The organism is Streptomyces sp. NPDC017448 (genome assembly GCF_044330565.1).
GTDB lineage: Bacteria > Actinomycetota > Actinomycetes > Streptomycetales > Streptomycetaceae > Streptomyces.
Genome location: NZ_JBIRLM010000004.1, coordinates 112,050 through 168,310, shown reverse-complemented (window position 1 = coordinate 168,310; position 56,261 = coordinate 112,050). Strand labels below are relative to the sequence as shown.

The window sequence follows — 56,261 nt, the reverse complement described above, 5'->3', positions numbered from 1 at the left end:
GTTCCTGGCGCTGGTCGACGGCGAGCTGCCCCAGGTGACCCAGCCGCTGGTCCTGCTGCACAGTCCGCAGGACCATGTCGTGCCGCCCGCCGACAGCGCGCGCATCCTGAGCCGGATCTCGTCCACGGACGTCGAGGAGATCCTGCTGGAACAGAGCTACCACGTGGCGACGTTGGACCATGATGCGGAGCGGATCTTCGATGAGAGTTTCCGGTTCATCGGCCGTCTCGCACCGAACGTCGGGATGAAGGGGAGCACGTCCGGTGGCTGAGCACGACGCGGAGCGCACGAGCGGCGACGAGGAGCGCGAACCGCGCCCCACGGAGCCGGCGGCCGTCCCGGAGGGGACGGCGAAGCCGGCCGGGGCCGAGGGAGCGGAGCAGGAGCGGGCGATCGACGAGGACGCGGCGTGGGCCGCGATCGTCGCGGGGTACGGGGAGGAGCCGCCGGACCCGCCGGGCGCCAAGCCGTTCAAGGCGGTCGAGGACCTGGCCCTGCCGGAGGACGGCCGGCGCAACACGGTGGGGCCGGACGGCTCCGCCGGGAGCCCGGCGGACAAGGGGTCCGGGAAGACGCCGCCGAAGCCGCCGGAGAAGAAGCCGCTGGGCAGTTCGGTGGTCTTCGCGCCCGGTGTCGCCGGTCCGCGCGACTACGAGCTGCCCGAGTCGAAGGACGACGGCGTCGACGACCCGGACGACGGGGACGAGGGCCACTTCGTGCCCCCGGAGCCGCCGCCGCTGCCGGAGGCCGACGTCACGGCGAAGTTCGCCTGGCTGGCGGTGATCGGCGGGCCGGTGCTGATGCTGGTGGCGGTGCTGTTCCGGTGGGAGATGACGTGGTGGCTCACCACGCTGTGCATCGGCGGCTTCCTCGGCGGTTTCGCCACCCTGGTGGCCCGGATGCCGCACGACGACGATGACGACACCTACGGCGACCCGGGGCGCGGCGCGGTCGTGTAGTCACCGGGCGGCGGGGACGTGGAGGGCGGCCAGGACCGGCAGGTGGTCCGTGGCCGCCCTCAGGTCGTCCTCGCTCACGCCGGGCAGCCCGGTCGGCGCCCCGCAGCCGAGCACCTCGATGCCCGGGGTCGCGAAGATCGCGTCGATGCGCTTGCGGGGCTCCTCGGACGGGAACGTCGGCTCCCCGCCCCACGGCGCGGCGGCCCGGCAGTCCTGGAGGGGCCCGGCCAGCTGCCGGAACGCCTTCCCGTCCGGGCCGTCGTTGAGGTCGCCGCCCGCCACGGCGTGCTCCACGCCCATCGCGGCCAACCGCTCCAGCAGCAGCTCCGCCTGGGCGAGGCGTTCGTCGCGCTGGAGGCTCAGATGGCAGCTCAGCACCCCCAGCCGGGCCCCGGCGATCCGCACCACGGCGGTGGCGAAGCCCCGGCGGTGCAGGCCGGGGGTGAGCGGCAGCAGGACGTCCTCGGTGCGCTCGACGGCGACCCGCAGCGAGCACAGCAGCAGGGGCCCGGCCGCGGTGGCCCCGCCGCTGAGCACCACCAGGCCGCTGCTCTTCGCGAGCCGGGCGGCGGCCTTGCGCCAGCGGAAGAAGCGCGGGGCCTCCTGGACGAGGACCAGGTCGGGGGCGCAGGCGCGGACGACCCGGGCCAGGGCCTCGGTGTCGTCGTGCATCGAGCGGACGTTGTAGCTCAGCACGCGGATGACGGCTGAACCGTCCGCCTCGGTACGGGGGTCGGGCAGGGGCGTCAGGACCATGCGGGCCACGATACGGCGGACGCCCGCCGCGGCCCCGGAGGGCGGCGGCGGGCGTCGGTGCGTCGTGCGGGAGGTGCGCTCAGCCCTGGCGGGCGAGGTCGGCCGCGCCCACGAGCCCTGCCTTGCCGCCGAGTTGCGCGGCGAGCACCTGGGCGTGCGGACGCCATTCGCCGCCGATCAGCCAGCGTCGGAACGACTTGCGGATCGGGTCGAGGACCAGTTCGCCCTCGTCCGAGACGCCGCCGCCGACGATGAACGCGGACGGGTCGAACAGCGAGGCGAGGTCGGCCAGTCCGGCGCCGGCCCAGCGGGCCAGTTCGCGGAAGGAGTCGATGGCCACCGGGTCGCCCTGGCGGGCGGCCTCGCTGATGTGCTTGCCCTCGATGCCGTCCACCGAGCCGTCGCCGAGGCCGAGCAGCACGGTGGCGTTCTCGGGGGTGGCGTTGGCGCGCTGCTTCGCGTACCGGACCAGGGCGCGGCCGGAGGCGTACTGCTCCCAGCAGCCCTGGCTGCCGCAGCCGCAGAGCAGGCCGTCCGGGACGACCCGGATGTGGCCGAACTCGGCGGCCACGCCGAAGCGTCCGCGGCGCAGCTTGTTGCCGATGATGATGCCGCCGCCGAGGCCGGTGCCGAGCGTGATGCAGATGACGTCCTCGTGGCCCTGGCCGGCCCCGAAGCGGTATTCGCCCCAGGCCGCGGCGTTGGCGTCGTTCTCCACGACGACGGGCAGGCCGACGCGCTGTTCGACCTTGTCCTTGAGCGGCTCGTGGCGCCAGTCGATGTTGGGTGCGAACAGGACGGTGGCGCGCTTGTCGTCGACGTAGCCGGCGGCGCCGATGCCGACGGCCTCCACCTCGTGGCCCTCGCTCGCTCCGGCGACCGCCGCGCAGATCGCGTCGACGATGCCTTCGGCCGTCGGCGGGGTCGCCACCTTGAACGTCGAGAGGATCCGGCCCTCTTCGTCGACCACTCCAGCCGCGATCTTCGTGCCGCCGATATCGACGCCGATGGTGAGTCCCATGAATCCCTCAGTTCCGGTCGAGCCCCGCTAGGGCCAACCGTACCCGAGGCCGGGCCCCGGACCGGCCGGAGCCGGTCAGTCCAGGTCGATGCGTTCGGGGCCGGAGGGGCCTTCCTCGCGGGGGCCGGCGGGCTCCTCCGCGGGCTTCTTCGCCGGGCCGCCGCCCGAGGCGCCCTCGGTGGTGCGGGTCCAGCGGCTCTCCTGGCCCTCGACCGCGGAGCGGTAGGCGGCGAGCAGTTCGCCGCCGGCGGCGGCGAGGTGGTCGAAGACCTGCGGGTTGCGCTCGATGACCGGTTCGACGGCGGACCTGGCCTGCCGGACGGCCTGCTGGAGGGCGCCCTGGGCGGCGATGCCCAGCAGCGGGGTCTGGAGCGAGGAGACCTTGTCGGCGACGGCGTCCACCAGCTTGCGCAGCTCCTCGGCGGCCGATCCGGGCGGGGGGCCGTACCGGGCGCGGCGGCGGGCCTGCTCGGCGGCGAGGTCCTCGGCGCAGGCGTCGGCCCACGCGTCGCCGTCGACGGGACGATCGGTGGCTTCACTCATGGCGGGCTCCTGCGGCGCGGGCGGCCGACGGTCGGCCTGCCGTTCACGTACCACCGACGTTACCCGAACGGCCCCACGCGGTTCAGGTGGTGCGCGGCCACAGCGCCGGATCGGGGGTGAACCGCACCCGCAGCACCCCGTCGGTCAGGGCCGCGCCGGAGACGGCGCACCGGCGCAGCGCGGAGGCGATCCGCACGACCCGGTGGAAGGGGCCGACGGTGAGGAGGAGTTCGTCGCCCCTGCGGACCAGGCGCAGGTGCTCCTTGGCGGCCCCGGGCAGCGGCAGGCACCAGGTGAGGACGGTGGCTCCGCCGTCGGCGGCCGGCTCCTCCTCGGTCCACCACGGGTCGCCGGCCGGGCCCGGCGTCCGGTCGTCGGGGGCGGGGATCTCCAGCGCGGCCAGGTCGTCCGGGCCGTGCGGGTCGCGGCCCAGGTGGGCGGCCTCGTGCACGGGAAGGTCCGGGGGGAGGTCCTGGCGCCAGTGGTCGAGGCACTTGTCCTGCTGGGCGGCGAGCGCGGCGAACCAGGGGTCCGCGGAGTGGCGGGGCAGGACGCGGGAGGCGACCAGCAGGTCGGTGCGGAGCCCGTACAGGGCGAGGCCGGTGCGGGCGGCGCGCAGGGCGTCCTCGGCGGCCGGGCCCGGCTCCGCGACCAGCCGGAGGGTGGTGGCCCCGTCCTCGATCAGGGCCTGTACGGCGGCCAGCTCGGCGTCCTTGCGGGCGGCGGCCTCGTACAGCCACTGGGCGGGCATCGGAACCCCGGCGAGCTGGGCGAGGACCGGGCGCAGGGCACGGGCCGCCTGGCGTTCGGCGGGGAGCAGCCGGCGCAGGTAGCGGCGGAGCTGTTCCGGGAGGGCGAGCAGGGCCAGCGCCTCGGTCAGCGGCGGGAGGTCGACGACGAGGGTGTCGTAGCCGGACCAGTCGCCCTCGGCGGCGCGGCGCAGGGCGTGCACCAGGGCGAGCTGCGGGGAGCCGGGGAGCTCGGTCAGCTCCTCGCCGTCGAGCCGGCCCGCGCCGAGCAGGTCCAGGACGCCGGAGGCCCGGTTCTGGAGGTCGGTGAGTTCGGCGCGGAAGTGTTCGCCGGAGTCGATGCGGGCGTGGTCGAGCAGGCCGGTGACCCGGGCGGGTTCCGTGGCGGCGGGGAAGCCGGGTATGGCCTCGGCGGAGAGCAGCAGGGTGCGGGCGCCGTCCGCGGCGGCGGCCAGGGCGGTGGCCGCCGCGGTGGTGGTACGGCCCGCGCCGCCGGGGCCGGTGACCAGGACCGTGCGCACGGGGCTCAGCTCTGCGGGGCGGACTCGACGCGCTTCTTCAGACCGGCGAGGGCGCGGTCGATGATGACCTTCTCGGCCTTGCGCTTGATCATGCCGAGCAGCGGGATCTTGACGTCGACGGCGAGCCGGTAGGTGACCTCGGTGCGCGTGCCGCCGGCGAGCGGGGCGAGGGCGTAGGTGCCGTCCAGGGAGCGCAGCATCTGGGACTTGACGAGGCTCCAGCTGACCTCGTTCTCGCCGGTCCAGGTGTAGGAGAGGACGTGGTCGTCCTTGATCGCCCCGGCGTCCAGGACGAGGCGGACCCGCTCGGCGCGGCCCTGGTCGTCGGTGGCGAGGACCTCGGCCTCCTTCACCTCGCCGGTCCACTCCGGGTAGCGGGCAAAGTCGGCGATCACGCCCATGACGTCGGCCGGCGCCGCCTCGATCGTGATGCTCGAGCTGGTGTGTTCAGCCATCGCCGTGGCCCTCCAGTGCGGTGTAACCGGTCCCGTTCGGCAGAGCTCTGCCGGTGTGCAGGCTATCGCGTGCCCGGGGCGCCGCGGGCCGCGGCCCGGCGGCCCGCGTTCACCAGCTGAGCGCCCAGGGGGTTCCGGTGGAGGCGAAGTGGCCGACGTTGACGCACTCGGTGGCGCCGATGCGCATCCGGCGGACCAACGGCTGGTGAACATGGCCGAAAAGCGCGTATCGGGGGCGGGTGGAGCGGATCGCCTCCAGCAGGGCGCGGCTACCGCGTTCGAAGCGGCGGGCGACGGTGTCGTACGTCAGCTCGGGGACGTCGGGCGGGATGTGCGAGCAGAGGACGTCGACCTCGCCGAGCGCCTCGACCTTGGCGGCGTACTCCTCGTCGCTGATCTCGTACGGCGTGTTCATCGGGGTCTTGAGGCCGCCGCCGACGAAGCCGAAGACCCGGCCGCCTATCTCGACGCGTTCGCCGTCCAGCACGGTGGTGCCCGGGCGGGCGTACTCGGGCCACAGGTCGGGGACGTCGACGTTGCCGTAGGTGGCGTACGTCGGGGAGGGGAAGGCCGCGAAGAGTTCGGCGTACTGCCTGCGTACCGCGCCGAGGATCTCCGCGTTGCGGTCGCGGCCCGCCCACAGCTCGCGGCCGAAGGCGCGGGCCTCGTCGTAGCGGCGGGCGGTGCGCAGGGCGACGATGCGGTCGGCGTTCTCCACGCCGAACAGGTCGGGGAAGATGCCGCGCGAGTGGTCCGCGTAGTCGAGGAAGAGCACCAGGTCACCGAGGCAGACCAGGGCGTCGGCGCCCTCTCCCGCGCGGGCCAGGGCCTCGGTGTTTCCGTGCACGTCGCTGACCACGTGGATTCGGGTGGACCGGGCGGCCGAGCCTCCGTCGACCGATTCGCTGCCTCGCATGGGATCACCCTAGGGTGCCGGTTCCCCGGCTGGGTAGACCGTCCGGACCTGCGGTTACTTCCACGTCGGGACGGCGGTGGACTACTGTGCGCGAAAGGGCCATTTATATGTGTGATGCATAAGACATCTGGCCGGAACCCCCTATCCGGAACCGCGTACCGGTGGGTAACGTCCGGGCAGTCCAGGCGTGCTCACCCCCCTGAGCACCCGCCGTTCTCGGACCGCAGCCGGTGCGTCACACAGAGCCGTGGCACCGGAGCCCGATGAGGAGCAGCAGTCTTGCGCGAGTTCAGCCTTCCGGCCCTGTACGAGGTCCCGACGGACGGCAACCTGACGGATCTCATCCGCCGCAATGCCGCTCAGCATCCCGATGTCGCGGTCATGAGCCGCAAGGTCGCCGGCGTCTGGACGGACGTCAGCGCCACCCGGTTCCTGGCCGAGGTGAGAGCCGCCGCCAAAGGGCTGATCGCCTCGGGCGTGCAGCCCGGCGACCGGGTCGCCCTGATGTCGCGCACCCGTTTCGAGTGGGTGCTGCTGGACTTCGCGATCTGGAGCGCGGGCGCGGTGACCGTGCCGGTGTACGAGACCAGCTCCGCCGAGCAGGTGCAGTGGATCCTCGGCGACTCCGGGGCGGTGGCGGTGTTCGTGGAGAGCGACGCGCACGCCGCCGCGGTGGCCTCCGTACGGGAGGCGCTGCCGGATCTCGCGCATGTGTGGCAGATCGACGACGGCGCGGTGGAGGCGCTGGGCAGGGCGGGGGCCGAGGTCTCCGAGGAGACCAGCGACCTGCGGATGCGCAGCGCCAAGGCGGACGATCCGGCGACGATCGTCTACACCTCGGGCACCACGGGCCGCCCCAAGGGCTGTGTCCTCACCCACCGCAGCTTCTTCGCGGAGTGCGGCAACGTGGTGGAGCGGCTGAAGCCCCTCTTCCGCACGGGCGAGTGCTCGGTGCTGCTGTTCCTGCCCGCCGCGCACGTCTTCGGCCGGCTGGTCGAGGTGGCGTCGGTGATGGCGCCGATCAAGCTCGGCTGCGTCCCCGACATCAAGAACCTCACCGACGAGCTGGCCGCCTTCCGGCCGACGCTGGTGCTGGGGGTGCCGCGGGTCTTCGAGAAGGTCTACAACGCGGCCCGCGCCAAGGCGCAGGCGGACGGCAAGGGCAAGATCTTCGACCGGGCCGCCGACACGGCGATCGCCTACAGCCGGGCGCTGAGCACCCCGCAGGGCCCGGCCCTGGGGCTGAGGCTCAAGCACAAGCTCTTCGACAAGCTGGTCTTCGGCAAGCTGCGCGCCGTCCTCGGCGGGCGCGGCGAGTACGCGATCTCCGGCGGCGCCCCGCTGGGCGAGCGGCTCGGCCACTTCTACCGGGGCATCGGCTTCACCGTCCTGGAGGGCTACGGCCTGACCGAGTCGTGCGCGGCCACCGCGTTCAACCCGTGGGACCGGCCGAAGATCGGCACGGTCGGCCAGCCGCTGCCCGGTTCGGTGGTGCGGATCGCGGACGACGGCGAGGTCCTGCTCCACGGCGAGCACCTGTTCACCGGGTACTGGAACAACGAGGCGGCCTCCGCCGAGGCGCTGGCCGACGGGTGGTTCCACACCGGGGACATCGGCACGCTCGACGAGGACGGCTACCTCGCGATCACCGGCCGCAAGAAGGAGATCATCGTGACGGCGGGCGGCAAGAACGTCGCCCCTGCGGTGATCGAGGACCGCATCCGGGCGCACGCCCTGGTCGCGGAGTGCATGGTGGTCGGCGACGGCCGCCCGTTCGTCGGCGCGCTGGTCACGCTAGACGAGGAGTTCCTCGGCCGCTGGGCCGAGGAGCACGGCAAACCGGCCGGCTCGACGGCCCTGTCGCTGCGCGAGGACGCGGAGCTGCTGGCCGAGGTGCAGCGCGCGGTGGACGACGGGAACGCGGCGGTCTCCAAGGCCGAGTCGGTGCGCAAGTTCCGTATCCTGCCGACCCAGTTCACCGAGGAGGCGGGCCACATAACGCCGTCGCTGAAGCTGAAGCGGAACGTCGTGGCGAAGGACTTCGCGGACGAGGTGGAGTCGATCTACCGCGGCTGAGCGGCCTCCCGTCTACGTACGCCGAAGGGGCCCGCACCTGACGACCGGGTGCGGGCCCCTTCGGCGTGCGTACCGTCAGAGCAGGGCGGTGAGCTTCTCCGCCAGCAGGTCCCAGCGCCACTTCTCCTCGACCCAGGCCCGGCCGCGCTCCCCCATCCGCTGCCGCAGCTCCGGGTCGCCGAGCAGTGTGACGATCCGGTCGGCGGCCTCCTCGGCGCTGCCGCCGCGCACCACCCACCCCGTCTCGCCGTCGAGCACCGCGTCCGGGGCGCCGCCCGAGTCGCCGGCCACCACGGGCAGCCCGGTCGCGGACGCCTCCAGGTAGACGATGCCGAGCCCCTCCACGTCGAGGCCGCCGCGCCGGGTCCGGCAGGGCATCGCGAAGACGTCCCCGGCCCCGTAGTGGGCGGGCAGCTCCGCCCAGGGCACCGGCCCGGTGAAGCGGACCGCGTCCTGCACGCCGGTCTCCACCGCGAGCCGCTTCAGCTGCCCGGCGTACGGCCCGCCGCCGACGATCAGGAGCACCGCGTCCGGGACCTGCGCGAGGATCGCGGGCATGGCCAGGATCAGCGTGTCCTGGCCCTTGCGCGGCACCAGCCGGGAGACGCAGACGACGACCGGGCGGTCCGAGAGGCCGAGGCGGGCCCGGACCCGGTCACCGCCGGAATCCGGATGGAAGGTCTTCTCGTCGACGCCGGGCGGCAGTTGGACCATCCGGCCGGCCGCGTCCGGAGTGAGGGCGGCGGCGATCCGGGAGCGGGTGTACTCCCCCAGATAGGTGATCGTGTCCGTGCCCTCCCCGATCCTGCGCAGCAGGCGCCGGGAGGCGGGCAGCTGCGCCCAGCCCGCCTCGTGCCCGTGGGTGGTGGCCACCAGGCGGCGGGCGCCCGCGCGGCGCAGCGCCGGGGCCATCAGGCCGAGCGGGGCCGCCGCGCCGAACCAGACGGAGGTGCAGCCGTGTTCGCGCAGCAGGGCGGCGGCCCGGCGGGTGACGCGCGGGGTCGGCAGCAGCATCGTCGTGCGGTCGCGGACCACGGTGAACGGCTGCTCGGCGTCGAAGGCGGCGGTGGCCGCCGCGCCCTCCTCGCCGCGTTTCCAGGTGGAGGCGTAGACGACGACGCGGTCGGGGTCCAGGCGCAGCGCCATGTTGTGCAGGAACGCCTGGATGCCGCCGGGGCGGGGCGGGAAGTCGTTGGTCACGATCAAGGTCTTGTCCATCGCCGCCGACAGTACCGAACGGCCGCGCTTCACCGCTCCCGCGGTCTCCCGGCGGCATCATGAGCGGCCGGGGGACCGGATACGGGCGACGACAGGTGCGGCGATGACGGGACGACCACCCACCGGCGCGGGACCGTGGCCGTACGCGGTCTGGGCGCTGACCCGGGCCTGGCTGCTGGCCTGCGTGTTCAAGGTGGTCACGGTGGCCGGCCCGGACGTCACGGTGGACGTCTCGGTGATCTACCGGGGCTGGTACGGGACCCTGCTGAGCGGCACGTACCCCCTGGACGACGTCACCTGGCAGTACCCGCCCGGCGCGGCCCTGGCGATCCTCTCCCCCGCCCTGCTGCCGTTCTGGGAGTACGCGACCGCGTTCTTCGTGGTGGTGCTGGTCTGCGACGCGCTGGTGCTGGGCCTGCTGCTGTACGCGGGGCGGCGGCCGGGCAGGCGGGCGGCGGGCGCCTGGGTGTGGGTGGCGGGGGTGCCGCTGCTGGGGCCCACGGTCTACGCCCGCTACGACCTGCTGGTGACGGCGGTCGCGGTGGCGGCGCTCCTGGCCGGGGTGGGCAGGCCCCGGGCGCTGGGGGCGCTGGCGGCGTTCGGGGCGCTGCTGAAGGGGTGGCCGGCGCTGCTGCTGGCCGGAGTGCGCAAAGGGCGGCCGACGCGGGCGGCCTGGACGTCGGCGGCGCTGGGCGCGGCGGGGCTCTCGGCGGCGTTCGCGCTGTGGATGCCGGGGGCGTTCGCGTTCCTCGCCTTCCAGCGGGAGCGGGGCACCGAGGTCGAGTCGCTGGGGGCGCTGGTCTTCCACGTGGCGCGGCACTTCGGCTGGGAGGGGCGGGTGGAACTGCGGTACGGCTCGATGGAGTTCCTCGGCCCGCACGTGGAGCTGGTGTCGACGCTGGCGCTGGGGCTCGCGGCCCTGGCGCTGGGCTGGCTGCTGCTGTGGCGGTGGCGGGCGCGGGTCTTCGCGGTGCACACCCCGGCCGAGGCGGCGTTCACGGCGGTGCTGCTGTTCACGGTCACCAGCCGGGTCATCAGCCCGCAGTACGTGGTGTGGCTGGTCGGACTCGCCGCGGTGTGCCTGGTGTTCCGGGGGGCGGCGATGACGCTTCCGGCCGTCCTGGTGGTGGTGTCGGCGGGGGTGACGCTGCTGGAGTTCCCGCTCGGCTTCGGCCATGTGGTGGCGAGCGACGCGTGGGGCGTGGCGCTCCTCGTCGTACGCAACGGGCTGCTGGTGGCGGCCTCGCTGGTCGCGGGGCGGCGGCTGTGGCGCTCGACGGTGCCGGGGAGGCCGCGTACCGGGGCGTCCGCGGCGCCCGGGGGTCAGCCGAGCCGGGCGGCGAGGTAGTCGCGCCAGTCGGCGGTGAACTGTTCGAGGGTGGTGGCGAGCACCGACGTCAGCCCCTGCTCCACCGCTCCCTCGCGGCCCTCGTGCGCGCCGACGGTCTCGTAGAAGGCGATCAGCTTCTCCTTGCCCCACCGCTCCGCGATCAGCTCGCAGGCCAGCCAGCCGCCCTCGTAGGCCCCGGCCAGCTTCGCCGGATCGCCGTCGAAGCCGAAGTCCCGGTCGGCGGGGAGCGCGGCGGGGGTCCGGCCGTCGCGGACGGCCTCGGCCAGCTCGGGGGCGATCGTGTCGGCGGTCCGGTCCTCGTGGCGGTAGGCGGCCCAGTCCGCGAAGCCCTCGGAGAGCCAGACGGGGGTGGCCGTCGAGGTGCTGGTCCGGGTGGCGACATGGGTCGTCTCATGGGTCAGGACGATCCGCTGCCCGAAGCTGCCGAGGGTGGCGTACGCCTGCGGGTTGACGATCACCCGGTCCGCGATGGCGGGGCGCCGGCCGGTGCCGCCGACCTCGCCGGTGGTGACGGCGGCGATGCCCCGGTAGGCGGTCTCCGGCGAGCCCAGCAGCTCCGCCATGGCCTCCACGGACTCGGGGACCAGGACCACCACCCGGCGGGCCCAGGGGCGCGGCCAGGCGTCCGAGACGGCGGGGACGGCGAGGTCCACGGTGTCGGCGATCTGCCGCAGCTCCTCACCGCTCCGGCCGACGCCCAGGACGATGCTGCGGGCCCCCTCGACGACCTCCACGTCCCCCTGCTGCCACAGCTGCCCGGAGGCTCCCTCGGCGGGCCGGTCGGCGGTGATGTACCAGCGGTCGCCGTCGCGCGTCAGCTCCAGGACGCGGCGGGTGGCCACCGGGGCGGTGTCGTAGCCGGCGATCCGGTAGCGCAGCTCCACCTCGGCGGCGGCCCGCTGCCCGTCCTGCCGGGTGATGCCCTTGACCTCGTACGTCCAGGACTTCAGGGGGACGTCGGAGAGCCGGTCCAGCTCGGTGCGCTGGGCGGCCCGCAGCCCGGCGGCCTCCGGGGCGAGGGCGGCGAGGTAGCCGGCCCGGTCGTGGGCGAGGACGGCGGCGGCCCGGCGCTCCAGGGTGGCGTCGAGGGCCCCCGTGGTGAGAGAGGCGTCCCGGCCGTCGGGGGAGCTGCAGGCGGACGCGGCCAGGAGCGCGGCCAGCAGCGGGCCCGCCGCGCGCCGCCGCCTCCGGGCGTCTCCCCCGCGTGCGTCACGTCCTCGTACGGCCACCCGCCGATCGTACGGTCAGATCCGGGTGACCGAGGAGACGGGCATCATGCCGACCGGGTCGTAGCGGACCGCGGCGCCCGGATAGGGGGCGTGGACGACCTGGCCGTTGCCGACGTACATGCCGATGTGGCTGGCGTCGGCCCGGTAGGCGACCAGGTCGCCGGGTTGCGCCTGGGAGAGCGGCACCATGCGGCCGGCGTAGCGCTGGGCCTGGGAGGTGCGGGGCAGGCTCACCCCGGCCTGGGCGTAGGCCCACTGCATCAGACCGGAGCAGTCGAACCCGGAGGGGCCGTTGGCGCCCCAGACGTAGGGTCTGCCGAGCGCCTGGTGGACGGCGGCGACGGCGGACATCGCACGGCCGGAGGCGGGGCCGAGGCCGGCGGGGTCGGGCAGCCCCTCACGTCCGGAGCGCGAGGCCCGGTCGAAGGAGGCGCGTTCCTCGGGCGGCAGCGAGTCGAGCAGCCGGCGGGCCTCGCGGAGCTTGGCCTCCACGGCGCGCTTGTGGCGGGCGACGGCGGCCCGGTTGCGCTCCAGGCCGGCCAGGGCGCGGGTGGCCTCCGCCCGGGTCTGCGCCATCGTGCGCTGGGCGCGCCGCAGCTTGTCCAGGGTGATCGCCTGGCGGGCCCCGGCCCGGTCGAGGGCGGCGGCCCGCTCCAGATAGCTGTCCGGGTCGCCGGAGAGCAGCAGCACCAGGGAGGGGTCGAGGGAGCCGGTGCGGTACTGGGCGCCCGCCATCGCGCCGAGCTGGTCGCGCATCCGGTTGACGCGTTCCTGGCCCCGGACCGTGGCGTCCAGGGCGCGGTCCGCCTCACCGCGCAGCCGCTCCACGCGCTCCCCGGCCGCGTTGAACCGCTCGGTGGCCCGCTCGGCCTCCTCGTAGAGGCGGTCGACGGCGGCCTTCGCGCTCTGCCGGGTCTCCTTCGGGTCGGCGTCGGCCGGCGCCGCGGTCAGCGTCGCCGCCGCGGTGGCGGCGGCCGCCGAGATGACCGTGGTCCGGACGCCTCTCGTGAAGCCGGACTGTGTGCAACGGCGATGGGACACCACAGGTAGCCGCACTCCCTTCCGCTGACGCGGTGGTGCGCAGCCCCTGCCGCCCGGGCGGGCGGACGGAGTCCGGGAGCTGCGCAGCAGCCAGACAGTAATCGGCCGGTCACGCGGCGGCCAAGGACCGCGCCGGGGGCGGAAGGACGGCCTCACACGGCCGCCCCGCCGGTGACCTCGGTCTCCGGCGGGGCGGGGGTGTCAGTGCGGCGCTCGGGGATTCCCTCGTTCGGGCGTGCCGTCACGGGTTTCCCGGGTGCGCTCCGGTGTCAGATGCGGACGCCGAACTGGAAGGTGCCCATGTAGTCCATCGACTCGTAGCGGACGAAGGCGCCCGGCTTCGGGGCGTGCAGGATCTGGTTGTTGCCGGCGTAGAAGCCGACGTGCGCCAGGTTGTTGAAGAACACCAGGTCGCCGGGGCGGAGCTGGCTGCGGCCGATCTTCGTGCCGTCGTTGTGCTGGGTGAACGTGGTCCGGCTGATGTGGACGTTCACCTGGGCGAAGGCCCACTGGGTCAGCCCGGAGCAGTCGTAGGAGTTGGGGCCGGTGGCCCCGGAGACGTACGCCTTGCCGATCTGGGTGGCGGCGGCGGCCAGGGCGGCGGCGCCGCGGTTGGAGGCGGGGGCCTCGTTGCCGAGCGCGACCCGCTCGCCGGCGTCGCGGCTGGCGCGCTGCTCCTCCTGCTTCATCTTGTTCTGCTCGGCCACGGTGAGCGTGTTGAGGAGCTGCCGGGCGTCGGCCAGCTTGCCCTGGTACTTCTTCTTGTTCTCGCCGAGCGCCTTGCGGACGTCGGCGAGGTCGCCGAGCTTGTCCTGCGCTTCCTGGCGCTGCTGGGCGAGGGTGCGCTGCTTGGCCTGGATCTTCTGCAGCGACTCCGTCTGCTTGACCGTCAACTGGTCGAGCGCGGAGGCCTGGTCGAGGAAGCTGTCCGGGTCCGAGGCGAGGAAGAGGGCCACGGAGGGGTCGATGCCGCCGGAGCGGTACTGCGCGGTGGCGATCGAACCGAGTTCGGTGCGCAGCGTGTTCAGCTCGGCCTGGCCGCGGGCGACCTTGTCCTGGAGCGCGTCGACTTCCTTCTTCAGGTTGTCCTGCTGCTCCTTGGCGCCGTTGTACTTCTCGGTGGCGGCCTCGGCCTCGTGGTAGAGCTTGTCGACCTTCGCCTTGACCTCGCTCTTGCTGGGCTTCGGGTCGGCGTGGGCGGCCTGGGAGGACAGGGCCACGGCCGCGGCGGCAGTCGCGGTGAGCACGGTCACGCGGGTGCGGCTCGGCTGCTTGGGACGACGGTGGGACGCCACGGAGGCGAGCTCCTTCTTCCTCTGAGCCGCCTACCGGGCTTGTGGGGGAAAGAATCCCCGGCTCCGTGCACATGACGGACTCGGCGGTTCCTTCGCCGCCACCCCCGATGGGTGGTCAACCGTGCGAAGGTTCGAGGCCTGACCCTAGTGACCATCTTGTGATCAGTTCAAATCCTCACAGCATTTTTCTCGTCACACGCGGCACTTCTTTACTCTCACCCCACCGCGTGTAGTGGCGACTTGACGGTACGTTCCCAGAAAACCGGCATGTCACACATGCCACCCAAATAACTTCAGACGCGCGAAAGGCGCTTGAGGAGCAGGACGGACGCGACCGGCCGCGCCCCGGCCTTCGCCACGCCGTCCGCCACCTCCCGGTCGGTGGAGACGACCACCACGGGCCGCCCCGGCGGTTCGGCACGGGCGAGTTGACGGATCACCTCGTCCGCCGTGACGCCGGGCTTGCTGAACAGCACCCGCACGCCGCGCGGCGGGGCGAGCAGTACCGGGGCGGCCAGTTCGGCCCCGTCGAAGACACAGGTCATCTCGGCGCCGGTCTGCGCGGCGAGCACCGAGAGCCCGCCCAGCAGCCGCAACCGCTGCTTCTCCAGCGGCATCTGGGGATAGCCGGTCTTGGTGACGTTGTAGCCGTCCACGATGAGGTGGGCCTGCGGCAGCGCCAGCAGTTGGTCCAGCAGGGCCGGGTCGGTCTCCGAAAGGGCTCTGGCGGCGATGTCCTTGGGCGACATCCGGCCCGGCTCCAGCGCGTCCACGGTGTCGGCCGGGTGGGTCGTCGCCGGGGGCAGCGCCAACTCCCGCCGCAGCCCCGACGCCGCCTCCAGCACGGTGTCCAGGAGCAGCCGCAGCCGCATGTCCTCCACCGAGCGGCCCTCGCGAGCGGCCCGGCGGCTCGCCTCCAGCGCCGCCTCGGCCTCCCCCAACCGCCCCTTGAGCCGCCGCGCCTCGCTCTCCACGGCGGAGAGCTGGGCGGCCGACTCGGTCCGCACGGCGTCGGTCTCGGCGACGCTGCGGCGCAGGGCGGCCTCACCGCGCTTGACCTCGCTCTGGGCGCTGCGCAGCTTGCGGTGCAGGGACTCGGCCTCCTTGCGGGCCGCCTCCAGCTCGGTGCGCAGCCGTTCGGTCTCGGCGCGGGTGTGGGCGCGGGCCCGCTCCAACTCCTGGCGCAGGTGCTCCAGCTCGCGCCGGGTCTCCTCGTCCGCCCGTTCCGCGTCGGCGCGCTGGACCTCCTCGCCGGCGGCCTCGACCAGCTTGACCCAGCCGGCCGGGCGCAGCACGTAGGCGGCCGCCGCCACGTCGAGGGGGTCGGCGGCGGCGGGCGGCGAACCCGCTTCCAGAGAGGCGGCCAGCTCGGGCTGGGACTGGCCGAGCCGCTCCCCGATCCGCTGCCGGAAGGCGGCGTCGCCCTCCAGCGCGGCAGCCATCGCGTTCCCCGCGAACTTCGCCCGCCGGGTCGGGGTGAACCGGGAGTACTGGCGCAGCTGGGCGGGCAGTTCGGAGACGGTCAGGGCGCCGAAGGCCTCCGCGACCAGCGCGATCACCCGCCGCCGCACTCCTTCGGGCAGCGGACGGCCGAGCGCCTCCGCACCGCCGCCGGCCTCATCGGCCGGCCCGGCGCCGCTGGTCGGCTGATCCACCGTCCGTCACCCCATATACGTGAAGGGCCCGCTCCTCAGGAAGCGGCGCCCGGCTTGTCCACCAGTTCGATCTGATCCACCGCGTTGCACCAACGGCAGCGGACCGACTCGATGGTCTCACTGACCACCTCCCGCTCCTCGACACTCGGCTCACCGGCCAGGTCGAGGTGCACGTACTCCACGACCTTGGAGGAACGGGTCACGTCGAAGCGCGTGAGATTGCCGCACAGGGTGCAGCGCCAGCGGGTCCCGTCGGTCGGCAGGGGAACCGTCGTCATCGTTGCGTCCTCTTTCGTCGTCTCCAGGAGTCCGCGCCGGGCGCGCCGCCGCGTCTCCACCTGTCTACGTCAAGGATCTCGCGGTGCGCCGTCGAACTGCGGAAGTCCTGGCGCAACCCTACGGCCTCGCGTACGGGCCCCGGCACGGCGAGGCGCACCCACACGGTCCGCACGGGTAGGCCATGCTCGGCACATGATCGAGTGGCGGCAGGCCGGGCGGCGGACCACGGCCGGGCGGATCCGGGAGGCGGTGACGTCGGGCGGCGCCCCGGTCGCCCACGGGCTGATCGGCGTCTGCGGGGTGGTCTTCCTGATCAGCCCGCTCTCCGGGTTCGGCGGCGCCGCCCGCGGGGGTGAGGACGCGCTGCTCGCCGCGCAGGCCGCGTACTTCGAGCGGTGGGGGGTGATCCCCGCCGAGCTGTGGGAGGGGTCGGCGCACGCGCTGATCACGCCGTTCACCGCGCTGTTCGTGCACGGCAGCTGGCTGCACCTGCTGGGGAACCTGCTGTTCCTGTACGTGTTCGGCGCGATGACCGAGGAGCGCATGGGCAGGGTGCGGTTCGCCCTGTTCTACGTGGGCTGCGGCTATGCGGCGCTGGTCTGCTACGCGGCGGCGCACGCCGACTCCGAGCAGACGCTGGTCGGGGCGTCGGGGGCGATCTCCGCGGTGCTCGGCGCGTTCCTGTACCTCTTCCCCAGGGCCCGGGTGACCAGCCTGTTCCCGTTCCTCTTCTTCCTGCCGCTGCGCTTCCCCGCCTGGATCGTGCTGGTCTTCTGGTTCGCCCTCCAGTGGGCGGCGGCGCAGAGCGCGGGCAGCGGGCCGGGGGTGGCGTACCTGGCGCATGTGGCGGGGTTCGCGGTCGGGTTCCTGTACGCCTGGGGGCTCCATGGGCGGAGGGCTAGAGTGAAGGTTCCAGCCACCGAGGGAGACAGCCAGCCGTGATCACCGCGATCGTGCTCATCAAGACCAGCGTGGACCGGATTCCGGAGATCGCCGAGGCCATCGCCGCGCTGGACAGCGTCAGCGAGGTCTTCTCCGTCACCGGCACCTACGACCTGATCGCCATGGTCCGCGTCGCCCGGCACGACGACCTCGCCGACGTCATCCCCGGCCGGATCAGCAAGATCCCGGGCGTCGAGGGCACCGACACCCATGTGGCCTTCCGTACCTACTCCCAGCACGACCTGGAGGCCGCCTTCGCCATCGGCCTCGACGCGTAGGCGCCCGACGCCGGCCTCTCGGCCGGGGACGGGCCGCGCGCCCGTCCCCGGCCGAGGCGTTCTCGTACGGCCCCCTCCTCAGAGCTGTGCGGCCTCGCCGCGGTCCGGGACGCAGCGGCCGTCCTCGGTGCGGTAGTTCCAGCGGGCGCCGTCGCGGACCAGCTCGGAGACCGCGCGCAGGAAGCGGTCGATGTGCTCGTCGGGCGTACCGGCCCCGAAGCTGACCCGGATCGCGTTCAGCGACCTCTCGCCCGGCTCGGCCTCGGGCGCGCCGCACTCCCCCGGGTCCTGCGGGTCGCTGCCGAGCAGGGTGCGCACCAGCGGGTGGGCGCAGAAGAGGCCGTCGCGGACGCCGATGCCGTACTCCGCGGAGAGGGCGGCGGCGAAGTGCGAGCTGTTCCAGCCGCGCACCACGAAGGAGATGACGCCGACCCGCGGCGCGTCGTCGCCGAACAGCGAGAGCACCCGCACCTCGGGCACTTCGGCCAGCCCCTGACGGACCCGGGCCACCAGCTCCTGCTCCCGGGCGACCAGGTGGTCGAAGCCCGCCTCGGTCAGGGCCTTGCAGGCGGAGGCGATGGCGTGGACGCCGATGACGTTGGGCGAACCGGCCTCGTGGCGGGCGGCGGTGGTGTGCCAGTCGACGTCCACGCCGCCGTCGGCGCGGCGGGCGACCTTGCGGGACGCGCCGCCGCCGGCGAGGTAGGGCTCGGCCGCCTGGAGCCAGTCGGCGCGGCCGGCCAGGACGCCCGAGCCGAAGGGCGCGTAGAGCTTGTGGCCGGAGAACGCGACCCAGTCGGCGTCCAGTTCGGCGATGTCCACGGGGTGGTGCGGGGCCAGCTGGGCGGCGTCCAGGACGATGCGGGCGCCGTGCGCGTGGGCGGCGGCGGCCAGTTCCTTCACCGGCCACAGCTCGCCGGTCACGTTGGACGCGCCGGTGACGCAGACGAGGGCGGGGCCGTAGGGGTCGCGGTCGGCGAGGGCGCGCTCCAGGGTCTCGACGGCCTGGGCCGGGGTGCGGGGCGCGTTGAGGTAGGTGACCCGGGCGTCGCGCCAGGGCAGCAGGGAGGCGTGGTGCTCGGTCTCGTACACGAAGACCTGGCAGTCGGCGGGGAGGGCGGCGGCCAGCAGGTTGAGGGAGTCGGTGGTGGAGCGCGTGAAGACCACCTGGTCGTCCGCGCGGCAGCCGAGGAACTCCGCGACCGTGCGGCGGCTGCCCTCGAAGAGGTCGGTGGAGAGCTGCGAGAGGTAGCCGGCGCCGCGGTGGACGCTGCCGTAGTACGGGGCGTACGCGGCGACGTCGTCCCAGACCCGCTGGAGGGCCGGCGCGCTGGCGGCGTAGTCGAGCGCGGCGTAGGCGACCTCACCGCCGGTGACGAGCGGAACAGTGACGTCTCGCCCCAGAACGGGCAGCGGGGCACAAACCGACGGGTCGAGGGCAGCGGTGGGGACAGACATGGCGAACTCCCGTAACAGGCAGGCGAAATCCCCGCGCCGGCGGTACGCGGCAGCGCAAGGAGGGGAAAGGAAAAGGGTGCGCGGAAGAAGGGCGACGAGCCCTAGCGCATTCGCTTGCTCACAGAAGGCTCCCTAGGGACCAGGACCCCGGGGGCTGGCATCCGCTGGATGCCGAGGGGCCCGCGCTTGCCGCAGACCTCGCTGCCTACGGCCTGGTCTTCACCCGGGGCACCCCGCCACGGACGGAGGGTTGCCGGACAGCGGGCCGGGGCCGTAGTCGCTGTCACTCATGACCTGCGCAGCATCTTGCCATACCTGCGCACAGGCGCAAGGCGCGGTCCGGATACCGGACCGCGCCCCGTGCGCCGGAGGCCCTCCCGGCGGTGTCAGGCGTTGCTGGCCGCCACCCAGCGCTCCAGGGCCCGCTTGGCCGCGCCGGAGTCGATGGAGTGGGCGGCCACCGCGATCTTGGCCGCGAGCTGTTCGACCAGCGTCCCGGCGCCCGGGTCCAGGGCGACCAGGGCCGCCGCCGAGTTGAGCAGGACCGCCTCCCTCACCGCGCCGCCCTCGCCGTCCAGCAGGCGGCGGGCCACGTCGGCGTTGTACGAGGCGTCCGCACCGCGCAGCGCCTCGACGGGGACGATCGGCAGCCCGACGTCCCGCGGGTCGAACGCCTCTTCGCGGACGGCGCCGTCCCGCACCACCCAGACCCGGGAGGTGGCGGTGGTGGTCAGCTCGTCGAGGCCGTCGTCGCCGCGGAAGACCAGGGCGGAGTTGCCCCGCTCGGCCAGGACGCCCGCGACGATGGGCGCCATCCGGGCGTCGGCCACGCCGACCGCCTGGGCGCGGACCTGGGCCGGGTTGGTGAGGGGGCCCAGGATGTTGAACGTGGTCTGCGCGCCGAGCTCCTTGCGGGCCTTGGCGGCGTACCGCAGGGCGGGGTGGAACTTCACGGCGAAGCAGAAGGTGATGCCCGCCTCTTCGGCGACCTCGACGACCCGCCGCGGGGTCAGCTCCAGGTTGACGCCGAGCTTCTCCAGCACGTCGGAGGAGCCGCTGGCGGAGGAGGCGGCCCGGTTGCCGTGCTTGACGACCCTGGCGCCGGTGCCGGCGATGACGATCGCGGACATGGTCGAGATGTTGACCGTCCTGGCGAGGTCGCCGCCGGTGCCGACGATGTCGACCGTGCGGCCCGGCACCTCGATGGTGTTGGCGTGGGCGTACATCGCGCGGACCAGTCCGGTGACCTCCTCGACGGTCTCGCCCTTGGCCCGCAGCGCCACGGCGAATCCGGCGATCTGCGCGTCGGTGGCCTCGCCGCTCATGATGCGGTCCATGGCCCAGGCGGTCTCCTCGGAGCTGAGGTCCTCGCCGCGCAGGAGCGGGTTCAGAAGGCCGGGCCAGGAGGGGGCCGCCACGCCGTCGCCGCCGCTCGGGGTCACCACGTTCATGGTCCGCTCCAGGGTCCACAGCCGGTCAGAGGAATCGGCTCCACCCTATCCAGCGCCGGGGACCGCGAAGAGCCCCGTCCATCGAATGGACGGGGCTCTCACGGTGGCGATCAGTTCAGGTGATCAGTGGTGGCCGTGGCCCTCGCTGATCTCCTTGTACTCCTCGGGGGTCGCCTTGGGGATCTGGTTCCCCTCGCCGTAGTACCCCTTGCTGAGCTTGGCGCGCAGCTTCTGCACCGGGGAGATCTTGCGCTTGACGCCGTTCTCGTCGACCGCCGGGCCGAGGTCGAGCGGCCGGTACTGCTCGTGCGCCGTGAGCGTGTGCAGCTGCGCGGGGCTGAGCGGCTCGTGGACCTCGACGAACTCACCGTGCGGCAGGCGCTTGATGATGCCGGACTCGCGTCCGTGCAGCACCTTCTCCCGGTCGCGGCGCTGGAGGCCGAGGCAGATCCGCTTGGTGACGATGAACACGATGACCGGTCCGAGGAAGAAGAAGATCCGGACGAACCAGGTGATGGCGTTGATCGACAGGTGGAAGTGCGTGGCCCACAGGTCGTTGCCGCCGCCGATGAGGCCGACGAAGTACGCCGTGATCCATGCGGCGCCGAACGCGGTGCGCGTCGGGGCGTTGCGCGGGCGGTCCAGGATGTGGTGCTCGCGCTTGTCGCCGGTGACCCAGGACTCGATGAACGGGTAGAGCGCGATGACGCCGAGCACCAGGCCGAAGGCGACCAGCGGGATGAACACGCCCAGGACGAGCGTGTGGCCCCACAGGTTGATCTCCCAGCCCGGCATCACACGGACCAGCCCCTCGGCGAAGCCCATGTACCAGTCGGGCTGGGCGCCGGTGGAGACCTGGTCGACCCGGTAGGGGCCGATGGCCCAGATCGGGTTGATCGTGGCGATCGCCGAGATGGCGGCGATGATGCCGAAGACGAGGAAGAAGAACCCTCCGGCCTTCGCCATGTACACGGGCAGCAGCGGCATGCCGACGACGTTCTTGTTGGTCCGGCCGGGGCCCGCGAACTGCGTGTGCTTGTGGTAGAAGACCAGGATCAGGTGGGCCACCAGCAGGCCCAGCATGATGCCCGGCAGCAGCAGGATGTGGATCGAGTAGAACCGGGCCACGAAGTCGTGGCCGGGGAACTCGCCGCCGAACAGGAACATCGAGATGTACGTGCCGACGATCGGCACGGACAGGATCGCGCCCTGGGTGAAGCGGACACCCGTACCGGAGAGCAGGTCGTCCGGGAGGGAGTAGCCGGTGAACCCGGTGAACATGCCGAGCACGAACAGCAGGAAGCCGAACAGCCAGTTGATCTCGCGCGGCTTGCGGAAGGCGCCCGTGAAGAAGACGCGCATCATGTGCACGAACATGGCGGCCAGGAAGATCAGCGCGGCCCAGTGGTGGATCTGCCGCACGAGCAGACCGCCGCGGACCTCGAAGCTGATCTTCAGCGTCGAGGCGTACGCCTCGGACATCCGGATGCCCTGCATGGGCTCGTACGGACCGTGGTAGACGATCTCGCCCATGCTCGGCTGGAAGAACAGCGTCAGGTACACACCCGTGAGGATGATGATGATGAAGCTGTAGAGCGCGACCTCACCGAGCATGAAGGACCAGTGGTCCGGGAAGATCTTGCGCATGTTGGCCTTGGCCAGGCCGTAGATGCCCAGCCGGCCGTCAGCCCAGTCGGCGACCCGCTCGCCCGCCGGGGCCTTGCGCCCGCTCGCCGGTTCGGCGGCGGAGGGGTTTGTCGTCGCAGTACTCATCCGCGCTCCCAGAAGGCAGCACCGACGGGCTCGTCGAAGTCGCCGAGCGCCTCGAGGTTGCCCTCGCTGTTGACTCCGATCCGCAGCTGCGGAAGGGGGTGGCCGGCGGGACCGAAGATGACGCGAGCGCCGTCGGAAAGGTCGAAGGTGGACTGGTGGCACGGGCAGAGCACGTGGTGCGTCTGCTGCTCGTACAGGCTGATCGGGCAGCCGACGTGGGTGCAGACCTTGGAGAACGCGACGATGCCCTCGTGGGCCCAGTCCCGCTGGCGCTTGTCCTTGATGTCGTCCGGCTCGATGCGGACGAGCATCAGGGCGGCCTTGCCCATCTGCGTCTGGAAGTCGTGCGCCTCCGGGTCGAGCCCCTCGGGCATGGCGAAGGTCAGCGACCCGACGGTGATGTGCTCGGGGCGCAGCGGCTTCATCGTGTTCATGTTGATGAGCTGCTTGCCCTCCGCCCAGAGGGTCTTGCGGAGCTTCTTCTCCGGCAGCGGACCGAGGTCGCGCAGCAGGACCACACCGGAGAGCGGCACCAGGGCCAGCGCGCCGAACATGGTGTTGCGGATCAGCTTGCGACGGCCGATCGCGGACTCCGCGGCGCCGGCCGCGAAGTCTGCCATGACCTGGGCCTTGACCTCGGGCGTCGCCTCGATCGGGTGACGGTCGTCCGCGACCTCGACGTCGGACATGAGGGTGCGCGCCCAGTGGACGGCCCCCGCGCCGATGAAGAAGAGCGCCGCGCCCAGGGTGAGACCCAGGGAGAAGTTGAGCGCACTCACATGGCCGAACGGCCAGATGTAGACGATCTTGTCCACCGGGAAGATGACGTAGGAGGCGATGAAGCCCACCGTCGCCAGCATCGAAAGGGTGAACATGAACGCGACGACGCGCTCGGAGCGGTTCGCGGCGCGTTCGTCGAGGTCCTGGATGCGCGGCTGGTGGGCCGGCAGCCCGGGGTCGGCGAACGGGTCGTCCGCACGCTCCACCGCGCCGTGCGCGGTCTCCTGCGCAACGGGCAGGTTGTCTTCTGGAATCTGTTGGCTACTCATGACTTCTTGGCCTTAGCGGTGTGGGCCGCGACCCAAACGGCGACTGCGACGAGCGCACCGAGTCCGAAGATCCAGGCGAACAGGCCCTCGCTGACCGGGCCGAGACCGCCGAGGGCCAGACCGCCGGGGCTCTCCGTCTCATCACCGTTCACGGTCTCGATGTACGCGATGATGTCCTTCTTCTCCTGCTCCGGCATCGTCGTGTCGGGGAAGGAGGGCATGCTCTGCGGGCCGGTCTGCATGGCCTCGTAGATGTGCTTCGGGCTCACGCCTTCGAGGTCGGGTGCGTACTTGCCCTCGGTCAGGGCTCCGCCCTTACCGGTGAAGTTGTGGCACTGGGCGCAGTTGGTGCGGAACAGTTCGCCGCCGTTGGCGACGTCCGCGCCCGCCGGGTCGACCTGCTTGTCGGTCGGCGTGATCGGACCGGCGCCGAGCGACGCGACGTACGCCGCGAGCTGGTCGATCTCCGCCTGACTGTAGATGACCTTCTTCTTCGGTACCTGGGCGCCCGGCTGCTGCGCGGGCATACGGCCCGTACCGACCTGGAAGTCCACGGCGGCGGAGCCCACGCCCACGAGGGACGGCCCGTCGGTGGTGCCCTGACCGCCGGTTCCGTGGCAGCTGGCGCAGCCTACGGTGTAGAGCTTCTTGCCCTCTTCGATGGCGAGGGACTGGGCGGTTTCATCGGCCTGCGCCTTGCCCGCAGGCGCAAACGCGGCGTACAGCCCCCCGGTAGCCGCCAGCGCGAGGAGTAGTACGACGACCGCCGCCAGCGGATGGCGTCGTCGTGCGGAGAGCTTTTTCACGGATTACCCCGGTGTCAGGATCTTCTGCGTCGATGGTGGGCGGGTGCGAGCCCGGTTACTTGATCATGTAGATCGTTGCGAACAGGCCGATCCATACGACATCGACGAAGTGCCAGTAGTAGGACACGACGATGGCGGCGGTGGCCTGGTCGTGGGTGAACCTCTTGGCCGCGTACGTTCTGCCGAGGACCAGCAGGAAGGCGATGAGACCGCCTGTCACGTGCAGACCGTGGAAGCCGGTGGTCAGGTAGAACACCGAGCCGTAGGGGTCGGACGAGAGGGAGAGCCCCGCGTCCTTGACCAGCTCGGTGTACTCCAGGACCTGGCCGCCGATGAAGATCGCACCCATCACGAACGTGATGATGAACCAGGTGCGGAGCTTCTTCACATCGCCCCGCTCGGCGGCGAAGACGCCGAGCTGGCAGGTGAGTGAGGAGAGCACCAGGATGGTGGTGTTCGTCGCCGAGAACGGGAAGTTCAGATGGCCGGACATCTCCTTCCAGTAATCGGGTCCCATCACCGATCGCAGGGTGAAGTACATCGCGAAGAGGGCCGCGAAGAACATCAGCTCGGAACTCAACCAGATGATGGTTCCGACGCTGGTGAGGTTCGGCCGATTGACCGACGGGTGCGCGTGCCCGGTTTCTACTGTCGTTGCTGTCGCCACGACCGACATTATGTCGGTCGCTTATCCCGCCCTCACCCCGGGGGGTGCCGTTCGGTGTGTCCGCGCCGTCCGCAGGGGTCGCGCCCTGCGCCGAACGGCCCATCGCGAGGTCGTCATTACCGGTGCTGACGGCCGGTCGGGCGGAGTACGATCCGCGCATCGGTCCATGGACCGAGAGCCCCGACGACGTCGATGTCACGGAGGAACAATGCAGGCGACCGCCACGGTCCTGGTCTACAGCGACGACGCCAACATCCGGGAGCAGGTGCGGCTGGCAGCCGGTCGCCGGCCCGCCGCGGACGTGCCACCGGTGGAGTTCCTGGAGTGCGCGACGCTCCCGGCCGTCCTCGCGGCGCTGGACGGCGGCGGCGTCGACGTCTGCGTGCTGGACGGCGAGACGGCTCCCATCGGCGGCATGGGCGTCTGCCGCCAGATCAAGGACGAGATCTTCCGCTGCCCGCCCGTGCTCCTGCTGATCGGCCGCCCGCAGGACGCGTGGCTGGCCACCTGGAGCCGCGCGGAGGCCGCCGTGACGCTGCCGGTGGAGCCGGTGGAGTTCGCCGACGCGCTGGCCGGCCTGCTGCGGCAGCGGCTCTCCGTAGGGGCCTGAGAGGCCCCCGGGGCCCGGTGGGCGGGCACCCGGCGGCCTCCCGGCCCGGGTCTCAGACGTGGGGGCGCAGCCGGGCGGCCTGGAGGGTCTGCGGGCTGTCCGGCGCCCCCTCGTGGAGGGCGCTGCCCCGCTGCCACTCCTCCCAGGAGAGGTTCCAGTCGCCGAACCCGTTGCCGAACGGGTCCATGTCCTCGCCCTCGCTGCCGACGACCTTGACGATGTCGCCCTCGCGCACGGTGTCGAAGAACCACTCGGCGTTGCTCGTGCTCATGCCGGTGCAGCCGTGGCTGACGTTGGCGCTGCCCTGGGAGCCGACGGACCACGGGGCGGCGTGCACGTACTCCCCGCTCCAGGTCACCCGGGTGGCCCAGTAAACCGGCAGGTCGTACGACTCCGAGGAGCCGGCCGCGATGCCGATGCTCTCCCCGCGCATCCGGACGAACTGCTCCTTGGCGAGCACCACCTTGACCCCGTTGCGGGTGGAGAACCCGGGCTTGCCGGTGGTGACCGGAATGGTGTTGATCACTTCTCCGTTGCGGAGCACCGTCATGGAGTGGTCCGAGGCGTCGGTGACGGCCTCGATCCGGTCGCCGGTGGCGAGCTTGAGGGGCTTGGCCTCGGCTCCGTAGAGCGCGTTGGTCACCTTGATGCCCGCCAGGTTGGAGCGCACCTCGATGGAGGCGTTGGCCGGCCAGTACTCCTTCGGGCGGTAGTGCAGCTTCTTGTCGTCCACCCAGTGCCAGGAGCCGGTGACCGCCGGGGTGGAGCGGACCTTCAGGGCGCGCTCGACGGTGGCCCTGGCCGCCTTGTCGGTGATCGGAGCGCTGAGTTCCGCCGTGATGGGCTGTCCGACGCCGTAGGTGCCCGCCTCAGGGCCGAAGGCGACCTTCAGCAGCTTCTTGGGCGATGAGGTGTCGAAGGAGAGCGTACGGACGCCTGGAGCGCCGTCGGCGTTCTCCATGGCGACCCTGACGGTGTATCCGGTGCCGGCCGCGAGCGGGGCGGTGGAACGCCAGCGCCTGCCGTCGGCGGAGAGCTCTCCCGCGAGGTGGCGGCCCCCGGTGTCCACGGCGCTGACGTCGGTGATGCGCCCCTCCTCGCCCTCGACGGTGACTTCCAAGGGCTTGTCGGGGTCGGCCTTCTCCTTGGCGGAGGGGCCGTTGAAGGAGACCTGGTCGCTCGCGTCGAAGGGCTTCTTCGAGAGCGGGGGGCCCTCGGAAGATCCACAGGCGGTCGCGCCCGCGGCGAGGGTCACGACCAGCAGGGTGCAGCTCACTACGGTGCGGAGGCGCGGCGTGTGGTTCATGCCGTCCACGCTAGGAAGATTCATCCGTTCCAGCGCGTCCAGTGACTCCGAACGAGGGAAGGGCCCGCGTCGCTCTCGGCGACGCGGGCCCTTCGTGGTGTAGCGCGTGTCACCGCCGGGGCGGTGTCACGGTGTGCGGTGTCACTGGGTGCGGTTCTCGCCCCGGTAGTACTCGAAGACCCAGCCGAAGAGGCCGATCAGGAGCAGGGGGGCGGAGAAGTACAGCAGCCACCAGCCGAAGACGACGCCCATGAAGGCGAAGGCTCCGCCGACCGCCAGGGAGAGCGGCTGCCAGCTGTGCGGGGAGAAGAACCCCAGCTCGCCGGCCTCGTCGGCGACGTCGGCTTCCTTGTTGTCCTGGGCCATGGCGTCGACCCGGTTGGCCGTGAAGGCCAGGTAGAAGCCGATCATGACGGCCAGCCCGAAGGCCAGGAAGAGCGCCGTGGTGCCGACCGGCTCCTTCGACCACACGCCGTACACGATGGCCATGCCGAGGATGAAGACGCTCAGCCAGATGAACATCTGTCCCTGGATCTTCACTTGCCTGCCTCCTTGCCGCCGGCCAGGGCCTTGTCCGACTCGGAGTCGTGGTCGAGCTGCTCCAGGGCGGTGATCTCCGGGTGGTGCAGGTCGAACGCCGGGGATTCGGAGCGGATCCGCGGCAGGGTGAGGAAGTTGTGCCGCGGCGGCGGGCAGGAGGTCGCCCACTCCAGCGAGCGGCCGTAGCCCCACGGGTCGTCGACCTCGATCTTCTTGCCGTACTTGGCGGTCTTCCAGACGTTGTAGAAGAACGGCAGCATCGACAGGCCGAGCAGGAACGAGGAGATCGTCGAGATCGTGTTCAGCGCGGTGAAGCCGTCCGCGTCGAGGTAGTCCGCGTAACGACGCGGCATGCCCTCGGCGCCGAGCCAGTGCTGCACCAGGAACGTGCCGTGGAAGCCCACGAACAGCGTCCAGAACGTGATCTTGCCGAGCCGCTCGTCCAGCATCTTGCCGGTGAACTTCGGCCACCAGAAGTGGAAGCCGGAGAACATCGCGAAGACCACGGTGCCGAAGATGACGTAGTGGAAGTGGGCGACGACGAAGTACGAGTCGGAGACGTGGAAGTCCATCGGGGGCGAGGCGAGGATGACGCCGGTCAGACCACCGAAGGTGAAGGTGATCAGGAAGCCGACGGCCCAGAGCATCGGTGTCTCGAAGGACAACGACCCCTTCCACATCGTGCCGATCCAGTTGAAGAACTTCACACCTGTCGGTACGGCGATGAGGAAGGTCATGAACGAGAAGAACGGCAACAGCACGCCGCCCGTCACGTACATGTGGTGCGCCCACACCGTCACGGAAAGGCCGGCGATGGCGATGGTGGCCGCCACCAGGCCGATGTAGCCGAACATCGGCTTGCGGCTGAATACCGGGATGACCTCGGAAATGATTCCGAAGAACGGTAGCGCGATGATGTACACCTCTGGATGGCCGAAGAACCAGAAGAGGTGTTGCCAGAGCAGGGCCCCGCCGTTGGCCGAGTCGAAGATGTGCGCGCCGAATTTACGGTCGGCCTCCAGCGCGAAGAGCGCGGCGGCGAGGACCGGGAAGGCCAGCAGGACCAGGACACCGGTCAGCAGGACGTTCCAGGTGAAGATCGGCATGCGGAACATCGTCATGCCGGGGGCGCGCATGCAGATGATCGTGGTGATGAAGTTGACCGAGCCGAGGATCGTGCCGAAGCCGGAGAAGGCCAGACCCATGATCCACATGTCGGCCCCGACGCCCGGCGAGCGGACCGCGTCCGAGAGCGGGGAGTAGGCGAACCAGCCGAAGTCGGCGGCACCCTGCGGGGTGAGGAAGCCGGCCACCGCGATGATCGAGCCGAAGAGGTACAGCCAGTACGCGAACATGTTCAGCCGCGGGAACGCCACGTCGGGCGCGCCGATCTGCAGCGGCATGATCCAGTTCGCGAACCCGGCGAACAGCGGCGTCGCGAACATCAGCAGCATGATCGTGCCGTGCATCGTGAACGCCTGGTTGAACTGCTCGTTCGACATGATCTGCGTACCCGGACGGGCCAGCTCGGCGCGCATGAAGAGCGCCATGAGTCCGCCGATGCAGAAGAAGACGAACGACGTGACCAGGTAGAGCGTACCGATCGTCTTGTGGTCGGTGGTGGTCAGCCACTTCACGACGATGTTTCCCGGCTGCTTGCGCCGCACGGGCAGCTCGTCCTCGTACGAGTCGTCTGCCGGAGCGGCACCCTGAGGTTCGTTGAGGATGCTCACAGTTGGTTCTTCTCCGCATTCCTGGCCGGGTCGGTCTGCGCGATGCCTGCCGGCACGTAGCCCGTCTGACCCTTCTCAGCCAGCTCCTTGAGGTGCTGCTGGTAACGCTCCGGGGAGACGACCTTCACGTTGAAGAGCATCCGGGAGTGGTCGACGCCGCAGAGCTCGGCGCACTTGCCCATGAAGGTGCCCTCGCGGTTGGGGGTCACCTCGAACACGTTGGTGTGGCCCGGGATGACGTCCTGCTTCATGAGGAACGGCACCACCCAGAAGGAGTGGATGACGTCACGCGAAGTGAGGACGAAGCGGACCTTCTCACCCTTCGGCAGCCACAGGGTCGGGCCCGGGTTGCCGTTCTGCGGGTTGCGGGTGCCGGGGATGCCCACGTCGTAGACGCCGCCGGCGCCCTCGGGGAAGTCCTCGCGGAACCGGTTGGGGATGGCGTCGAGCTCCTTGGGGAACTCGGGGCCCGCTGCGGGCTGCCCGTCCACCTTCTCGATGTAGTTGAAGCCCCAGCTCCACTGGTAGCCGACCACGTTGATGGTGTGGGCGGGCTTGTCGGAGAGCTCGAGGAGCTTCGACTCGTCCCGGGCGGTGAAGTAGAACAGCACCGAGACGATGATGAGGGGAACCACTGTGTACAACGCCTCGATGGGCATGTTGTACCTGGTCTGCGGAGGTACCTCCACCTTGGTCCGGCTACGCCGGTGGAAGATGACGCTCCAGAGGATCAGCCCCCAGACAAGGACACCCGTGACGAGCGCTGCCGCCCACGAGCCTTGCCAGAGGGAGAGGATCCGCGGGGCCTCTTCCGTTACCGGTGTGGGCATTCCGAGGCGGGGGAAATCCTCCCAGTTGTATGAACAACCGGAGGCCGTCGCCAGGACCAGGCCCGCAGTCAGCACCTGCGGCAGCTTCCGCCGCATCGGGCGCCGCGACGAGCGGTCGGAGCCGTTGGGACTCACGTAGCGCCTTCCCGAGAGTCTCGCCCGCACGGTTCGGCGCGCCCGTATGTCTCTGGTCGGTCGCCGGCCCTGACGCGGGCAGGGGTTTGGATGTTTATGCGGACCAAACCCTACTGGACGCTATTTGGGGTCGCGCGGGGAGGGTGCCCAACGCGCCGCCGGAGACCCCCATGGAGTGGAATCCGGGCCTCCGGCCCTCATCTGACGGCCCCTCGTCCGCTCGGGGGGGGCCGGTCCCCGGCGGGGCGGGGCCGGGGGCGGGCTAGCGTGGCGGGATGCCCTACTTCGACGCCGCCTCCGCCGCCCCCCTGCACCCCGTCGCACGCCAGGCCCTGCTTGCCGCGCTCGACGAGGGCTGGGCCGATCCCGCCCGTCTGTACCGGGAGGGGCGGCGGGCCCGGTTGCTGCTGGACGCGGCCCGGGAGGCGGCGGCGGAGGCCGTCGGGTGCCGTCCGGACGAGCTGGTGTTCACCTCGTCGGGGACGACGGCGGTGCACGCGGGAATTGCCGGGGCTCTTTCCGGGCGTCGGCGTGTCGGCCGCCGTCTGGCCCATTCCGCGGTCGAACACTCGTCGGTGCTGCACGCCGCGGCGGCCCACGAGGCGGCGGGCGGATCGGTCACCGAGGTCCCGGTGGACCGTTCGGGGGCGGTGGACCCGGCGGCGTACGGCGAGGCGCTGCGGGCGGACACCGCGCTGGCCTGCCTCCAGTCGGCCAACCACGAGGTGGGCACCGAGCAGCCGGTGGCCGAGGTCGCCGCGCTCTGCGCCGAGGCGGGGACGCCGCTGCTGGTCGACGCGGCCCAGTCGCTCGGCTGGGGGCCGGTCCCGGCGGGCTGGTCGCTGCTGACGGCGAGCGCGCACAAGTGGGGCGGCCCGGCCGGGGTCGGGCTGCTGGCGGTCCGCAAGGGGGTGCGCTTCGCCCCCGGGGGCCCGGCCGGGGAGCGGGAGTCGGGGCGGGCGCCGGGGTTCGAGAACCTGCCGGCGATCGTGGCGGCGGCGGCCTCGCTGCGCGCGGTGCGGGGCGAGGCGGCGGCAGAGGCGGCACGGCTGCGGGCGCTGGTGGACCGGATCCGGACCGTGGTGGCCGAGCGGGTGCCCGACGTGGAGGTGGTGGGCGACCCGGAGCGGCGGCTGCCGCACCTGGTCACCTTCTCCTGTCTCTATGTCGACGGGGAGACCCTGCTGCACGAGCTGGACCGGCGGGAGTTCTCCGTGTCGTCCGGCTCGTCCTGCACCAGCAGCACCCTGACTCCGAGCCATGTGCTGAAGGCGATGGGCGTGCTCTCGGAGGGCAACGTCCGGGTGTCGCTGCCGCCGGGCACCACCGGGACGGACGTGGACCGCTTCCTGGAGGTGCTGCCCGCGGTCGTCGCCGAGGTGCGCGAACGGCTCGGCGCCCCGGTCGCCGCTCCTCGCCCCCCCGCCTCCGCCGCACCCCTGGTGGTCGACGCGCTGGGCCGCCGCTGCCCGGTCCCGGTGATCGAGCTCGCAAAGGTGATCGGGGAGGTACCGGTGGGCGCCACGGTGACGGTGCTCTCCGACGACGAGGCGGCGCGGCTGGACATCCCGGCCTGGTGCGAGATGCGGGGCCAGGAGTACGTGGGCGAGGAGCGGGCGGCCCGGGGCTCGGCCCATGTGGTCCGCCGGCTCAGCTGATCACGCCAGGTGCTGCCGGATCTCGGCGGCGGCGTCGTGGCCGTACGCCTTGGTGAAGCGGTCCATGAAGGCGGTGTGGCGCAGGGTGTACTCCTGGGTGCCGACCGTCTCGATGACCAGGGTGGCGAGCATGCAGCCGACCTGGGCGGCGCGCTCCAGGCCGACGCCCCAGGCGAGACCGGAGAGGAAGCCGGCCCGGAAGGCGTCGCCGACGCCGGTGGGGTCGGCCTTGACGTCCTCCTCGGGGCAGCCGACCTCGATGACCGGCTCGCCGACCCGCTCGATCCGGACGCCGCGGGCGCCGAGGGTGGTGACGCGGTGGCCGACCTTGGCGAGGATCTCCTCGTCGCTCCAGCCGGTCTTGGACTCGATGAGCCCCTTCTCGTACTCGTTGGAGAAGAGGTAGGTGGCGCCGTCGAGGAGGATGCGGATCTCCTCGCCGTCCATCCGCGCGATCTGCTGGGAGAAGTCGGCGGCGAACGGGATGTTCCGGGTGCGGCACTCCTCCGTGTGGCGGAGCATCGCCTCGGGGTCGTCGGCGCCGATGGAGACGAGGTCGAGGCCGCCGACGCGGTCGGCGACGCTCTTCAGCTCGATGAGGCGGGCCTCGCTCATCGCCCCCGTGTAGAAGGAGCCGATCTGGTTGTGGTCGGCGTCGGTGGTGCAGACGAAGCGGGCGGTGTGCAGGACCTCGGAGATCCGGACGGAACCGGTCTCGACGCCGTGCCGGTCGAGCCAGGCGCGGTAGTCGTCGAAGTCGGACCCGGCGGCGCCGACCAGGATCGGGCGGGTGCCGAGCAGGCCCATCCCGAAGCAGATGTTGGCGGCGACACCGCCCCGGCGCACATCGAGGTTGTCGACCAGGAAGGAGAGGGAGACCGTGTGCAGCTGATCGGCGACCAGCTGGTCGGCGAAGCGGCCGGGGAAGGTCATGAGGTGGTCGGTGGCGATCGAGCCGGTGACTGCAATACGCACGGGGAGACTGCTCCTGCGGAAGGCGAAGGGCCGTGAGTGCGCCCTCCGGGACGACGTGACAGTTCACGCTACCGGGTGAGGCGGGCGGCAAGGAAAAGGGAAAACTACCCGATAGTAGGGCTTTCTACCTGAGCTCGGCCGTGGTTACGGTGCGGATATGTCTAACCACACCGCACTGCCCGAGTCCGAATCGAGCCTGGCCGCCCTGCGCGGGGACTGCGCGCGGATGGCGCCGCACTGGACGAAGCCCACCAGGAGCACCCCGGCCCCCGTGAAGCCGTCCCTGATCAACGGGGTGACGGTGCCGCCCTCGTCGGCGCGGCTGGTCGACGCGATGCCCGAGTACGGGGACTGAGCACCCGCCGGGGCCGGCCGGCGGACATCGCCTTTCGGCCTTTCCGTACCGGTCCCGGCGCGATCCGTGCGGCGTCCCCGTACGAGGCTCCCCGGCCGGTGGAACCGCACGCTCCCCCGCTCCGTCCCACCGGTGTCCCCGTCCGGGGGCACGCGGTTGGCGCCGCGACGGCGACGCAGTCGAAGGAGCGATCCGGTGAGCACCGAGCGACCCGACAACGACGTGACCGGTCCCCGGCGGCGGCGTCCGCCGCTCGCGGTGGTCTCGGTGGCCGCGGCCGTCCTGCTGGCCGGGGGCGGCGGCGCCTACTGGGCCTCCACCGCCTCGGGCGACGGCGCCGGGGCGGACAGCGGTGCGGCGGCGAAGAGCGCGGCCCGGCCGCTGGCCCTGGACGCCCCCGCCGACCCACCGGGTGGGACCTCCTCGGACGCGCCGCCCGCGGGCATCGCCCCCGGCGAACCGGACCCCTCCGGCCCGCCCGTGGTCTACCGGGCCTCGGGCGAACTCCCGGACGGCCCGGCCGAGGCGGCGGTCCACGTGGCGAAGGGGACGGTCGCCCCGGCCGACGTCGCCCGGCTGGCGAAGGCGCTGGGCGTCCCCGGCACGCCGCGCGCCCAGGGCACGTCCTGGGTGGTCGGCGACGACGACGGGCCCGGTGCGCTCCTGAAGGTGGCGAAGCAGGCCCCGGGCGCCTGGACGTTCGCCGCGACCACCCCGTCCAAGCCCTGCGAGCCGGGGATGGTGTGCGCGAACGGTCCCGCCGGGCCGGGCGGCGGGGAGCCGGTGAGCGAGAAGGCGGCGAAGGCGGCCGCGGCCCCGGTCCTCAAGGCGGTCGGCCAGGACGACGCGGCGCTGAACGCCGGCCAGGTGATGGGCGGCGTCCGCGTGGTGAACGCCGATCCGAAGATCGGCGGCCTCCCGACGTACGGCTGGTCCACCGGCGTCCAGGTGGGCCCGGACGGCGAGGTGACCGGCGGCAGCGGCCGTCTCAAGGCGCTGGAGAAGGGCGACGTCTACCCCGTGCTGGGCGCGGACGAGGCGCTGAAGCAGTTGAACGCGGAGAGCAGGGGGAAGGGCGACGGCGGCCGGGACATCGGCGGGTGCGCCACTCCCGTGCCGCTGGAGGGCGAGCCGAAGCCCCCGTCCCAGCCCCAGTGCGTGCCGTCGAACGGCAAGAGGGCGCCGGTGGAGCGGACGGTCGAGGACGCGGTGTTCGGCCTGGCGCTGAACCACGTGGACGGCCGGCCCATGCTGGTGCCGTCCTGGCTGTTCACGGTCCGGCAGGCGCCGGGCGGCCCGGAGGAGACGGTCACGCGGATCGCGGTGGACCCGGAGTTCGTCGAGGAGCCCGCGGCCCCGACGCCGTCGGGGGACCGGAGGGTGACCTCGTACGGGGCGGACGGGCGGACCCTTGAGGTGACCTTCTGGGGCGGTGTGTGCAGTACGTACACGGCGAGCGCGCGGGAGAGCGCGGGCCAGGTGCGGATCACGGTCACGGAGAAGCCGCAGGAGGGCAAGGAGGTCTGTGTCTTGATCGCCAAGGAGCTGACCCGGACGGTGACGCTGGAGAAGCCGCTGGGCGACCGCACGGTGATCGACGCGGCCTCGGGCGGAGCGGTCCCGCGCCGCTGAGCCGCGGGCTCACGGCATGCGGAGGCGGGGGGCGGGGGGGGTTTTTAGGGGGGGGCGGCCCCCCCCGCGGGGGGTGGGGCGGCCGCGGGGGCAAGAAAAAATGGCCCCCCCGCGCCCCCCGGGGGGGGGGGGGGGGGGCGGCGCCCGCGCGCGGGGCGGCGGGGGGGGCGGGGGCGGGGGGGGGGCCGCCCCGGGGGGGCCCCCCCCCCCCCCGCCTCCGCATGCCGTGTGTTCCCGCTCGCAGTGCCTAGCTGAACGAGTCGCCGCAGGCGCAGGAGCCGGTGGCGTTCGGGTTGTCGATCGTGAAGCCCTGCTTCTCGATGGTGTCGACGAAGTCGATGGAGGCGCCGCCCAGGTACGGGGCGCTCATCCGGTCGGTGACGACCTTGACACCGTCGAAGTCCTTGACGACGTCACCGTCGAGCGAGCGCTCGTCGAAGAAGAGCTGGTAACGCAGGCCCGAGCAGCCGCCCGGCTGGACGGCGACGCGCAGCGCCAGGTCCTCACGGCCTTCCTGCTCCAGCAGGGCCTTGACCTTGGAGGCGGCGGCGTCGGACAGGAGGATGCCGTCGCTCACGGTGGTGGTCTCGTCCGATACGGACATCTGCTTCTCTCCCGGGTTGTACGGACTGCTTGCCGACGGTTCAACCGCCAGACCCGCGTAATCATTCCGGGCCAAGCGCTTGTCTGTTCCTTTTCATGCTCGCACACCCGGCCGCCCGGGGGATGCGTCACATCGACGCTATCGGCATCGTCAAAGTGACACGAAGCGGCTATGATAGATAGCGTCAAATAGACGAAAAGGCGCGTTCGCCGAAGCGCAGAGCAGAACGCAGAGAAGAAAGGGTGCGTGACGTGACCACGGCCCAGCCCCTGGACGTACAGCCGACACCCCTCGCGCTGCTGCTGCTCGGCCGAGAGGCCGACCCGAGGAGCGAGCGCGGCGTCGAGTGCCCCGGGGACCTCCCCTCCCCCTCCGACCCGGACCTGGTGGCGCGCGCCCGCGCCGCGAAGGAGAGGCTCGGGGACAAGGTGTTCGTCCTCGGCCACCACTACCAGCGCGACGAGGTCATCCAGTTCGCGGACGTCACCGGCGACTCGTTCAAGCTGGCCCGGGACGCGGCGGCCCGCCCGGAGGCGGAGTACATCGTCTTCTGCGGTGTGCACTTCATGGCCGAGTCCGCCGACATCCTCACCACGGACGACCAGGCGGTCGTGCTGCCCGACCTGGCGGCCGGCTGCTCGATGGCCGACATGGCCACCGCCGAGCAGGTCGCCGAGTGCTGGGACGTCCTGACCGACGCCGGGGTCGCCGACCGGGTGGTGCCCGTCTCGTACATGAACTCCTCCGCCGACATCAAGGCCTTCACCGGCCGGCACGGCGGCACGATCTGCACCTCCTCGAACGCGAAGCGGGCCCTGGAGTGGGCCTTCGAGCAGGGCGAGAAGATCCTCTTCCTCCCCGACCAGCACCTGGGCCGCAACACGGCCGTGCGGGAGATGGGGATGAGCCTCGACGACTGCGTCGTCTACAACCCGCACAAGCCGAACGGCGGCCTCACCGCCGACCAGCTGCGGGACGCGAAGATGATCCTGTGGCGGGGGCACTGCTCGGTCCACGGCCGGTTCTCGGTCGAGTCGGTCGAGGACGTCCGGGCCCGCATCCCCGGCGTCAACGTGCTGGTGCACCCGGAGTGCAAGCACGAGGTCGTCGCCGCCGCGGACTACGTCGGCTCGACGGAGTACATCATCAAGGCCCTGGAGGCGGCCCCGCGCGGCTCGAAGTGGGCCATCGGCACGGAGCTGAACCTGGTCCGCCGCCTGGCCAACCGTTTCGCCGACGAGGACAAGGAGATCGTCTTCCTCGACAAGACGGTCTGCTTCTGCTCGACGATGAACCGCATCGACCTGCCGCACCTGGTCTGGGCCCTGGAGTCGCTGGCCGACGGGAAGCTGGTCAACCGGATCGAGGTCGACCCGGAGACGGAGAAGTACGCGAAGCTCGCGCTGGAGCGGATGCTGGCGCTGCCGTAGCGCCCGCCCGCTCCGGGAGGAACCGCCCGGAAGCCCCGGTGCGCCGCAGGCCGGCGTGCCGGGGCTTCCGCGTGCGGCTCCGGGCCTTCCGTCAGGCCGGTCCCCCGCGCCGGCGGGAACGCGTTCGCCGGCGCGGCCGGGTCAGCCGGAAACCCCGGAGGGGCCCGCCCCGCGCGAGCGCGTGGGGCGGGCCCCTCCGGTCGGCCGGGTCAAGCCTTCGCGGGCTCGGCCTCCCGGGCCTCCTCCGGCTGGTCCCTCGCCGGGCCCTCCTTGGCCGCGCGCTTGGCGGCCTTCTTCCCGGCGCGGCGCTCCTTGCGGAGCTCGACCATCGCGTACAGGGTCGGGACGAGCAGCAGGGTCAGCAGCGTGGAGCTGATCAGACCGCCGATCACCACGACGCCCAGCGGCTGCGAGATGAAGCCGCCCTCGCCGGTGACGCCGAGCGCCATCGGGAGCAGGGCGAAAATGGTCGCCAGGGCCGTCATCAGGATCGGCCGGAAGCGGTGGCGGCCGCCCTCCACGACCGCTTCCACGATGCCGAGGCCCTGGGCGCGGTACTGGTTGATCAGGTCGATCAGCACGATCGCGTTGGTGACCACGATGCCGATGAGCATCAACATGCCGATCATCGCCGGGACGCCCAGCGGGGTGCCGGTGACGAGCAGCAGGGCCAGCGCCCCGGTCGCCGCGAACGGGACGGAGACCAGCAGGATCAGCGGCTGGACGAGCGACCGGAAGGTGGCCACCAGCAGCATGAAGACGATGGCGATGGCGGCCAGCATCGCGAGTCCGAGCTGGGCGAACGCCTCGTCCTGGTCCGCCGTGACGCCGCCGATGGTGGCGGTGGCGCCCTCGGGGAGGTCCAGCGCGTCGAGCTTCTCGGCGAGTTCGGTGCTGACCGCGCCCGTGTTGTCGCCGACCGGCTTGGCGGTGATCGTCGCCGAACGCTGGCCGTCGATGCGGGTCATCGAGACCGGGCCGGGGACCACCTTCACGTCGGCGATGTCGCCGAGGGTGACCGGGCCCAGCGGCAGGGCCTTCAACTCGGCCATGGTGGCGGCCGGCTTCGCGGAGCGGATGACGATGTCGCGTTCGGTCTCGTCGAGCGTCGCGGAGCCGGCGGGCGTGCCCCGTACGGCTCCGGCGACGATCCCGCCGAGGGCGGCGGAGTCGAACCCGGCGGCGGCCGCCCGGTCGTTGGCGGTGACCGAGATGCGCGGGACGCTCTGCGCCAGGTCGCTCTGGACGTCGGTGACGTCCTCGATGGTGGCGACCTCGGCACGGACGGCTTCGGCCGCCTTCTTCAGGACGTCCCCGTCGGCGGCCTTGACCACCACGCTCAGGTCCTGGGAGCCGAAGCCGTCGCCCGCCGCGATGGTGGTGTCGCCGATCCCGTCGAGCTTGCCGAGGGCCTCGTCGATGCGGTCCTGGGCGTCCTCGGAGTCCGCGGCGTCCTTCAGGGTGACCTGGTAGGACGCCTGGTTGGAGCCGGTGCCGCCGCCGAAGGCGGCCATGAAACCGGAGGAGCCGACGGTGACCTGGTAGTCCTTGACGCCCTTGTCCTCGATGAGGACCTTCTCGACCTTGCGGGCGGCCTGGTCGGCGGCTTCCAGGCTGGTGCCGGGGGCCAGCTCCTGCTTGACGGTCAGGACCTCCTGCTCGCCGGGGTCGAAGAAGTTCGTCTTCAGCAGCGGGACCATGCCGAAGGTGCCGAGCAGGACGGCGACGGCGATGACGATGCTGGTGATCCGGCGGCGGGTGGCGAAGCGGAGGATCGGGACGTAGATCCTCTGGAGCCGGCTGGCCGCCTCCTTCTCCTCCGCGAGGCGGCGGGCTTCCGCCGCGTCCTCGGGTGTGCCCTTCGGCGGGCGCAGGAACCAGTACGAGAGGACCGGCACCACGGTGAGCGAGACCACCAGGGAGGCGAGCAGCGCGGCGGTGACGGTCAGCGAGAACGAGCCGAACAGCTGGCCGACCATGCCCCCGACCAGCCCGATGGGCAGGAAGACGGCGACGGTGGTGAGGGTGGCGGAGGTGACCGCGCCGGCGACCTCCTTGACCGCGGTGGTGATCGCCGCGTGGCGCTCCTCGCCGTAGCCGAGGTGGCGCTTGATGTTCTCCAGGACCACGATCGAGTCGTCGACGACCCGGCCGATGGCGATGGTGAGCGCGCCGAGCGTGAGCATGTTGAGCGACAGGTCGCGGGTCCAGAGCACGATCAGCGCGAGGACGACCGAGAGCGGGATGGAGACGGCGGTGACCAGCGTCGAGCGGACCGACGCGAGGAAGACCAGGATCACGACGACCGCGAAGACCAGCCCGAGCGCCCCCTCCGTGGTCAGGCCCGAGATCGACTTGGAGACGGCGGGGCCCTGGTCGGAGACGACCGTCAGTTCGGCGCCGCCGCCGAGGTCCTGGCGGAGGCCGGGCAGCTTCTCCTGGACGGCGTCCGAGATGGCGACGGCGCTGCCGTCCTTGTCCATCGTCGCCATCACGGCGAGGCTCGGCCTGCCGTTGGTGCGGGTGAGGGAGACCGCCGCGGACGGCTCCTGCCTCACCTCGGCCACGTCGCCGAGGCGCACCGGCTTCGCCGGTCCGTCCGAGGAGCCCGCCGGGCTCTTGGCGACGACCTGGAGGTCCTCGATCTGCCGCAGCGAGGTGTAGGCGCCGCCCACCTGGATGGCGCGGTTCTCGCCGGACTCGGAGAAGGAGCCGGCCGGCACGGTGGCGCCGCCCGACTGGAGGGCCTGGGCGAGCGTGCCCGTGTCCAGGCCGGCCGCGGCGAGCTTCTTGGCGTCGGGGACGACGGAGACCTGGAGGTCCCGCACGCCGTCGACGGTGACCTGGCCGACGCCTTCGATGTCCTGGAGGGCCGGGACGACCGTGCGGTCGAGCCGCTCGGCCAGGACCTGCTGGTCCTCGTCGGAGCTGACGGCGAGGACCACGGTCGGGATGTCGTCCGTGGAGCCCGCGATCACCTGCGGGTCGACGTCGGCGGGCAGCTGGGCGCGGGCCCGGTTCACCGCCTGCTGGATGTCCGCGACGAGCTGCTTGGTGCCCTCGTCGCCGAAGTCGAAGGTGGCCATGATGAGGGCGGTGCCCTCGCTGGCGGTGGAGGTGATGGACTCGACGCCGTCGACGGCCTTGAGGGAGTTCTCCAGGGGCTCGACGACCTGCTTCTCGACCACATCGGGGGACGCACCCTGGTAGGGCGCCAGCACCGTGACCATCGGCAGTTCGATGGTGGGCAGCAGCTGCTGCTTGAGCTGCGGGACGGCTATCGCGCCGAAGACCAGCGCGACGATCGAGATCAGCCCGATCAGGGCCCTTTGCGCGAGGCTGAATCTGGACAGCCAGGACATGGGTGGGTCTCTCTTCTGTGGCGTACGCGGCAGGGGGCGCGGAGGGGGGACGTCAGGGCCCGCCCCTCCAGCCCAGTCCTACGATCGCCGCTCCCCGCAGCCGATACGTCGCCCCCCGGGCTGCTTTCCTGCGCCGCGCATACCGCAGCTGGAGTACACCGCCGTGGTCCGCCGGTCAGTCGGCCCGCGGACGCACCAGGCCCGATTCATAGGCGATGACCACCAGTTGGGCCCGGTCCCGGGCGCCGAGCTTCGCCATCGCCCGGTTCACGTGGGTCTTGACGGTGAGCGGGCTGACCGCGAGCCGCTCGCCGATCCGGTCGTTGGAGTGGCCCCCGGCGACCAGGACCAGCACCTCGCGTTCGCGGCCGGTGAGCGCCGCCAGCCGCTGCGCGTACTCCGCACTGTCCGGCCCCTCCGCCGAACCGCTGCCGCCCTGGGCCAGGAAGGTGGCGATGAGCCCCTTGGTCGCCGCCGGGGAGAGCAGCGCCTCGCCGGCCGCGGCGATCCGGATCGCGTTGAGCAGCTCCTCCGGCTCGGCGCCCTTGCCGAGGAAGCCGGAGGCCCCGGCGCGCAGGGACTGGACCACGTACTCGTCGACCTCGAAGGTGGTGAGCATGACCACCCGCACCGCGGACAGCTCCGGGTCGGCGCTGATCATGCGGGTGGCGGCCAGCCCGTCGGTGCCCGGCATCCGGATGTCCATGAGCACCACGTCGGCGCGCTCGGCCCGGGCCAGCTCGACGGCCCGGGCCCCGTCGGCGGCCTCGCCGACCACCGTCATGTCCGGCTCGGAGTCCACCAGCACCCGGAACGCGCTGCGCAGGAGCGCCTGGTCGTCGGCGAGCAGGACCCGGATCGGCGCCTCCCGGACGCCGGGCGTCGGGGCGGGCGTCGGCGTCGGCGTCGGTTGGGTCATCGGCGGATCCCCGTCCCGCCCGCCGTGCCCGGCCGCTCCGGTTCTCCCGTGCGGGCTTCGACCGGAAGGATCGCATGGACCCGGAACCCGCCGCCGTACCGAGGCCCCGCGGTGAGGGCCCCGCCGAGGGCGGTGACGCGTTCGCGCATGCCGAGCAGCCCGTGGCCGCCGCTCTCCGGTCCGTCGCCGTCGCCCGCACCGCCGCCGCCCGGCCCGGCCCCGGGGCGGCGGCCCGCGCTCCCCCGGCCGTTGTCGAGCACGGTGACCTCCACGGTGGCCCCGACCCGCACCACGCTCACCTCGGCCCCGGCCCCCGCCCCGGCGTGCTTGCGCACGTTGGTCAGGGCCTCCTGGATGACCCGGTAGGCGGCGAGGTCGACGGCGGCGGGCAGCCGGTCGCCGTCTGCGCAGGCCACCTCGACGGGGAGGCCGGCGTTGCGGAAGGTGCCGACCAGTTCGCCGAGCACCGCGAGGCCGGGGGCCGGTTCGGTGGGGGCCTCGGGGTCGCCCTGCTGGCGCAGGAGCCCGACCGTGACCCGGAGTTCGTTGAGCGCGGAGCGGCTGGCGTCGCGTACGTGGGCGAGCGCCTCCTTGGCCTGGTCGGGGCGCTTGTCCATGACGTGGGCGGCGACCCCGGCCTGCACGTTGACCAGGGCGATGTGGTGGGCGACGACGTCGTGGAGGTCGCGGGCGATCCGCAGCCGCTCCTCGGCGACCCGGCGGCGGGCCTCCTCCTCCCGGGTGCGCTCGGCCCGCTCGGCGCGTTCCCGGATGGCGTCGATGAAGGCGCGCCTGCTGCGTACGGCGTCCCCGGCGGCCCCGGCCAGGCCGGTCCAGGCGAAGACGCCGAAGTTCTCCTGGCTGTACCAGGGGGTCGAGCCGAAGACCATCGCGGTGGCCGAGACCGCCACCGTGGTCAGCAGCCCGACCCGCCAGGTGGTGGGGCGGTCGGTGCGCGAGGCGACGGTGTAGAGGGCGATGACCGTGCTCATGACGACCGGGGCGGGCGGCTCCGTCAGGACGTACTCGGTGATCGCGAGGGCGCCGGTGGCGGCGAGGACCTGCATCGGCCGGCGGCGTCGCAGGACCAGGGCGACCGCGCCGAGGACCATGAGGAACACGCTGAAGAGGCCGGGGGTGCGGGTGCCGAAGGTCGGCCCGTGTCCGGCGCCCGGGTCGGCGAACGACCCGCAGATCATCGAGAGGAGCGCGCCCAGTGCGACGGCCGCGTCGAACGCGAGCGGGTGGTCCCGGAGCCAGCGGCGGGCGCGCGCGAAGCCGGAGGAGAGGGTGGTCACGACCGGCTACGGTACGCGGCCGCCCCGCGGAGCCGTACGCCTTCCCGGGAAACAACGGGCGCCCCGGGGGGGGGGGGGCGGAAACGCCGCTGCCCCGCGTCCGGCGGACCGGGCGCGGGGCGGGGCGGGAGGCGCGGGGGTGCCGGTGCGCGGCCGTCCACGGGGCCGCCGGGCGGGCCCGTGGGGGCTCAGTTGGGGATGAGCCCGTCGTCGCCGAGCATGGCGCGCACCTCTTCGAGGGTGGCGTCGGGCGCCGGCAGGATCAGCTCGGACGGCTCCAGGGAGTCGTCCGGGAGCGGGGCGCCGAGCTCGCGCACCTTGTCCAGGAGCGCGTGGAGAGTGGTGCGGAAACCGGGCCCGTCCCCGCTCTCCATCTCCTTGAGCAGGAGGTCGTCGAGCTCGTTCAGTTCGACGACGTGGCTGTCGGCCAGCTCGACCTGGCCCTCCCCCATGATCCGTACGATCATGACGCTGCCCTCACTGCTTGTCGAACTTGTGCGGGGACGGCTGCTGCGACTGCTGTGCACCGCCCTGGGCGCCGCCCTCGATGGCCTGCTGCGAGGACGAGGAGCCCCCGGCCAGCTCGGCCTTCATGCGCTGCAGCTCCAGCTCCACGTCGCTGCCGCCGGAGATCCGGTCCAGCTCGGCGGCGATGTCGTCCTTCGCCGTGCCGGTCGGGTCGTCCAGGGCGCCGGAGGCGAGCAGCTCGTCGATGGCGCCGGCCCGCGCCTGGAGCTGCTGCGTCTTGTCCTCGGCCCGCTGGATCGCGAGGCCGACGTCGCCCATCTCCTCGGAGATGCCGGAGAACGCCTCGCCGATCCGGGTCTGGGCCTGGGCCGCCGTGTAGGTGGCCTTGATGGTCTCCTTCTTCGTACGGAAGGCGTCGACCTTGGCCTGGAGGCGCTGCGCCGCGAGGGTGAGCTTCTCCTCCTCGCCCTGGAGCGTGCTGTGCTGGGTCTCCAGGTCGGTGACCTGCTGCTGGAGGGCCGCGCGCCGCGACAGCGCCTCACGCGCCAGATCCTCGCGGCCCAGCGCCAGCGCCTTGCGGCCCTGGTCCTCCAGCTTGGACGACTGGCCCTGCAGCTGGTTCAACTGCAGCTCCAGGCGTTTGCGGGACGTCGCCACGTCGGCGACGCCGCGACGCACCTTCTGCAGCAGCTCCAGCTGCTTCTGGTACGAGTAGTCGAGGGTCTCGCGCGGGTCCTCGGCCCGGTCAAGGGCCTTGTTCGCCTTCGCGCGGAAGATCATTCCCATACGCTTCATGACACCGCTCATGGGCTTCGCGCGCCCCCTTCTGACGGACTGAGCTCCGGCACTCCCGATAGAACCCACAGTACGGGCCCTGCCTCTATTACCGCACTGTTCGGAGCCGGATGTGCTCCTCCCCAAGGACGAGTACGCCGGGGAAACGCTCCCGCCCAAGGTGTAGGCGAGACCCCGGGACGCACGGTGACGGGCGCCGGAACAGGTGGTTAACGCCCGTATCGCCCGGCCGGCGCCCCGGCCGGGGCGCCCTCCGTTGCCGGATCGTTTTCGCCCCGGGGCCGGGCCCGCGCGCCGACCCCGTACCCTTGGGTTTTGTGTTCCGTAGCCGCGCCAAGACAGAGAAGGCCCCCACCGACAAGGTGACGGCGGACCTCTCCCAGCAGCCCCGCGACCCGCAGGCTCCCAAGGGTCGCCCCACCCCCAAGCGCAGTGAGGCCCAGTCGCAGCGCCGCCGTGCCGCGTCCGCCGCACCGGCGGACCGCAAGGCGGCCGTGAAGCGCCAGCGCGAAGCGCGCCGCGCCGACATGGCCCGCCAGCGCGAGGCGCTCGCCTCGGGCGACGAGCGCTACCTCCCGGTCCGCGACAAGGGCCCGGTGCGGCGCTTCGTCCGGGACTACGTGGACTCGCGCTTCTGCGTCGCGGAGTGGTTCCTGCCGCTCGCCGTGATCATCCTGGTCCTCAGCGTGATCCAGGTGCCGAACATGCAGGCCATCGTGATGATGCTCTGGCTCGGGGTGATCGTCCTGATCGTGATCGACTCGATCGGTCTGGGCCTCCGCCTGAAGAAGCAGCTCCGCGAGCGCTTCCCGGACACCCCGAAGCGCGGCGCCGTGGCGTACGGCCTGATGCGCACGCTCCAGATGCGCCGACTGCGGCTGCCGAAGCCGCAGGTCAAGCGCGGAGAGCGGCCCTGAGCACGGACACCTCCGGCTTCACCGGGGCCTCCTCGGCGTGGCCGGCGGGTCTCGGCGGCGTACGCGACACGGTCCGCCAGGAGCTGGTCGCCCGGCAGCTCGACGAGCAGATAGCCGGGCGCTTCCCGGTGGGGCGGCGGCTGCGCGTTCTGGACGTGGGCATGGGCCAGGGCGCCCAGGCGCTGCGGCTCGCGCGGGCCGGTCACTCGGTGACCGGCCTGGAGTCGGACGCCGAGATGCTGACGGCCGCCCGGGAGTCCCTGGCGACCGAGCCCGAGGGCATCCGGGAGCGGGTCCGGCTCGTCGAGGGCGACGGCCGCGAGACCGGCGTGCACTTCCTGCCCGGCAGCTTCGACGTGGTGCTGTGCCACGGCGTCCTGATGTACGTCGAGGAGCCGGACCCGATGCTGGCCGGGCTCGCCCGGATGCTGGCCCCCGGCGGTCTGCTCTCCCTGCTCGTACGGAACGCGGACGCGCTCGCGATGCGCCCGGGGCTCGCCGGCGACTTCGGCGCCGCCCTGGCCGCCTTCGACACCGCCACGTACACCGACCGCCTCGGCCTCACCGTGCGCGCCGACCGGCTCGACGCCCTGCGGGCCACACTCGCCGGGATCGCCGCTCCCCTGCACGCCTGGTACGGGGTCCGCGTCTTCACGGACAACGTGGACGACGATGTGGAGCTGCCGGCCGACGAGCTGGAACGGGTGCTGACCCTGGAGGACCGGGCCGGGCGCACCGACCCGTACCGGGGCGTGGCGGCGCTGCTGCACCTGTGCGGCGTACGGGGCTGACGCGCGCCGGCGCTCCGGCGGGCACGGGCCCGCCTGAGCGGCCGGTGCGCGCGCACCCGTAGCGCGACGTACCCGCCCGGTGCGTACCGGCCCCGTTCGGCTCATCAGCGCGGGCACCCGAACGGGTCCGGACCCAGACTCCGGATATGGACGCATCCTCCTCCCGCAGCCGGACGCGCAGGCTGCTGACCCCCTTGTCCGCGGCCGTCTGCGCCATCGCTCTGGCGGGCGGCTGCTCCGGTGCGGGTCCGGCCGCCCCGGCGCCCGAGGCGAGCGCGTCGGGGACGGCGCAGGGGTCGGTGAAGCGCGCCCCCGACGACCTGGAGGCCGCCTACCAGAAGGTCATCAACGACGTGCTGCCGTCGGTGGTGCAGATCGAGGCGTCCGAAGGACTCGGCTCCGGGGTCGTCTACGACGGCAGGGGCCACATCGTCACCAACGCCCATGTGGTCGGCGACGAGAAGAAGTTCAAGGTCAGCGTGGCCACCGGGGAGGAGGTGGTGAGCGCGTCGCTGGTCTCCTCCTATCCGGAGCAGGACCTCGCGGTGATCAGGCTCGACGACGTGCCGGACGGGCTGCGGCCCGCGAAGTTCGCCGATGCGGGCACGGTCGAGGTGGGGCAGATCGTGCTGGCGATGGGCTCGCCGCTGGGCCTGTCCAGCAGCGTCACTCAGGGCATCGTCTCCGCACTCGGCCGGACCGTGAGCGAGAGCCGGTCGGGCGGCGGCACCGGGGCGACGATCGCCAACATGGTGCAGACGTCCGCGGCGATCAACCCGGGCAACAGCGGCGGGGCCCTGGTCGACCTGGACAGTGAGGTGATCGGCATCCCGACCCTCGCGGCGACCGACCCGCAGCTGGGGGACGGCGCGGCGCCGGGCATCGGTTTCGCGATCCCCGTCTCGATGGTGAGGACGGTCGCGGACCAGATCATCAAGGACGGCAAGGTCACCGACTCGGGGCGGGCCGCGCTCAACATCACCGGCCGCACCGTCGTCGACGACGACTACCGGCCCGCCGGGGTGGCGCTGGTCAGCGTGGAGCGGGGCGGGGCCGCGGACGAGGCGGGGCTGCGGCCCGGGGACACCATCACCGGGATCGGGGACGACGAGGTCACCACGATCACCTCGCTCTCCGAGGCGCTGGCCAACGACAGGCCGGGCCAGAAGGTGAGGGTGACGTACACGCGCGACGGCTCCAGCCGTACGGCGGAGGTCACGCTCGGGGAGATCTGAGCGGACCTACGGAATCTTCGACGGCTCCGCACCCCTGCCGGCCACACCGGCACGGGTGCGGAGCCGCCGGCGTTTCCGGGGGCGGGGCCGGGGGCGTGACGGGCGGCCCCTTGTCGCGGTACGGCAGATCCTCTAGCGTCTCGGGTGGCCTCACGGGGGGAGACGAGGCGATGGCCCAGGTGGCGGCGGGGGCCGCCGACGCCTGCTGACCCGTTGGTTCTCTCCGTCCCGGATCATCCGCCCAGGAGAGAAGGAAGTCGTTGAACGAGCAGTCCCCGCCCAGGGAGCCTTCGCCCGCACAGGACAAGGTGTGGGTCCTGTGAAGCGGACGGTCGGGTGCGTGGTCGCCCTGCTGATCGTGGTCGGCCTCCCGGCGGCCGGCATCTACGCGGTCGTCCAGTGGATGCAGAGGCCCGTGCATCAGGTGGCGAAGACCCTCCACGACTACGGCACCCTCTGCGGAGGACGCGAGATCCCCGGCGCCCCGGCCTACCAACCCGGTTCGGGGCCGCACCCCGTCGTCGTGTTCGAGAGCGCCCGGGAGGACGACGGTTCGCAATCGCGGGTGTCGCTCCGCGCGGGGGAGAGCGACGACCCGTTCAACCCGGAGGACCCCGACCAGGTGGAACTCGTCGCGTGCACGGAGCACACCGACGCCGGTGAGGAGGTCGCCACCTGCGACTTCACCAACGAGTCGGTGGGGATGCGCAGCGCGACCGTGGAGATCACGGTGTACGAGGCGCGTACCGGCGACCAGGTCGGGGAAGCGGTCGAGCTGGTCGGCGAGGACAAGAGCTGCCCGGCCATGGTCACCTTCAAGGGAGACCTGAACCTGTACACGATCCCGTCGGAAAGCCAGTACCTCGAAGCGCTCAAGTCCGCCGTGACCGGCTGAGCGAGCGGCTGGTCGGGGGTGTCCGCTTCCGGGCGGGGCGGGGGCAGAGCCTGCTCGGCGCGGCGCCCGGTGGCCGTCACCGCGGACTCCGGTCGTCGGAACGGTGCGGTGACCGCCGGAGCCCCGGCGGTCACCGCTCCGCTGCCGTGGCCGGCCGTCAGGCGCCGTCGGCCTGCAGGCTCATCGGGCCGTAGATCTTGGTCGTGTCCTCGAAGAGCGTCACCTGTGCGGCGCCGCCCTCCAGGAGTTCCTTCCAGTACTCGCCGATCCAGGACTCCGCGTCGCCCTGGGTGGTGAACTCCTCCGGCTGCAGCGCCGGTTCCGTCTCCGTACCATCGGACTTCTCGAACCGCCACGTCCACGCCATGTCAGCCTCCTGGGTCACGTTGCTGTCCGAAGCGTAGCCGGACGCGCACCCCGCGCGGGGACACGGGAGGATCAAGGGGTGGAACTGACACTGCTCGGCACCGGAGCCCCCGACGGGCTGCCCCGCCCCTCCTGCCCCTGCGCGGTCTGCGCCTCGGCGCGCGGCCCGTGGGCGCGGGCCGCGACCGCGCTGCTGGTCGACGACGCGCTGCTGCTCGACCTCACCCCGGGAGCGGTGTTCGCCGCCGCACGGGCGGGGCGTTCGCTGGGCCCGGTACGCCAGGTGCTGCTGACCCACCCGCACGACGGCCCCGCCGTCGAGCTGCCGCCCGCCCTGCCGCCGGCCGGGCGGGTGCCGGACGGCCAGGTCCTGACGCTGATCAGCGGGCACCGGGTGCGGGCGGTGGCGATGGACGCGCCGGGGCCCGGGTACGAGGTGACGTCCCCGGAGGGCGAGCGGCTGCTGTACCTGCCGCCGGGGGCCGCTCCCGCCGGACTGCCCGAGCGGGTGGAACGGCCGTTGGACATGGTCGTCTGCGATGTGGTCGGGCGGCCGGAGGCGGTGGCGCGGCTGCGGTCGGCGGGGGCGGTGGGCCCGACGACCGAGGTGGTCGCGGTCCACCTGGACCACGACGCCCCGCCGGGCCCGGCCCTGGAGAGGCGGCTCGCGGCGGCCGGGGCGCGGGCGGTGCCGGACGGGACGACGCTGGTGGTGGGCGAGTACCACGCGGTGCCGGACGTGCCGCGCCGGGTGCTGGTGACGGGCGGTGCGCGGTCGGGGAAGTCGGTGGAGGCGGAGCGGCGCCTGGAGACGTTCCCGGCGGTGGTGTACGTGGCGACCGGGGGCCGCCGCGACGGGGATGCGGAGTGGGCGGCGCGGATCGGGCTGCACCGGGAGCGCCGGCCGGGCGGCTGGCGGACCGAGGAGACCTGTGAACTGGCGGAGTTGCTGCGGGCGGACGGGCCGCCGCTGCTGATCGACTGCCTGTCGCTGTGGCTGACCGACGCGATGGACCGGGTGGGGGCCTGGGAGGACGAGCGGTGGCACGCCGGGGGCGGCGAGGAGGCGCTGCGGGAACGGGTCGGCGAGCTGGTCGCCGCGGTGCGCGGGACCCGGCGGCCGGTCGTGCTGGTGACCAACGAGGCGGGGTCGGGGGTGGTGCCGGCGACTTCGGCGGGGCGCCGGTTCCGCGACGAGCTGGGACGGCTGAACGCGGCGGTGGCGGCGGAGTGCGAGCAGGTGCTGCTGGTGGTGGCGGGGCAGGTGCTGGTACTGCGGGGCTGAGGGGCCCTCCGGGGGGGGCGGGGCCTGCTGTTCGTGCGGGGTCCGGCCCGTACGCGGGGCGGCGGGGCAGCATGCCCGGAGCCCGTCCTGTCCCGGTCCGTGCCGTCCCCGGGGGCCTCGTACCCGGGGCCCGGCCCGTATGCGGGGCCGCATGCCCGGAGCTCGGCCCGTATGCGGGGCCTCGTACCCACGGCCCGGCCCGGCCCGTACGCCGCGGGCGGCCGATCTCGGCCGGGACCGTGCCGGGGGGCGCCCGGTACTGTTCCGGGCAGGGGCCCGCAGCCGGGTTCCCGGGCCCGGACCCGACGTGACGACCCGCGAGGCAGACCCCCGTGAACCTGGACGACTTCTCCGACCTGATCCAACGCCCCGACGGGGGTGTGCGGCGCGACGCCGAGGAGCGGCGCGAGCGGCTGGCCGTCCCCCCGGGGGCGCTCGGACGGCTCGACGAGTTGGGCGAGTGGCTCAGCGCCGCGCAGCAGTCCGTGCCGGTCAGGGCCGTCGAGCAGCCGCGGCTGGTGCTCTTCGCCGGGGACCACGGCGTGGCGGAGCTGGGCGTCTCCGGGCGGGCGGCGGGCAGCGCGCACGAGCTGGTGCGGGCCGCTCTGGACGGGACGAGCCCGGTCGCGGTGCTGGCCCGGCGGTTCTCGGTGCCGATGCGGATCGTGGACGTCTCCCTGGACTGCGATCCGGAGCTGCTGCCCGAGTCCGTGGTCCGCCACCGGGTGCGGCGGGGTTCGGGGCGCATCGACGTCGAGGACGCGCTGAGTGCGGAGGAGGCCGAGCAGGCGGTCCGCCTGGGCATGGCCGTCGCCGACGAGGAGGCGGACTCCGGCACCGACCTGGTGGTGCTCGGCGACCTCAGTGTCGGCGGGACCACGGCCGCTGCCACCCTGATCGCCGCGCTCTGCGGTACGGACGCCTCCGTGGTGACCGGGCGCGGCGGCGCCGGCATCGACGACCTGGCGTGGATGCGCAAGTGCGCGGCGATCCGGGACGCGTTGCGCCGGGCCCGACCGGTGCTCGGCGACCAGCTGGAGCTGCTGGCCACCTCCGGCGGGGCGGACCTGGCGGCGATGACGGGCTTCCTCCTGCAGAGCGCGGTGCGCCGGATGCCGGTGATCCTGGACGGCGTCGTCTCGGCGGCCTGCGCGCTGGTGGCGCAGCGGGCCGCGTTCCGGGCGCCGGACTGGTGGCTGGCGGGTCAGACCAGCGGGGAGCCCGCGCAGACGAAGGCGCTGGACCGGATGGCGTTGACCCCGCTGCTGGACCACGGGGTGACGGTGGGCGGGGGCAGCGGCGCGTTGCTGGCCCTGCCGCTGGTGCAGGCCGCGGCGGCGCTGGCCGCCGAACTCCCCGAGCGCGAGCCGGAGAAGGCCGAGGCCGGGGAGGACACGGAAGGCGCGGAGCCCGGGTCGGAGCCTGCTGCGCTCGACGGGGCCTGAGACCCCCGCCCGGCCGTCGTCCTGCCGGGGTACGGCGTACGGGACCTGCCGGGGTACGGCGTACGGGACCTGCCGGTGGGCGACGTACGGGAGCGGCTCGGGCGGCGGCGTGCCGCTCACGGCCTCGGTGCGGGCGGTGGTGGAACCCGGTCCGGGGCGCCGCCGATGAGGTCCTGGAACTTCCGGCGCGGCCCGGCCCACCGCACATCGTGGTGGTAGGCGCGCAGCAGCGCCCGGGAGCGGGCCCGGGGGCGGTTGCGGTAGAAGCGCCGGGCCCAGGGCGAGGCGGGGCGGGCGAGGCGGACCGCGCCGACCAGCGCGACGAACGGGACGAGGGTGCCGAGCACCGCCATCCGCGTCTTCCCCTTGAGCAGGCAGACCAGGACGAAGGCGAAGCTGACCACGTACGTGGTGATGACTCCGAAACGGTCCTGCTGTTCCTCGTCGCTGACGTCGTCCACGCCCAGCGGGGAGAAGCCGGCCAGGACCAGCAGCACCAGCGCGGCCGTCAGCACGACCACCTCCACGCTCTGCCGGCCCTCCTCGGTCCAGTACACGTCGTCCAGGTGCAGGACCAGGGCGAACTCGTCCAGCACCAGGCCGGCTCCCACGCCGAAGACCACCGCGAAGATCCCGGCGGCCACGCCCTGCCGTCCGCTGCCCACCGCGCCGAACCCGCCGACCACCGACAGCACGACCCCGGGCACCACGTGGTGGAGGTGCACCCCGCCCGGCGTGATGTTGCGGAACGGGCCCTTCCCGGCACGGATCATGCGCGTGATGGTGCGGGTGACGGCGAAGGTCAGGACGAAGGCGGCCAGCGCGAGGAGCAACGGCAGCTTGCCGGGCTCCACGATGTTCTCGTACCACCAGTGACCCATCCCACCCACTCCCGAAATGCACGGTTTCCCGGCGTTAGGCGTGTTTCGCCCAATCTATCGTTGGGGGCCAGCGGCTAGCCTGCCCGCGGTGACCTCCCTGAACAGCCACGGCATACGTTTCGCCTTCGGCACCCTGACCGTGCTGCCCGTCCGCGTGACCCGCTGGGACCGCGCGACCGCGCGCTCCGGCATGCTCTGCGCCCCGCTGGCCGGACTCGTCGTGGGGCTGTCGGCCGCCGCCCTCGGCGCCTCGGCGCTGCTGGCCGGGTCGGGGCCGCTGCTCGCCGCGGTGGCCTCCGTCGCGGCGCCCGCCGCCCTCACCCGGGGGCTGCACCTGGACGGTCTGGCGGACACGGCGGACGGCCTCGGCAGCGGGAAGCCGGCCGAGGACGCGCTGCGGATCATGAAGCAGTCCGACATTGGGCCGTTCGGTGTCATCACGCTGCTCCTGGTCCTCCTCGCCCAGGTCGCGGTCCTCTTCGAGCTCTACGGGGAGGGTTGGGCGCACGGGGCGCTCGGGACCGTCGTCGCGGCCGTCGCCGCCCGCCTCGCACTGACGCTGGCGTCCCGTCAGAACGTCCCGCCCGCCCGCCCGGAGGGGCTCGGGGCGACGGTGGCGGCCACGGTCCCGGTCGGATGGGCGCTGGGCGCGGCGGCGGTGACGGTGGCGCTGTGCGCGGCGGCGGGCGCGGCGTTCGGCCCGTACGGGGCGGGGCGCCACGCGTTCGCGGTGCTCGGCGCGCTGGCGGCGGCCGAACTGCTGCTGCGCCACTGCGTGCGGCGGTTCGGCGGGGTGACGGGGGACGTCTTCGGTGGCGTCGAGGAGACCGCGGCGACGGCGGCCCTGGTGGTGCTGGCGCTCGGGGGCTGACGGGGAGCCAACCGCCGCGGGGGCTCCGCCCCGGGCCTTTCCGGCCCGTCCCGGCGCCCGGGGGAGCCGTCGGGAGGGCCCGCCGCCGTCACCGAGCGGGATCCGCGCGCGTAGGCTCATTCCCGGCACATCGCCCGGGCGTCTACGATGCGCCGGGCAGGGTCGGCCCACCCCTCGACCGACCTCGAACTCAACGGAAGCGAGATTTCACCACCGTGACTGCTCTCACTCTCAGCACTGCCGGTGCGGCGACGCTGCGCGCCGACGCACTCGTCGTCGGCGTCGCCAAGGGCACTGGGCCGAAGTCGGGCCTGGTCCTCGCACCGGGTTCCGAGGCCGTGGACAAGGCGTTCGACGGAAAGCTCGCCGCCGTCCTGGAGACCCTCGGCGCCACCGGTGCCGAGGGCGAACTGACCAAGCTGCCCGCCGCGTCCGGCCTCAAGGCCCCGGTCGTCGTCGTGGTCGGCCTCGGTCCGGTCCCGGACAAGGAGGACGCGTACGACGCCGAGGCGCTGCGCCGCGCGGCGGGCACCGCCGCCCGTGCGCTCTCCGGCGCCAAGAAGGCGGGCTTCGCGCTGCCCGCCGGCACCGTCGAGGACGCCGCCGCCGTCGCCGAGGGCGCGCTCCTGGGCGCCTACGCCTTCACCGCCTACCAGGGCGGCGAGGACAAGCTGGCCCCCAAGGACGCGAAGTCCAAGGACAGCGGTCCGAAGCAGCCCCTCGCCGAGGTGGTCCTGCTCGGCGGCAAGGCGCGCGACAAGGCGTACAAGGCGGCCGTCGAGCGCGCCCTGGCGCTGGCCGAGGAGATCAACCGGGCCCGCGACCTGATCAACACCCCGCCGAACGACCTGTACCCCGAGTCCTTCGCCGCCGTGGCCACCGCCGCCGGCAAGGAGCACGGCATCAAGGTCCAGGTCCTCGACGAGAAGGCGCTCGTCAAGGGCGGCTACGGCGGCCTCCTCGGCGTCGGCCAGGGCTCCGCCAACGGCCCGCGCCTGGTGAAGCTCGCCTACACGCACCCCAAGGCGGAGAAGACCCTGGCCCTCGTGGGCAAGGGCATCACCTACGACTCGGGCGGCATCTCGCTCAAGCCGGCCGGTCACAACGAGACGATGAAGTGCGACATGAGCGGTGCGGCCGCCGTGTTCGCCGCCGTCGTCTCGGCCGCCCGCCTGGGGCTGAAGGTCAACGTCACCGGCTGGCTGGCGCTGGCCGAGAACATGCCCTCCGGCAACGCCACCCGCCCCGGTGACGTGCTGCGCATGTACAGCGGCAAGACCGTCGAGGTCCTCAACACCGACGCCGAGGGCCGGCTCGTCCTGGCCGACGCGCTGACCCGCGCCTCGGAGGAGAAGCCGGACGCGATCGTCGACGTGGCGACCCTGACCGGCGCGATGGTGCTGGCGCTCGGCAACCGCACCTTCGGCATCATGGCCAACGACGACGCCTTCCGTACGTCGATCCACGAGATCGCCGAGGAGGTCGGCGAGGCGTCCTGGCCGATGCCGCTCCCCGCCGACCTGCGCAAGGGCATGGACTCCCCCACCGCCGACATCGCCAACATGGGCGAGCGCATGGGCGGCGGCCTGGTGGCCGGCCTGTTCCTGAAGGAGTTCGTGGGCGAGGGCATCGCCTGGGCGCACCTGGACATCGCGGGCCCGGCCTTCCACGAGGGCGCTCCGTACGGCTACACGCCCAAGGGCGGCACCGGCTCCGCGGTCCGCACCCTGGTGCGCCTCGCCGAGCGCACCGCCGACGGCGACCTCGGCTGAGCCGGGGGCGCCCGGCGGATCCCGACCGGACCCGCGACGCGGGGCGCCCCCGAGCAGGGAGCCGACGCGTACGGCCCCGGGCATACGTCCGGGGCCGTACGTGTTGTCCGGGCGAGACCGGTGAGAAGAGAGAGGGGTTTCGCTCTCGACGAACACCGGCCGCCTCCGTAGGCATCTACGCAGCAGTAACCCTCCGGAACGGACGATCATCCGTCCCGGACCCGGGCCCCGCGTCCCGCCCACCGTCGACAAGTGCGAAGATGGGTTCTCGGCAGGACAGGGCCCCCACCACAGGGCCGAAGACATAAAGCGGCCGCACACCAGCCGACCGGCCGGTCACACCCCAGCGACGGGGCCCGGCGTACGGCGCACATGCATGGAGGACGTGACGTGGCGAACGACGCCAGCACCGTTTTCGACCTAGTGATCCTCGGCGGTGGCAGTGGCGGTTACGCCGCGGCCCTGCGCGGAGCGCAGCTGGGCCTGGACGTCGCCCTGATCGAGAAGGGCAAGGTCGGCGGCACCTGCCTGCACAACGGCTGCATTCCCACGAAGGCGCTGCTGCACGCGGGCGAGATCGCGGACCAGGCCCGCGAGTCGGCCCAGTTCGGCGTGAAGGCCACCTTCGAGGGCATCGACATGGAGGCCGTCAACAAGTACAAGGACGACGTGATCTCGGGCCTGTACAAGGGTCTCCAGGGTCTCATCGCCTCGCGCAAGGTCCACTACATCGAGGGCGAGGGCAAGCTCTCCTCCCCCACCTCGGTGGACGTGAACGGCCAGCGCGTCCAGGGCCGCCACGTGCTGCTGGCGACCGGCTCCGTGCCGAAGTCGCTGCCCGGCCTGGAGATCGACGGCGACCGGATCATCTCCTCGGACCACGCGCTGAAGCTCGACCGCGTCCCGAAGTCCGCGATCGTGCTGGGCGGCGGCGTCATCGGCGTCGAGTTCGCCTCCGCGTGGAAGTCCTTCGGCACCGAGGTCACCATCGTCGAGGGCCTCAAGCACCTCGTCCCGGTCGAGGACGAGAACAGCTCCAAGCTGCTGGAGCGCGCGTTCCGCAAGCGCGGCATCAAGTTCAACCTCGGCACCTTCTTCGACAAGGCCGAGTACACCCAGGACGGCGTCCGCGTGACGCTCGCCGACGGCAAGACCTTCGAGGCGGAGGTGCTGCTGGTCGCGATCGGCCGCGGCCCGGTCTCGCAGGGCCTCGGTTACGAGGAGCAGGGCGTCGCGATGGACCGCGGCTACGTCCTGGTCGACGAGTACATGCAGACCAACGTCCCGACGATCTCGGCCGTGGGCGACCTCGTCCCGACCCTCCAGCTCGCCCACGTCGGCTTCGCCGAGGGCATCCTGGTCGCCGAGCGCCTCGCCGGCCTCAAGACCGTCCCGGTCGACTACGACGGCGTGCCCCGGGTGACGTACTGCCACCCCGAGGTCGCCTCCGTCGGCATCACCGAGGCCAAGGCCAAGGAGATCTACGGCGCGGACAAGGTCGTCGCCCTCAAGTACAACCTCGCGGGCAACGGCAAGAGCAAGATCCTGAAGACCGCGGGCGAGATCAAGCTCGTCCAGGTCAAGGACGGTGCCGTGGTCGGCGTCCACATGGTGGGCGACCGCATGGGCGAGCAGGTCGGCGAAGCCCAGCTGATCTACAACTGGGAGGCGCTGCCCGCCGAGGTCGCCCAGCTCATCCACGCACACCCGACGCAGAACGAGGCGATGGGCGAGGCTCACCTGGCGCTGGCCGGCAAGCCCCTCCACGCCCACGACTGACCCCCGGTCCCGGGCGCGACGACCGACCACTTCCGCATTTTCGTAAGGAGCAACTGAAACCATGTCGGTTTCCGTAACCCTTCCGGCGCTCGGCGAGAGCGTCACCGAGGGCACTGTCACCCGTTGGCTGAAGGCCGAGGGCGAGCGCGTCGAGGCCGACGAGCCGCTGCTCGAGGTCTCGACCGACAAGGTCGACACCGAGATCCCGGCCCCCGCGTCCGGTGTGCTGACCTCCATCAAGGTCGCCGAGGACGAGACCGTCGAGGTCGGCGCCGAGCTGGCCGTCATCGACGACGGTTCCGGCGGTGGAGAGGCCGCGGCCCCGGCCGCCGAGGAGGCCCCGGCCGCCGAGTCCGCCTCCACCCCGGCCCCGCAGGCCGAGGAGGCGCCCACCGCCCCGTCGACCGAGACCGAGGCTCCGGCCCAGGCCCCGACCGCCGAGGCCGTCTCCGGCGGTTCGTCCGCCGAGGGCACCGACGTCACCCTCCCCGCGCTCGGCGAGAGCGTCACCGAGGGTACCGTCACCCGCTGGCTCAAGGAGGTCGGCGAGGAGGTGGCCGAGGACGAGCCGCTGCTCGAGGTCTCCACGGACAAGGTCGACACCGAGATCCCCGCCCCCGCCTCCGGTGTCCTGCTGGAGATCGTGGTCGGCGAGGACGAGACCGCCGAGGTCGGCGCCAAGCTCGCCGTGATCGGCGCCCCGGGCGCCGCTCCGAAGCAGGAGGCCCCCAAGCAGGAGGCCCCCAAGCAGGAGGCCCCCAAGCAGGAAGCCCCCAAGCAGGAGGCCCCGAAGCAGGAAGCCCCCGCCCAGGAGGCCCCCAAGCAGGAGGCTCCCGCTCCGGCCGCCCCCGCGGCCCCGGCGGCTCCCGCCGCTCCGGCTCCGGCC

52 protein-coding genes and 1 riboswitch (2 of these 53 cut by a window edge) are annotated in these 56,261 nt (G+C 72.6%); of the genes, 21 read left to right on the top strand and 31 right to left on the bottom strand.

Annotated features, from left to right (window positions below; genetic code table 11):
• Positions 1 to 271 carry the final stretch of an alpha/beta hydrolase gene (locus ACH4K1_RS09760; protein ID WP_398088140.1) on the top strand. Its footprint begins 509 nt before the window's first position, so 271 of the gene's 780 nt are visible here — the last part of the coding sequence; the start codon falls outside the window, past its left edge; it ends in the stop codon at positions 269 to 271.
• Entirely contained in the window at positions 264 to 959 is a 696-nt protein-coding gene (locus ACH4K1_RS09755) for a hypothetical protein (protein ID WP_398088138.1), read from the top strand. The genes ACH4K1_RS09760 and ACH4K1_RS09755 overlap by 8 nt, the downstream gene beginning before the upstream one ends.
• On the opposite strand, the gene ACH4K1_RS09750 is transcribed toward ACH4K1_RS09755, so the two are convergent.
• The 6 genes from ACH4K1_RS09750 to ACH4K1_RS09725 all read right to left on the bottom strand — a co-directional run bounded on the left by ACH4K1_RS09750 (position 960) and on the right by ACH4K1_RS09725 (position 5,920).
• Complete coding sequence (locus ACH4K1_RS09750) at positions 960 to 1,715, bottom strand: endonuclease/exonuclease/phosphatase family protein (protein WP_398088136.1); 756 nt, start codon at positions 1,713 to 1,715, stop codon at positions 960 to 962.
• A 79-nt stretch (positions 1,716 to 1,794) separates the two neighbouring features.
• Positions 1,795 to 2,736: an ROK family glucokinase gene (locus ACH4K1_RS09745; protein ID WP_073769379.1), complete on the bottom strand. Its 942-nt coding sequence runs from the start codon at positions 2,734 to 2,736 to the stop codon at positions 1,795 to 1,797.
• A gap of 75 nt (positions 2,737 to 2,811) precedes the next feature.
• Entirely contained in the window at positions 2,812 to 3,279 is a 468-nt protein-coding gene (locus ACH4K1_RS09740; protein ID WP_398088135.1) for a DUF5304 domain-containing protein, read from the bottom strand.
• A gap of 82 nt (positions 3,280 to 3,361) precedes the next feature.
• Positions 3,362 to 4,549 (bottom strand): ArsA-related P-loop ATPase, encoded by a 1,188-nt coding sequence (locus ACH4K1_RS09735; RefSeq protein ID WP_398088133.1) that lies wholly within the window; start codon positions 4,547 to 4,549, stop codon positions 3,362 to 3,364.
• 5 nt (positions 4,550 to 4,554) lie between these two features.
• Positions 4,555 to 5,004, bottom strand: coding sequence for an SRPBCC family protein (locus ACH4K1_RS09730; protein WP_398088132.1), 450 nt, complete (start codon positions 5,002 to 5,004; stop codon positions 4,555 to 4,557).
• Positions 5,005 to 5,113: 109 nt separating this feature from the next.
• Positions 5,114 to 5,920 carry a metallophosphoesterase gene (locus tag ACH4K1_RS09725; protein WP_398088131.1) on the bottom strand — a complete coding sequence of 269 codons (807 nt, stop codon included), beginning with the start codon at positions 5,918 to 5,920 and terminating at the stop codon, positions 5,114 to 5,116.
• A 279-nt stretch (positions 5,921 to 6,199) separates the two neighbouring features.
• Here ACH4K1_RS09725 and ACH4K1_RS09720 point away from each other — a divergent pair, with 279 nt between their 5' ends.
• Positions 6,200 to 7,996, top strand: a complete 1,797-nt coding sequence (locus tag ACH4K1_RS09720; protein ID WP_398088129.1) for an AMP-dependent synthetase/ligase — start codon at positions 6,200 to 6,202, stop codon at positions 7,994 to 7,996.
• 75 nt (positions 7,997 to 8,071) lie between these two features.
• Here the strand turns inward: ACH4K1_RS09720 and ACH4K1_RS09715 are convergent, their stop codons facing one another.
• A complete protein-coding gene (locus tag ACH4K1_RS09715) occupies positions 8,072 to 9,214 on the bottom strand; it encodes a glycosyltransferase family 4 protein (protein WP_398088127.1) in 1,143 nt (380 codons plus the stop codon).
• Positions 9,215 to 9,317: 103 nt separating this feature from the next.
• Here ACH4K1_RS09715 and ACH4K1_RS09710 point away from each other — a divergent pair, with 103 nt between their 5' ends.
• Positions 9,318 to 10,562: a glycosyltransferase 87 family protein gene (locus ACH4K1_RS09710; RefSeq protein WP_398088125.1), complete on the top strand. Its 1,245-nt coding sequence runs from the start codon at positions 9,318 to 9,320 to the stop codon at positions 10,560 to 10,562.
• Here ACH4K1_RS09710 and ACH4K1_RS09705 read toward each other — a convergent pair.
• The 5 genes from ACH4K1_RS09705 to ACH4K1_RS09685 all read right to left on the bottom strand — a co-directional run bounded on the left by ACH4K1_RS09705 (position 10,538) and on the right by ACH4K1_RS09685 (position 16,063).
• Positions 10,538 to 11,794 carry a hypothetical protein gene (locus tag ACH4K1_RS09705; RefSeq protein WP_398088123.1) on the bottom strand — a complete coding sequence of 419 codons (1,257 nt, stop codon included), beginning with the start codon at positions 11,792 to 11,794 and terminating at the stop codon, positions 10,538 to 10,540. The genes ACH4K1_RS09710 and ACH4K1_RS09705 overlap by 25 nt on opposite strands.
• Before the next feature lie 15 nt (positions 11,795 to 11,809).
• Positions 11,810 to 12,838 carry an NlpC/P60 family protein gene (locus ACH4K1_RS09700; RefSeq protein WP_398088121.1) on the bottom strand — a complete coding sequence of 343 codons (1,029 nt, stop codon included), beginning with the start codon at positions 12,836 to 12,838 and terminating at the stop codon, positions 11,810 to 11,812.
• Positions 12,839 to 13,104: 266 nt separating this feature from the next.
• Positions 13,105 to 14,130, bottom strand: coding sequence for an NlpC/P60 family protein (locus ACH4K1_RS09695; RefSeq protein WP_398088119.1), 1,026 nt, complete (start codon positions 14,128 to 14,130; stop codon positions 13,105 to 13,107).
• A 293-nt stretch (positions 14,131 to 14,423) separates the two neighbouring features.
• Positions 14,424 to 15,785 carry an NYN domain-containing protein gene (locus tag ACH4K1_RS09690; protein ID WP_398088117.1) on the bottom strand — a complete coding sequence of 454 codons (1,362 nt, stop codon included), beginning with the start codon at positions 15,783 to 15,785 and terminating at the stop codon, positions 14,424 to 14,426.
• A gap of 35 nt (positions 15,786 to 15,820) precedes the next feature.
• A complete protein-coding gene (locus ACH4K1_RS09685) occupies positions 15,821 to 16,063 on the bottom strand; it encodes a hypothetical protein (protein ID WP_030121791.1) in 243 nt (80 codons plus the stop codon).
• Between the two features lie 193 nt (positions 16,064 to 16,256).
• Between ACH4K1_RS09685 and ACH4K1_RS09680 the strand changes: the two genes are divergently transcribed.
• Both ACH4K1_RS09680 and ACH4K1_RS09675 read left to right on the top strand, forming a co-directional pair.
• On the top strand, positions 16,257 to 17,006 hold the full coding sequence (locus ACH4K1_RS09680) for a rhomboid family intramembrane serine protease (RefSeq protein WP_398088115.1): 750 nt from the start codon (positions 16,257 to 16,259) through the stop codon (positions 17,004 to 17,006).
• Positions 17,003 to 17,284 (top strand): Lrp/AsnC family transcriptional regulator, encoded by a 282-nt coding sequence (locus ACH4K1_RS09675; protein ID WP_003969641.1) that lies wholly within the window; start codon positions 17,003 to 17,005, stop codon positions 17,282 to 17,284. The genes ACH4K1_RS09680 and ACH4K1_RS09675 overlap by 4 nt, the downstream gene beginning before the upstream one ends.
• Positions 17,285 to 17,362: 78 nt before the next feature.
• Here the strand turns inward: ACH4K1_RS09675 and ACH4K1_RS09670 are convergent, their stop codons facing one another.
• From ACH4K1_RS09670 to ACH4K1_RS09645, 6 genes are all read right to left on the bottom strand, one after another.
• Positions 17,363 to 18,742 carry an aminotransferase class V-fold PLP-dependent enzyme gene (locus ACH4K1_RS09670; RefSeq protein ID WP_398088113.1) on the bottom strand — a complete coding sequence of 460 codons (1,380 nt, stop codon included), beginning with the start codon at positions 18,740 to 18,742 and terminating at the stop codon, positions 17,363 to 17,365.
• A gap of 177 nt (positions 18,743 to 18,919) precedes the next feature.
• Positions 18,920 to 19,037, bottom strand: a riboswitch (SAM riboswitch).
• Between the two features lie 91 nt (positions 19,038 to 19,128).
• Entirely contained in the window at positions 19,129 to 20,193 is a 1,065-nt protein-coding gene (gene trpD / locus ACH4K1_RS09665) for an anthranilate phosphoribosyltransferase (RefSeq protein ID WP_398088111.1), read from the bottom strand.
• 123 nt (positions 20,194 to 20,316) lie between these two features.
• Entirely contained in the window at positions 20,317 to 21,966 is a 1,650-nt protein-coding gene (locus ACH4K1_RS09660) for a cytochrome bc complex cytochrome b subunit (RefSeq protein ID WP_398088109.1), read from the bottom strand.
• Complete coding sequence (locus ACH4K1_RS09655) at positions 21,963 to 23,015, bottom strand: Rieske 2Fe-2S domain-containing protein (RefSeq protein WP_398088108.1); 1,053 nt, start codon at positions 23,013 to 23,015, stop codon at positions 21,963 to 21,965. Before ACH4K1_RS09655 ends, ACH4K1_RS09660 begins: the two co-directional genes overlap by 4 nt.
• Positions 23,012 to 23,821, bottom strand: coding sequence for a c-type cytochrome (locus tag ACH4K1_RS09650; RefSeq protein ID WP_398088106.1), 810 nt, complete (start codon positions 23,819 to 23,821; stop codon positions 23,012 to 23,014). The genes ACH4K1_RS09655 and ACH4K1_RS09650 overlap by 4 nt, the downstream gene beginning before the upstream one ends.
• Positions 23,822 to 23,876: 55 nt before the next feature.
• Positions 23,877 to 24,497, bottom strand: coding sequence for a heme-copper oxidase subunit III (locus ACH4K1_RS09645; RefSeq protein WP_073769395.1), 621 nt, complete (start codon positions 24,495 to 24,497; stop codon positions 23,877 to 23,879).
• A gap of 199 nt (positions 24,498 to 24,696) precedes the next feature.
• Here ACH4K1_RS09645 and ACH4K1_RS09640 point away from each other — a divergent pair, with 199 nt between their 5' ends.
• The gene (locus ACH4K1_RS09640; protein ID WP_398088104.1) at positions 24,697 to 25,098 is read left to right on the top strand and encodes a hypothetical protein; all 402 of its coding nucleotides are present in this window, start codon (positions 24,697 to 24,699) and stop codon (positions 25,096 to 25,098) included.
• A 52-nt stretch (positions 25,099 to 25,150) separates the two neighbouring features.
• On the opposite strand, the gene ACH4K1_RS09635 is transcribed toward ACH4K1_RS09640, so the two are convergent.
• The 4 genes from ACH4K1_RS09635 to coxB all read right to left on the bottom strand — a co-directional run bounded on the left by ACH4K1_RS09635 (position 25,151) and on the right by coxB (position 29,642).
• Positions 25,151 to 26,404, bottom strand: coding sequence for an Ig-like domain-containing protein (locus ACH4K1_RS09635; RefSeq protein ID WP_398088102.1), 1,254 nt, complete (start codon positions 26,402 to 26,404; stop codon positions 25,151 to 25,153).
• Positions 26,405 to 26,545: 141 nt separating this feature from the next.
• Complete coding sequence (locus ACH4K1_RS09630; protein WP_073769397.1) at positions 26,546 to 26,944, bottom strand: cytochrome c oxidase subunit 4; 399 nt, start codon at positions 26,942 to 26,944, stop codon at positions 26,546 to 26,548.
• The gene (gene ctaD, locus ACH4K1_RS09625) at positions 26,941 to 28,677 is read right to left on the bottom strand and encodes a cytochrome c oxidase subunit I (RefSeq protein ID WP_398088100.1); all 1,737 of its coding nucleotides are present in this window, start codon (positions 28,675 to 28,677) and stop codon (positions 26,941 to 26,943) included. Before ctaD ends, ACH4K1_RS09630 begins: the two co-directional genes overlap by 4 nt.
• Complete coding sequence (gene coxB / locus ACH4K1_RS09620; protein WP_398088098.1) at positions 28,674 to 29,642, bottom strand: cytochrome c oxidase subunit II; 969 nt, start codon at positions 29,640 to 29,642, stop codon at positions 28,674 to 28,676. Before coxB ends, ctaD begins: the two co-directional genes overlap by 4 nt.
• Before the next feature lie 275 nt (positions 29,643 to 29,917).
• Here coxB and ACH4K1_RS09615 point away from each other — a divergent pair, with 275 nt between their 5' ends.
• Complete coding sequence (locus ACH4K1_RS09615) at positions 29,918 to 31,300, top strand: cysteine desulfurase/sulfurtransferase TusA family protein (protein ID WP_398088096.1); 1,383 nt, start codon at positions 29,918 to 29,920, stop codon at positions 31,298 to 31,300.
• Here ACH4K1_RS09615 and ACH4K1_RS09610 read toward each other — a convergent pair whose 3' ends face one another.
• Positions 31,301 to 32,275: a carbohydrate kinase family protein gene (locus tag ACH4K1_RS09610; protein ID WP_398088094.1), complete on the bottom strand. Its 975-nt coding sequence runs from the start codon at positions 32,273 to 32,275 to the stop codon at positions 31,301 to 31,303. It lies immediately after the preceding gene.
• A 157-nt stretch (positions 32,276 to 32,432) separates the two neighbouring features.
• Here ACH4K1_RS09610 and ACH4K1_RS09605 point away from each other — a divergent pair, with 157 nt between their 5' ends.
• Both ACH4K1_RS09605 and ACH4K1_RS09600 read left to right on the top strand, forming a co-directional pair.
• A complete protein-coding gene (locus ACH4K1_RS09605; RefSeq protein ID WP_398088092.1) occupies positions 32,433 to 32,630 on the top strand; it encodes a hypothetical protein in 198 nt (65 codons plus the stop codon).
• A 195-nt stretch (positions 32,631 to 32,825) separates the two neighbouring features.
• Complete coding sequence (locus tag ACH4K1_RS09600) at positions 32,826 to 34,262, top strand: hypothetical protein (RefSeq protein ID WP_398088090.1); 1,437 nt, start codon at positions 32,826 to 32,828, stop codon at positions 34,260 to 34,262.
• A gap of 247 nt (positions 34,263 to 34,509) precedes the next feature.
• Here the strand turns inward: ACH4K1_RS09600 and ACH4K1_RS09595 are convergent, their stop codons facing one another.
• Positions 34,510 to 34,866, bottom strand: a complete 357-nt coding sequence (locus ACH4K1_RS09595) for an iron-sulfur cluster assembly accessory protein (RefSeq protein ID WP_030118057.1) — start codon at positions 34,864 to 34,866, stop codon at positions 34,510 to 34,512.
• Positions 34,867 to 35,108: 242 nt separating this feature from the next.
• Between ACH4K1_RS09595 and nadA the strand changes: the two genes are divergently transcribed.
• The gene (gene nadA, locus ACH4K1_RS09590; RefSeq protein WP_398088088.1) at positions 35,109 to 36,296 is read left to right on the top strand and encodes a quinolinate synthase NadA; all 1,188 of its coding nucleotides are present in this window, start codon (positions 35,109 to 35,111) and stop codon (positions 36,294 to 36,296) included.
• A gap of 209 nt (positions 36,297 to 36,505) precedes the next feature.
• Here the strand turns inward: nadA and ACH4K1_RS09585 are convergent, their stop codons facing one another.
• The 5 genes from ACH4K1_RS09585 to ACH4K1_RS09565 form a co-directional block, all read right to left on the bottom strand.
• Positions 36,506 to 39,658: an efflux RND transporter permease subunit gene (locus tag ACH4K1_RS09585; RefSeq protein ID WP_398088087.1), complete on the bottom strand. Its 3,153-nt coding sequence runs from the start codon at positions 39,656 to 39,658 to the stop codon at positions 36,506 to 36,508.
• A gap of 175 nt (positions 39,659 to 39,833) precedes the next feature.
• Complete coding sequence (locus ACH4K1_RS09580; RefSeq protein ID WP_398088085.1) at positions 39,834 to 40,577, bottom strand: response regulator; 744 nt, start codon at positions 40,575 to 40,577, stop codon at positions 39,834 to 39,836.
• A complete protein-coding gene (locus ACH4K1_RS09575; protein ID WP_398088084.1) occupies positions 40,574 to 41,875 on the bottom strand; it encodes a sensor histidine kinase in 1,302 nt (433 codons plus the stop codon). Before ACH4K1_RS09575 ends, ACH4K1_RS09580 begins: the two co-directional genes overlap by 4 nt.
• A 188-nt stretch (positions 41,876 to 42,063) precedes the next feature.
• The gene (locus tag ACH4K1_RS09570; RefSeq protein WP_398088082.1) at positions 42,064 to 42,342 is read right to left on the bottom strand and encodes a hypothetical protein; all 279 of its coding nucleotides are present in this window, start codon (positions 42,340 to 42,342) and stop codon (positions 42,064 to 42,066) included.
• Positions 42,343 to 42,352: 10 nt separating this feature from the next.
• Positions 42,353 to 43,138, bottom strand: a complete 786-nt coding sequence (locus ACH4K1_RS09565) for a PspA/IM30 family protein (protein WP_398088080.1) — start codon at positions 43,136 to 43,138, stop codon at positions 42,353 to 42,355.
• 317 nt (positions 43,139 to 43,455) lie between these two features.
• Here ACH4K1_RS09565 and ACH4K1_RS09560 point away from each other — a divergent pair, with 317 nt between their 5' ends.
• From ACH4K1_RS09560 to ACH4K1_RS09545, 4 genes are all read left to right on the top strand, one after another.
• On the top strand, positions 43,456 to 44,055 hold the full coding sequence (locus ACH4K1_RS09560; protein ID WP_398088079.1) for a DUF3043 domain-containing protein: 600 nt from the start codon (positions 43,456 to 43,458) through the stop codon (positions 44,053 to 44,055).
• Between the two features lie 83 nt (positions 44,056 to 44,138).
• Positions 44,139 to 44,846 carry a methyltransferase domain-containing protein gene (locus ACH4K1_RS09555; RefSeq protein WP_398088409.1) on the top strand — a complete coding sequence of 236 codons (708 nt, stop codon included), beginning with the start codon at positions 44,139 to 44,141 and terminating at the stop codon, positions 44,844 to 44,846.
• Between the two features lie 146 nt (positions 44,847 to 44,992).
• A complete protein-coding gene (locus ACH4K1_RS09550) occupies positions 44,993 to 46,081 on the top strand; it encodes a S1C family serine protease (RefSeq protein ID WP_398088078.1) in 1,089 nt (362 codons plus the stop codon).
• A 319-nt stretch (positions 46,082 to 46,400) separates the two neighbouring features.
• Positions 46,401 to 46,976: a hypothetical protein gene (locus ACH4K1_RS09545; protein ID WP_398088077.1), complete on the top strand. Its 576-nt coding sequence runs from the start codon at positions 46,401 to 46,403 to the stop codon at positions 46,974 to 46,976.
• A gap of 157 nt (positions 46,977 to 47,133) precedes the next feature.
• Here ACH4K1_RS09545 and ACH4K1_RS09540 read toward each other — a convergent pair whose 3' ends face one another.
• On the bottom strand, positions 47,134 to 47,343 hold the full coding sequence (locus tag ACH4K1_RS09540; protein ID WP_010057779.1) for a hypothetical protein: 210 nt from the start codon (positions 47,341 to 47,343) through the stop codon (positions 47,134 to 47,136).
• 78 nt (positions 47,344 to 47,421) lie between these two features.
• Here ACH4K1_RS09540 and ACH4K1_RS09535 point away from each other — a divergent pair, with 78 nt between their 5' ends.
• Both ACH4K1_RS09535 and cobT read left to right on the top strand, forming a co-directional pair.
• Complete coding sequence (locus tag ACH4K1_RS09535) at positions 47,422 to 48,627, top strand: bifunctional adenosylcobinamide kinase/adenosylcobinamide-phosphate guanylyltransferase (RefSeq protein ID WP_398088075.1); 1,206 nt, start codon at positions 47,422 to 47,424, stop codon at positions 48,625 to 48,627.
• A 332-nt stretch (positions 48,628 to 48,959) separates the two neighbouring features.
• Positions 48,960 to 50,072 carry a nicotinate-nucleotide--dimethylbenzimidazole phosphoribosyltransferase gene (gene cobT / locus ACH4K1_RS09530; RefSeq protein WP_398088073.1) on the top strand — a complete coding sequence of 371 codons (1,113 nt, stop codon included), beginning with the start codon at positions 48,960 to 48,962 and terminating at the stop codon, positions 50,070 to 50,072.
• Between the two features lie 116 nt (positions 50,073 to 50,188).
• Here cobT and ACH4K1_RS09525 read toward each other — a convergent pair whose 3' ends face one another.
• Positions 50,189 to 50,953, bottom strand: a complete 765-nt coding sequence (locus ACH4K1_RS09525; protein WP_398088072.1) for a hypothetical protein — start codon at positions 50,951 to 50,953, stop codon at positions 50,189 to 50,191.
• Positions 50,954 to 51,041: 88 nt separating this feature from the next.
• On the opposite strand from ACH4K1_RS09525, the gene ACH4K1_RS09520 reads away from it, so the two are divergent.
• The 4 genes from ACH4K1_RS09520 to sucB form a co-directional block, all read left to right on the top strand.
• Entirely contained in the window at positions 51,042 to 51,824 is a 783-nt protein-coding gene (locus ACH4K1_RS09520; protein WP_398088070.1) for an adenosylcobinamide-GDP ribazoletransferase, read from the top strand.
• Between the two features lie 215 nt (positions 51,825 to 52,039).
• Positions 52,040 to 53,596, top strand: a complete 1,557-nt coding sequence (locus ACH4K1_RS09515; protein WP_398088068.1) for a leucyl aminopeptidase — start codon at positions 52,040 to 52,042, stop codon at positions 53,594 to 53,596.
• Positions 53,597 to 53,986: 390 nt separating this feature from the next.
• Positions 53,987 to 55,375: a dihydrolipoyl dehydrogenase gene (gene lpdA, locus ACH4K1_RS09510; RefSeq protein WP_228995293.1), complete on the top strand. Its 1,389-nt coding sequence runs from the start codon at positions 53,987 to 53,989 to the stop codon at positions 55,373 to 55,375.
• A gap of 61 nt (positions 55,376 to 55,436) precedes the next feature.
• Positions 55,437 to 56,261, top strand: the start of a protein-coding gene (sucB, locus tag ACH4K1_RS09505; protein ID WP_398088067.1) for a 2-oxoglutarate dehydrogenase, E2 component, dihydrolipoamide succinyltransferase. The gene runs 990 nt beyond the window's last position; the window shows 825 of its 1,815 coding nt (coding positions 1-825); the start codon lies at positions 55,437 to 55,439; its stop codon lies beyond the right edge, outside the window.

Bases quoted from the DNA above. Each gene is read 5' to 3' on its own strand.
- ACH4K1_RS09565 (WP_398088080.1), bottom strand. From the start codon at position 43,138: ATGAAGCGTATGGGAATGATCTTCCGCGCGAAGGCGAACAAGGCCCTT.
- ACH4K1_RS09605 (WP_398088092.1), top strand. From the start codon at position 32,433: ATGTCTAACCACACCGCACTGCCCGAGTCCGAATCGAGCCTGGCCGCC.
- trpD (WP_398088111.1), bottom strand. From the start codon at position 20,193: ATGAACGTGGTGACCCCGAGCGGCGGCGACGGCGTGGCGGCCCCCTCC.
- ACH4K1_RS09730 (WP_398088132.1), bottom strand. From the start codon at position 5,004: ATGGCTGAACACACCAGCTCGAGCATCACGATCGAGGCGGCGCCGGCC.
- ACH4K1_RS09710 (WP_398088125.1), top strand. From the start codon at position 9,318: ATGACGGGACGACCACCCACCGGCGCGGGACCGTGGCCGTACGCGGTC.
- ACH4K1_RS09550 (WP_398088078.1), top strand. From the start codon at position 44,993: ATGGACGCATCCTCCTCCCGCAGCCGGACGCGCAGGCTGCTGACCCCC.
- ACH4K1_RS09725 (WP_398088131.1), bottom strand. From the start codon at position 5,920: ATGCGAGGCAGCGAATCGGTCGACGGAGGCTCGGCCGCCCGGTCCACC.
- ACH4K1_RS09585 (WP_398088087.1), bottom strand. From the start codon at position 39,658: ATGTCCTGGCTGTCCAGATTCAGCCTCGCGCAAAGGGCCCTGATCGGG.
- ACH4K1_RS09745 (WP_073769379.1), bottom strand. From the start codon at position 2,736: ATGGGACTCACCATCGGCGTCGATATCGGCGGCACGAAGATCGCGGCT.
- ACH4K1_RS09640 (WP_398088104.1), top strand. From the start codon at position 24,697: ATGCAGGCGACCGCCACGGTCCTGGTCTACAGCGACGACGCCAACATC.
- ACH4K1_RS09635 (WP_398088102.1), bottom strand. From the start codon at position 26,404: ATGAACCACACGCCGCGCCTCCGCACCGTAGTGAGCTGCACCCTGCTG.
- ACH4K1_RS09740 (WP_398088135.1), bottom strand. From the start codon at position 3,279: ATGAGTGAAGCCACCGATCGTCCCGTCGACGGCGACGCGTGGGCCGAC.
- ACH4K1_RS09595 (WP_030118057.1), bottom strand. From the start codon at position 34,866: ATGTCCGTATCGGACGAGACCACCACCGTGAGCGACGGCATCCTCCTG.
- ACH4K1_RS09685 (WP_030121791.1), bottom strand. From the start codon at position 16,063: ATGACGACGGTTCCCCTGCCGACCGACGGGACCCGCTGGCGCTGCACC.
- ACH4K1_RS09540 (WP_010057779.1), bottom strand. From the start codon at position 47,343: ATGGCGTGGACGTGGCGGTTCGAGAAGTCCGATGGTACGGAGACGGAA.
- ACH4K1_RS09570 (WP_398088082.1), bottom strand. From the start codon at position 42,342: ATGATCGTACGGATCATGGGGGAGGGCCAGGTCGAGCTGGCCGACAGC.
- ACH4K1_RS09615 (WP_398088096.1), top strand. From the start codon at position 29,918: ATGCCCTACTTCGACGCCGCCTCCGCCGCCCCCCTGCACCCCGTCGCA.
- ACH4K1_RS09580 (WP_398088085.1), bottom strand. From the start codon at position 40,577: ATGACCCAACCGACGCCGACGCCGACGCCCGCCCCGACGCCCGGCGTC.
- ACH4K1_RS09670 (WP_398088113.1), bottom strand. From the start codon at position 18,742: ATGTCTGTCCCCACCGCTGCCCTCGACCCGTCGGTTTGTGCCCCGCTG.
- ACH4K1_RS09715 (WP_398088127.1), bottom strand. From the start codon at position 9,214: ATGGACAAGACCTTGATCGTGACCAACGACTTCCCGCCCCGCCCCGGC.
- ACH4K1_RS09525 (WP_398088072.1), bottom strand. From the start codon at position 50,953: ATGGGTCACTGGTGGTACGAGAACATCGTGGAGCCCGGCAAGCTGCCG.
- ACH4K1_RS09655 (WP_398088108.1), bottom strand. From the start codon at position 23,015: ATGAGTAGCCAACAGATTCCAGAAGACAACCTGCCCGTTGCGCAGGAG.
- ACH4K1_RS09645 (WP_073769395.1), bottom strand. From the start codon at position 24,497: ATGTCGGTCGTGGCGACAGCAACGACAGTAGAAACCGGGCACGCGCAC.
- ACH4K1_RS09750 (WP_398088136.1), bottom strand. From the start codon at position 1,715: ATGGTCCTGACGCCCCTGCCCGACCCCCGTACCGAGGCGGACGGTTCA.
- ACH4K1_RS09660 (WP_398088109.1), bottom strand. From the start codon at position 21,966: ATGAGTACTGCGACGACAAACCCCTCCGCCGCCGAACCGGCGAGCGGG.
- ACH4K1_RS09680 (WP_398088115.1), top strand. From the start codon at position 16,257: ATGATCGAGTGGCGGCAGGCCGGGCGGCGGACCACGGCCGGGCGGATC.